Raw genomic sequence first — 55597 nt, 5'->3', positions numbered from 1 at the left:
TCTCGCAGGCGCTGCTGTCGGGGTGGCTGCTGTCGTTCACGCTGTCGATCGACGACCTGGTGCTGTCGGCGTTCCTGTCGGGGCCGGGGTCGACGACGCTGCCGCTGGTGGTGTTCTCGCGCGTGCGGCTGGGGCTGAACCCGGAGATGAACGCGCTGGCGACGCTGTTCATCACGGCCGTGACGATCGGCGTGATCGTCGTGAACCGGATGATGATCGCGCGCGAGCGGCGCCGCGTGGCCGACATGAAGGCGGCGTTCGCGGTGGCGTGAGCGCGGGCATGATGGTGTGGCGGCATGACGAAAGCGACGGCGGGCGCATGACGGGCCCGCCTTTTACGGTGGTCGCTTGCTCGGGGAGAGGGAAACGGGGCGATCGTGTGCGGTGCGCTCGCTCATGACCGAGCGGGTCGGCTACGGTAACGGCGACGATGCCGCGTGCAAGGCGCCGCCGGCGCCGCGATTCGCGACGGTGCTTTCGGCGCCGGGTTTCGGGTTCCCGATGTGGCCGAACGACGCGTGGGAATGCCACATCGCACGCGATATCGCACGCAAGTAGCACGGTCGCCACGCGGCGGGCGACGCGCTATAGTCGTGCGACGCCCGCTGACGGTGCGATACACCCGGCGGCCCTTTCACTGACGCGCTCTCCCGATGACAGCCCTTCCCGACGTTACCCTGCGACTGACCGACATCGAGCAGCCGGCCGCACACGATTTCATCAGCCGCAAGCTCGGCGAATTCAATCACGCGATGACGGGGCGCGCCGACGCGGCCACGCTCGACGTGTACGTGACCGATCCCGCGACGGGCGAGATCGTCGGCGGCCTGACGGGGCGCACGTCGCTCGGTCTCTTCTTCATCGATCTGTTCTACCTGCCCGAATCGCTGCGCGGCGGCGGGTTCGGCAGCCGGCTGCTGCGCGAGGCCGAAGCGGAAGCGAAACGACGCGGATGCGCGCGGGCGGTGCTCTACACGATCTCGTTCCAGGCGCCGGATTTCTACCGGAAGCAGGGTTACGAAGCATTCGGCGAAGTGCCGTGCGAACCGGAAGGCACGTCGCGCGTGTTCATGGTGAAGGTGCTTTGAACCGGTTCGGCCGTCGTGCGTCGCGCGCTCAGATTCTCGTGGCGATCGCCTTGGGCGTATAGCTGGCGTGAGTGGCCGGATCGACGAACCGGCCTCTGAAATATCCGTCGCCGTTCGCGTCGGATACGAGCGTCTGATGGGCCGGATCCAGCATGCGGCGCCAGAATGCGTTCCGGCGTTCGATGTTGTCGATCGTTTGCGTCTTCCCGAGAATGTTGCCGGTCATCGTTGCGTCCTTGTCGCTGAGACTGCCGGCGAGCAGGAGCGAGAAGCCCGGCGGAAGGGGAAGCGTTCGATGGATCTCCGACCAGCACAGCGTGCCGATGCCCCGGCAGCACAATTCCGGCGGAAGCATGAAGTCGCCGATGTGCATCTTGAACGACGAATCGTCGAGCGGAAGCCACCGTTCGCTGAACGGGAATTTCCTGACCCGGGTGGGCGATCCGAATGGCGACTCCCGGTATTCGAATTCGACGGACACGCGGCCCGTGCAGCAGCGATCGGGCAACGCGTCCAGCTTGTCGATTTCCTGCACGATCGTCATGGTCGCGATCGGCACGCCTTGCAGATCGGCGATCCGGTACGAATGCCGCGTGGTGTTCATCGTGTTGATCCTCGAGCGAGCACGACGACGGAGCTCGAACGTCGGCGTCCGGGCGTCGGTAGCGTGCCCCGTACCAGCGGCGCGGGGCACACGCTACCCGCCGTCCGCGTCAGCAATGCTCCAGCGCGTACGACAGGTCGGCGATCAGGTCGTCCGGATGTTCGAGCCCGACCGACACGCGAATCAGCCCTTCCGACACACCGGCCGCTGCGCGCGCTTCGGCCGGCACGCCCGAATGCGTCGTCGATGCCGGATGGCAGATCAGCGACTCCGTGCCGCCGAGACTGACCGCGGACTTGAAGAGCGTCAGGTGGTTGATGAACCTGAATGCCTGCTCGCGGCCGCCGTCGAGGATGAACGCGAACGTCGAGCCGGGCCCGCTGCACTGGCGCCGGTAGACGGCCTGGTAGGCCGGATCGTCGATGAGCTCGGGATGCAGCACGCGCACCGGGCGATGCGGATTGCCGGCGAGCCAGCGGGCGACGGCGCTGCCGCTGCGCGCGGCCTGCTGCATGCGCAGTACGAGCGTTTCCATCGAGCGGGTGATCATCCACGACGAATGCGGGTCGAGCTGCGAACCGAGCGTGCTGCGGACCGAGCGGATCTTCGTGATCAGGTCGCGGGTGCCGGTCACGCCGCCGGCGACGAGGTCGCTATGCCCGCCGATGTATTTCGTCAGCGAGTACACGCTCAGGTCGATGCCTTGCCGCGACGGCTTCTGATACAGCGGCCCGAGCAGCGTGTTGTCGCAGACCGACAGCGGGCGGTAGCCGTGCCGCGCTTCGAACGCATCGATTTCGCTGCGCAGCCCGTCGAGGTCGAACAGCGCGTTGGTCGGGTTGGCGGGCGTCTCGATGTAGCACATCCGCACGTTGCCCTTTTGCGCGGCCGCTTCGAGCGCGGCGCGGATCGCGCTGGTGGACAGCCCGTCGGCGATCACTTCGGAGCGGATGCCCCACTCGGGCAGGAACTTCGAGATCAGCGTTTCGGTGCCGCCGTACAGCGGCACGGACTGGACGACGCAGTCGCCCGGCCGCAGGAACGTCAGCAGAATCGCGGCGATTGCCGACATGCCGCTCGACGTCACGACGGCGGCTTCGGAATCGTCGAGCAACGCGAGGCGATCCTCGACGATCTCCAGGTTCGGGTGATTGAAACGGCTGTAGACGAGGCCCGCGCCTTCGCCTTCGGGCGAAGGCTTGCGCCCGGCCACGACGTCGAAGAATTCGGCGCCGTCCTCGGCCGTGCGGAACGCGAACGTCGACGTGAGGAACACGGGCGGCTTCACCGATCCTTCCGACAGGAACGGATCGTAGCCGTACGACATCATCTGGGTTTCGGGATGGAGTTCCCGGTCTGCAATCTTGCGCTTGTGGTAGTTGCGATAGGCCATGCGGTGCTCCGTGCAGGGGTGGTGAGGAACGGCCGTTGCAGCGGCGGCATGACGCGTGCGGCGCCGGGTAGGCACCGTTCGTCGCGACCGCGTGACGCGATACTACCCGAAGGCTTGGCCTTCGTGACGCGCGACTGTCACTATCGAGAGGGTGTCGCCTGTTCGACGATCATGTCGTACAGCGCACGGGCGGCCGGCGACAGTTGCGCGCTCCGGCGCGTGACGAGCACGAGCGTGCGCGACACCGCCGGCTCGACGAGTTCGATCGTGCGGATCATCGGGTACGCGTTCTTCTGGATCGCGAGCTTCGGCACCACCGCCGCGCCGAGCCCTTCCGCGACGAGCCCGAGCGCCGTCGAGCTGCGTTGTACTTCGTAGAACGAATGCAGCGACACGCCGCTCGTCTTCAGCGCGCCGTCGAGCAGCCCGCGATTGCCGCTCACTTCGCCGGCGAAGATCAGCGGATGCGGTTGCAGGGCGGCCCAGCGAATGCGCCGCCGCTTCGCGAGCGGATGATCGTCGCGGCACACGAGTACATACGGGTCGCTCGTCAGCGGGACGTTGACCAGTTCGGGATGCTGGTCGCCGGCGATGCCGATGCCGAACTCGGCCTCGCGATGCAGCACGGCCTGCAGGACCGACGCCGACGCGTGATCGAGGATCTTCACGCGATCGTGCGGGCGGTGCGCGGAGAATGCGCGCAGGATGCGGGGCAGGTATTGCACGCCGACCGTCGGCACGCACGCGATCGTGACGTCGCCGCGCTGGCTCAGGCCGGTTTCGCGAATCTCGGTGAGCGCGTCGGACAGCTCGTTCAGCAGCCGGCGCGCTTGCGGCAGGAAGCGCCGGCCGATTTCGGTGAGGGTGGTGCGGCGCGTGGTGCGCTCGACGAGCGCGACGCCGAGAAAGGTTTCGAGCTTGCGCAGCCGCTGCGTGATGGCCGTCTGCGTGACGTGCAGCGTATCGGCCGCCTGCCGGAAGCTGCCGCCGTCGGCGATCGCGACGAAAGCCTGAACACCGAGCGTATCGATCTTCATCAGAATTTTGAATCAATCACGATATTAAATTCATTTTACTGAACTTCACGACGACCGCAGAATGCTTCGCATCGACGGCCCCCCGCACCGCGCACGCCGGCAGCGGCACGGCCGTCCACGCCGACCACGAGGAGAACGACATGACGACCCCACTCGATCGATACGCGGCCCAGTACGTGCAATTCGAGGACGAACGCACGCGGCCGATCCGCGATCTGCTCGCCGCTGTGCCGAACACGCCGATCCGTACCGCGATCGACATCGGCTGCGGGCCCGGCAATTCGACGGAGGCGCTGATCGCGCGTGCGCCGGACGCAACGGTCCACGGAATCGATGCGTCGACGGACATGATCGACGCCGCGCGCAAGCGCCTGCCGGACCTGCGTTTCGACGTCGTGGATATTTCCACGTGGGACGATCCCGGCGGCTACGACCTGATTCTCGCGAATGCGGTGCTGCAATGGGTGCCCGCGCACGACACGCTGTTTCCCGCACTCGTCGGTCGGCTCGCGCCGGGCGGCCATCTGGCGGTGCAGATGCCCGACAACCTCGACGAACCCGCGCATCGGCTGATGCGCGAGGTCGCCGCGGCCGGGCCGTGGGCGGACAAGCTAAAAGGCGCGGCGCGCACCGAGCGGTTCGATGCGCGTCATTACCACGCGCTGCTGTCGCCGCTGTGCTCGCGCGTGGACGTGTGGCGCACGACCTACTACCACCCGCTGCGCGGCGGTGCCGATGCGGTCGTCGAATGGTTCAAGGGCAGCGCGCTGCGGCCGTTCCTCGCGGCGCTCGACGACGGCGAGCGCGCGGCGTTTCTCGCGCGGTATCGCGACGCGATCGCGGGCCCGGGCGGCTATCCGGCGCTTGCCGACGGCACCGTGCTGCTGCCGTTCCCGCGTCTGTTCATCGTGGCGACGCGGGCATGATCCGGATGTGATGCGCGTGAGATCCGGCGATGACGCGCGTTCGGCGGTGCGTCAGCGCGCCGGCCGCATCGATTCCGGGTCGACCGTGCGGATCCGTGCGGTCTGCCCGTCGCGCAGGTCCTTGTACCAGAACAGCGCGACTTCACCGTCGTTCTCGTCGTCCGCGTACAGCAGGCGATCGTGCCCGCCCAGCACGAAGCCCGAGCGCGCATAGGTGCTGCACGCGGCGATGTTGTTCGACTGCGTTTCCAGCCGCATGAAGCCGAACCCGTGGCTGCGCGCCCAGGATTCGGCGGCCGCGAGCAGCAACTGTCCGATGCCTTGCCGTCGGCTGAGGCGGTCGACGGCCAGCTCCGCGATCTCGGCCATCCCGTTCCAGCTCTGGCTGATCGCCACGAACCCGGCGAGCCGGCCGCCGGCCGTCGCGCGAAAGAGCGCCGTTTTGCCGGTCGCCCCGTCCGCCCAGCCGGTCGGATCGAAGCCGTAGTGCTTGCGGCGCGCCGGCAGCGCGCGCAGATCGAGCAAGTCCTGATACGGCGCGTTCAATTCCCACGCGATGTCGAACGAGAAGTCGCATCGATCCAGTTCGTCGGCGGGAATCGCGCTCGTCTGTTCGATGCTGATGTGTTCGGCTCGGTCCATGTGTCGGTGTCCTGTCTTCTGCGGGATGGCGTGGTGTCGTCGGTGATGCGATCGCCGGCATCGTGAGGTGCGCCGCATCGAGTGTGTGCGTGCCGCGGATTTTTGCGCCCGCACAGTTCGCCGTGCGCGAGACCGGCACAGACTGGCTCCTCCCTTGACGGCGAAACGCGGGCAAACCGTGAACCGGATGGCGACGCAAACGTATGCGGGGTGCATGCGCCGGCGAGGGCGCTCTTTCAACCGCCTGATTATGCTGGATTTCGGCATGAGGCCGTCGCCGGCATCGACGCGATGCGGGCCGTCGTGCGTCGCGACTTCGATCCGGGTGACCGTCGGCCGCCTGTGGAGGAAAGACGACAGGAACCCGAATAATTGTTTACCGTTTCGTGACAACTCGATATATTCCGAAAAATATATCGAAGGTCGTGGCGTCGTCAGGCGCCACGTCGTCCACCCGCTCCACGAAAGCCGGAAGAGATTCTGACCTGCATCGCCGGAGCAACGCGTCGTCGCGGCATGCGCACTCGGTGCGCACGCGCGCAGGCGCTGCAACACAGGCGGCCGCCCCGCGGCATGCCACATCAGCAAGCCCATACCGGTACCGAAACGAAGCATCGTGCATGTGCATGAGGTGTATGTGCGCGCGGCGATCCGGTGGCTCGCGTTCGTCAATCAGTCGGTGATTCGTCAACACGCCGCGCGTCGCGCTGCGACGCAGACGCGCGTCGACAACAACAGGAAGTGAACATGAAAAAGACCATCGCGGCCGCAGCCGCACTCGGGATGTTCGGCACCGCCGCGCACGCGCAAAGCAGCGTCACGCTCTACGGGCTGATCGATGCGGGTATCACGTATTCGAACAAGGTCGCGACGTCGGGCGGCCACGGCAAGCTCGTCAAGTACGGTGACGGCGTCGCGTCGGGCAGCCGCTGGGGCATTCGCGGGACCGAGGATCTCGGCGGCGGGCTGAAGGCGTTGTTCGTGCTGGAGAACGGCTTCAGCAGCGGTGACGGCTCGATCGGCCAGGGCGGTGCGCTGTTCGGCCGGCAGGCGTTCGTCGGGCTGTCGAAGAACGGGATCGGCTCGTTGACGTTCGGCCGCCAGTATTCGTTCTCGACCGACTACATCGGCGCGAACTACGCGATGGGCAGCCAGACGCCGGCCGGCAACTACGCGTATCACATCAACGATCTCGACCAGCTGACGTCGAGCCGCATCAACAACGCCGTGAAGTTCCAGAGCGCGAACTTTGCGGGCCTCACGTTCGGCGCGATGTACGGCTTCTCGAATTCGACGCAGTTCGCGGGCACGCCGACCACGACCGGCGCGAACGGTTCGCAGGGTTCGTCGAGCGCGTACAGCTTCGGCGCGAACTATGCGCAGGGGCCGTTCGGCATCGGCGCCGCGTACACGAACATCCGCTTCCCGAACGGCGCGACGCCCGCGTTCGGCGTCAGCATCGCGAACGTCAACACGCAGGGGCTGCGCGATCTCGAGACGGTCGGCGTCGGCGCGCGTTATGCGATCGCGGCGGCCCTCGTGTGGGCGAACTGGACGCATACGAAGTTCGTGCCGCTGTCGGGCGAATCGTCGAAGCTGAACAACTACGAAATCGGCGGCCGCTATGCGTTCACGCCGGCCCTGAGCGGCGGCCTCGGCTATACGTTCTCGAAGCTCGACGGCCGCTTCGACGGCAAGTGGCATCAGGTCAACGCCGCGGTCGACTATGCGCTGTCGAAGCGCACGGACGTCTACGTGAGCGCGGCCTATCAGAAGGCGTCGGGCAGCAATACGATCAATGGCCGCGCGGTGCCGGTGCAGGCGGAGATCGGCTCGTCGGGTTCGTTCATCGGCAACGCGGGCGCGAACACGCAGTTCGTCACGCGGATCGGCCTGCGTCACAAGTTCTGATCGGCCTCACCCGCGAGCGGGCGCTCCATCGGAGCGCCCGTTTTTGCTGTCGGGCGCGACGAAGCGCGACCCTGCACCGGTTGATCTACACGGCCGGCAACCTCGGCGATTTCGATGCCGCGCAGGCGGCCGGGCTGTGGATCCTCGAAATCCGGATCGCACACCCGACGCGGCCGTTCGGCGCGTTCCACGAGGATCCGCTCGTGTAGCGCCTGTCGCGCGGGCAGGGCGAAGGGAAACGCATTCGGGCGCAACGCGGCACGTCGCGCCCGAATGCGTGCCGGCCCCATGCAGGCGGCCGGCGCGGCACGGTCAGGCCACCGTCAGATGTTGATCGTGACGGGCCCCGCGAGCGGCGTGTAGCCGTCGTCGAACAGATACCACGCGTCGTACTGCCCCGACGCCAGCGTGCTGTTGGCCGTGGACGAGAACAGCAGCGAGCCGGTGCTCTTCGGCAGGTACGCCCACGACTTGTAGCTGCCCTTGGTCGGCTGCGCGCCATGCGCGAAGATGCCCACCCAGTTCTTCGGGCTGTGGCTCCACGGCGGCGCAACGTAGTCGAACCGCAGCGTGCCGAACGTCGAGCCCTGCGACGCGAGCGACGCGACGAACTTCTTGCCGGTATTGCCGATCGCCGAATCCGTGAGCAGGGTGCCGGATTGCGTCTGCACGCAGCCGGCTACCCGGCGCAGGAAATTCGGATCGTTCGCGTCGCGGATGCTGGCGTCGTACCAGCCGCCGTCGCCGTACCACGTGACGGCTTGCGTCGCGCCGGCGGCGACGGTGACCGACTGCCGCGTGTTCATGCCGTACGCGTTGTCGGTGAGCTGGAACGTCGTCGCGGCCGAGCCGGCGGAGTTGTCGAGCGTGATCTGCACGTTGCCGTTGGCCACGTCGTAGCACAGGCTGACTTCGGCGGTCGATCCCGTGTTGCCGGACGAACCGATGCTGCCGCGGAACGTCTGCAGGAAGCCGTTCGGGCCGTAGACGGAATAGTCGTAGCTGCCGCCGGCATTCAGCGCGAGCGAATCCGACAGGTTCGCGCACCGGCCCGCGCCGGCCGCGATCGTGTAGTGCCGGGGGATCGTGCTCGTGCCGTCGACCCACGCCTGCAGGTGGACGCCGGCGGTGCCGGTGTTGGTCATCGTCAGCGACAGCGCATTGCCGGCGCGGTTGACCTTGCCTTGCACGAAAAACTCGTAGGGCAGGCGGCAGGCGGTGCTGCGGCCGGCCGTCTGCGCCGGCACCGCGGTGGTGGTCGGGTAGGGGATCGGGACGGCCGGGCCGTTCGGGTTCATGTTGCTTGCCGGCGGCTGGATCGCGGGAACCGTCCGGTCGGCGTTCGAGAAATCGAAGGCCGACGTCAGGTCGCCGCAGACCGTGCGTCGCCACGGCGTGATGTTGGTTTCCTGTAGCCCGAAGCGCGCTTCCAGAAAGCGGATCACCGATGTGTGATCGAAGACCTGCGAATTGACCTTGCCGCCCTTCGACCACGGCGAGATCACGAACATCGGCACGCGCGGGCCGAGCCCGATCGGCACGTCGCCGCTCGCCGAGCCGTCCGATGCGGCGCCGCTGCCGGAGACGAATTCGGCGGCCGTCGAGACCGTGGAGCGGCCGGTGCCGGCAGCGGAACTGGCCGGGACGGCCGGCGGCATGTGATCGAACAGCCCGTCGTTCTCGTCGTACATGACGAGCAGCACCGTGCTGGCCCACACCGCCGGATTCGACGTCAGCGCATCGAGGACGCTGCTGACGTACCATTCGCCGCCGCTCGCGGCCCACGACGGGTGCTCGCAGTATGCATAGGGCGCGGCGATCCACGATACCTGCGGCAGCGTGCCGTTGGCGACGTCGGCCCGCAGCTGACTGAAGAGGTTCGTATCGTATTCCTTGCCGCCGCCTGACGGGTCGATCTGCGTGCCGTTGAGCGCCGGCGCGAGCGGATCGCCTGCACCGAGGTTCTGGTATTGCTTGAAGTTCAGGATGACGTTGTCGCCGTAATTGCCGTTCCACCAGAGATCGCTTTTGGAGCCGTTGTATTCGCCGTAGCCATGTGCGGCATCCAGGCCGTTGCCCTTGTCCTGATAGAACTTCCACGTCACGCCGGCCGTGTTCAGGCGCTCCGGCATCGTGGTCCAGCCGGTGCCCGTCATCGTGTTCGTCGTGTACGGCGAGTAACCGGCGACGTTGCCGCAGCACCCGGTCCACAGATACAGGCGGTTCGGGTCGGTCGGGCCGAGCATCGAGCAGTGGTACGCGTCGCACACCGTGAACGCGCTCGCCAGCGCGTAGTAGAACGGGATGTCCTTCTGCGTGAAGTAGTACATCGTGCCGCTGGTCTTCGCGTCGGCCCAGTTGTCGTAGCGGCCGTTGTTCCAGGCACTGTGCGTGCCGCTCCAGCTGTGGTCCAGGTCGCCGTAGTAGGTGTCGCCGTTCGCCGTGCCGGAGGGCGGGGACGGGTTGAACGGAAACACGTAGGACGTCAGCCAGGGCTGGCGCCACACCGGATACCCGCTCGAAATCACGACCGGCCGAGGGTCGCCGAAGCCGCGCGCGCCGCCCAGCGTGCCGAGGTAGTGGTCGAACGAACGGTTTTCCTGCATCAGGATCACGACGTGCTTCACGTCCTGGATCGTGCCGGTGACGGTGGCTGCCGGAATGGCCTGGGCGCGCGCGATGCTTTCGGGCAGCATGCCCGTGATCGCGGTCGCGCCGGCGAGCTTCAACGCATCGGCGAGGAACTGACGTCGTGTCGTGGGTTTGTTTTGCATGATCGCTCTCTGTCGTGGATGGCTGGCTCCGGGGCCAGCGTCGGTCAGTGGCACGCGCTCGCGCAGTGCAGGACGGGCGTGGATGCCGAACCCGGTGCGGCCGCGCGCGCGGCCGCCACGTTGGCCGCGGTGCCCGAGTCGCCATCGCCGCAAGCGGCCAGCGTGCACAGCAGCGCGATCATGAAAACGCCGCGCCAGTGCGGAAAGCGGCTTTCCGAACGGCGCGACCTGACGACATGCTTTCGACTCGACTCGAATCGGATTCCTGAATGATCGAGGCCGTTGCTGCGTGTTCCGTATTTCATTACCCCTCCCGACATGAAAATGGACAGCAGAGAATATCGCCCGAATCAGAACAACTTCATGACAGGCCACCCGCGCGTGCCTGCCACCTGCAAAAGCCTCGAATCGGGATTGGTGGCGACAGGATGCGTGACGTAATCCAGCAGCGGCACGTCGTTGATCGAGTCGCTGTAGAAGTAGGTGCGCTCGAAATCCGACGGCGCGTAGCCGAGCGATTCCAGCCACGCGGTCGTGCGCACGATCTTTCCTTCGCGGAAGCTCGGCACGCCGGTGCTGCGCCCGGTAAACGCGCCGTCCGGCGTGCCGTCGTCGGTATCGAGTTCGATGCCGAGCAGGTGCTCGATGCCGAATTCGGCTGCGATCGGCCGCGTGACGAAGACGTTGGTCGCCGTCACGATGCAGCAGAGATCGCCGTTTTCGCGATGCCGCCCGACCAGCTCGCGCGCCTGCGGCGTGATCGCCGGACGGATCACTTCGTCCATGAACCGCGCATGCCAGCGCTCGAGCACCTTGCGCGGATAGCGGGTGAGCGGCGCGAGCGTCACGGCGAGATACGCGTTCATGTCGAGCGTGCCGGCTGCGTAATGACCGTAGTGCTCGTCGATCAGCGCGGCGTGCGCGTCGTCCTCGCGCCAGCCGACCCGCGAGATGAAGCGGGCCCAGGCCTGGTCGCTGTCGAGCGGCAGCAGCGTGTGGTCGAGATCGAACAGCGCGAGATTCTTGTACATGCCGGGTTCCTTGTCTTGCAGGCTCATGCGCCGATCAGCTTCTCGATCGCATCCTTCGCATTCTTTCCGTCGATGGTCGTCACGCCGTCGAGCCACTTCGACAGCACGCCCGGATGCTTCTTCGCCCATTCCCTGGCCACCGCGACCGGGTCCGCGTGATTCATGATCGGCACCATCAGCTGGTTTTCTTCGTCGGTCGTGAACTTCAGGTTGGTCAGCAGCCGGCCGACGTTCGGGCAGCGTTCGAGATAGCCGGGCGTGACGAGCGTGTAGACCTTCGCCGAGCCGTAGTTCGGGCCGAACACGGTGTCGCCGCCGTCGAGATAGGTGATCCGGTAGTCGATGTTCATCGGATGCGGCTCCCACGCGAGGAACACGATCATCCGGTGCTCCTGCACGGCGCGCGTTACCTGCACGAGCATGCCGGCCTCGCTCGATTCGACCAGCTTGAAGCCGCCGAGCCCGAACTCGTTCTTGTCGATCATTCGCTGGATCAGCGCGTTGCCGTTGTTGCCGGCGCCGATCCCGTAGATCTTGCCGTCCAGCTGGTCGCGGAACCTGGCGATATCGGCGAAGCGCTTGAGCCCCTTGTCGGATGCGTATTGCGGCACGGCCAGCGTATAGCGCGCGCCGACCAGGTTGGGCTCCGGCAACTGGTGGACGGCGCCGGCGTCCACGAACGGCTTCACCGTCGGCGTCATGCTCGGATCCCAGTAGCCGAGGAACGCGTCGATCTGCGCCTTCTTCACGCCGGCCAGCACGATCGGCGGCGACGCGATCGTCTTGGTCGCCTCGTAGCCGAGTCCGTCGAGCAGCATCATCGCGACGCCTGTGGTGGCCGCGATGTCGCTCCAGCCGACGTCGCCGAGCGTCACCTTTTTGCAGACGTCGCCTTCCGATGCGTGAGCGGGGGCCGTCGCCAGCGCCGCCAGCAGGGTTGCGGCCAGCATCCATGCCTTCTTCATCATGTTGGTCTCCTAAGCAAGTGTTCCGGATCGTGTTGCCTGAATGGTCTGACGATTGATCGTGCCGATCGGATGAAACAAACGAACTTGGGTCTGGCTTTGCAGTTTTTCGTACCGTATATTAGAACGCACAAAATCGCAAGATCGCACAAAAATACAACTCGCCGGGTGCCGGGTGCGGCAACGGGCGGGGCAGGCAGGAAGAACCGGACGGCGGCCCCATGCGGGCCGCGCCTCATCGGATGGACCAGGCAAAGCAAGGAGACTTCGAATGATCAGTCAGCTGGAAATCGTGTCCCGCCTGTTGCTGGCGGCATTGCTCGGCAGCCTCGTCGGCATCGAGCGCGAGCGCCTGTCGTGGGCGGCCGGATTGCGCACCCACATGCTGATGGCGGTGGGCGCCGCGCTCGTGATGGTCGTGTCGGCGTTCGGCTTCGCGGATGTCCAGAACGCGAAGAACGTGTCGCTGGACCCGTCGCGCGTCGCCGCGCAGGTGGTATCGGGCATCGGCTTCCTCGGCGCCGGTTCGATCATGCTGCGCGGTGAGATCATCCGCGGCCTGACGACCGCGGCGAGCCTGTGGGTCGTGGCGGCGGTCGGGCTGGCCGTGGGCGGCGGCATGTATGTGGCCGCGATTGCCGCGACGGCGATCGTGCTCGCGATCCTGGCCGGCCTGAAGCCGATCGAGAAGCGCTTGTTCGCAACGCGGCAGCGCTGGGGCGTGCGTATCCTCGCGAGCCGCGGCGCCGTGAAGCTGACGTCGCTGCAGGCGATGCCCGGCATCGACCAGGCGCGCATCGTCCGGTTCATCATCGAACAGGACGACGCCGCGCCGGACGACGACCGCATCCACGTGGTGTTTTCGAAGATGACGAGCAGCGAGTGCCAGGCGGTGCGTCAATCCCTGCAGACCCTCGTCGGCATCAAAAAACTGGAGGAGAGCGCTGCGTAGTTCGCCGTTCGAATAACATTGACGTTCACTCCGAGGACATTCCATGTGGCAAGAAGAGCGATACCAGAGGATCCGGCTTCTGTTATCGAAGATGCAGCGGGTTTCCACCGACCGGATCATGGCCGACCTGAACGTGTCGCGGGAAACCGTGCGTCGCGATCTCGTCGATCTCGAGGCGCTCGGTGAACTGAAGCGCGTGCACGGCGGCGCGGTGCAGGTGGGCGACGAAGCGCCGATCGCCGAACGCGCGCAGACCCACGTGAAGGCGAAGCTGGCGATCGCGCGCGCGGCGGCCAGGCTGGTCACGGGCTCGCAGACGCTGTTCATCGATGCGGGCACGACCACGACGCTGCTGGCCGAGGAACTGGCGAAGCTGTCGGGCCTCACGATCGTCACGAACTCGATCGACGTCGCGCTGAAGATGCGGTCGAGCGACCCGGGGCAGGCGAGGAACGAGACGATCCTGCTCGGCGGGATGATCGGCACCCGTGCGGCCGCGACCGTCGGCGACGGCACGGTCGCCGAGATCTTCCGCTATCGCGCCGACCTCGCGCTGCTGTCGCCGGTCGGCGTCGATGCCGTCCGCGGCGCGACCAATTACGACCGGATGGAAACCGAAGTGGCGCGCGCGATGGTGAGCAACGCGGCGGACGTCGCGATCCTGGCCGATTTCAGCAAGCTCGGCACGAACAGCCGGATCAGCTTCTGCGAGCCGGCGCGGATCGGCGCACTGGTGACGGACGCGAAGGCGGAATCGGTCGACAGCTTCAAGAGCCTGAAGAAGGTCATCAAGAACATCGTGCTGTCGTAGCGCCGGGCACGATCGGCCGGCGTTATGCCGCCCATGCGGCGCGCATTCCGCCGGCCGGTTTTTTCCCGGCGTAATATATCCGCCGATACGACGCAGGCCTGCCCACCGGCAGGCCGTCATGGAGGCGGGCGATGGAGAGGGCAGGGACGGCGGCGCTTTCGGCGCAGCAGGTGCAACAGGCGCAACACGTGCAACACGTGCAACACGTGCAACCGGCGGCGGCAGGCTCGGTCGCGCTGACGGGCGCATTCGTGCGGCCGATGACGGTGACGCTCGACGATCTGCGCCGGCACGCGAGCGCGGCGGCGGAGCCGTTCGACCTGCGCTGCTTCACGACGAATCGCTTCATCCGCTCGGTCGCGCCGTATCGCGGCGCACGGCTGAAGGACCTGCTCGACGCGGCCGGGCTGCGCAACGACACGCCGGGCGACTTCAAGCGCATGGTGTTCATCGCGCATGCGCACGACGGTTACGCGGTCACGTTTTCCTGGCATGAACTGTTCAATACGCCGGTCGGCGAACACGTGATCGTCGCGTTCGAATGCGGCGACGCGCCGCTGTCGATCGACGACGGCGCGCCGCTGCTGTTCTCGGGCGCCGACCTCCTGCCCGCGCCGCGCCATGTTAAGCGGCTGGCCGGCATCGTCGCCCGCGTGCTCGAGGTCTGAACCGGCGCGCGGGCGGCCGGCATGCGTCGCATCGGCCATCGTGTATGCTTGCCCGCATCGTTCAAAGGGCAGTACAACATGAAGACACCGGCACACCCCAAGCCTGAAGTGCGATTCAGGATGCGTATCCAGCAGGCCGACACGATCGCGCTCGGCCCGGGCAAGGTCGCGCTGCTCGAAGCCGTGCACGAACACGGTTCGATTTCGGCGGCGGCGCGCAGCCTGAAGATGTCGTACCGGCGTGCGTGGCTGCTGATGGACGAGCTGAACCGCTCGCTGAAATCGCCGGCGACGGTGTCCGAGCATGGCGGGCAGAGCGGTGGCGGCAGCGTGCTCACGCCGGTCGGCGAGGAGATCATCCGCCTCTATCGCGGGATCGAGGCGCGCGCCTACGCGGCGTGTGCCGACGAAATCGCCGCGCTCACGAAAATGGTGCGGCGCTGAAGCGCGGGGCCTGTTGACGCCGACGACGCGCTTGCATCGACCCGCTGAAGGGCAGAAGGAGCGCGTCGAAGCGAATCAGGTCTAGCCGTGCCGCAGGCAGAAGCGCGGCGTGCCGCCGGCGGCGGCATCCGGCGCCATGACGTCGCGCGCCTGTGCATCGAGCCGCCCGATCAGTTCGACGAAGCTGGCGGCGCTGGCCGTCCGCAGCGGGTAGTACGCGACGTGGTGGCGTTCGCAGATGCGCTTGAGCAGGTTCATCGAATCGTGGTCGATGCAGTCGACCGGGAACACGACCATGTGCGCGCCCGGTAGCGCGGCGGCCAGCAGGCTCTTGCGATCCTCGATACCGCCGTCATGCAGCGTCACGTCACCGCCCGCCGTTTCGACGATCCGCCTGATCGCACGGTTCGAGCCCGGGCGTCCGCCGACGTAGACCAGACGCGTGCCCCGCAGGATCGACAGCGGATCGGCCGCGTGTTCGGCGGGATCGTCCGCCGACGCCTGCACCGCCTGTTCGATCGCGCTCGCTTCGGCGCGCAGCGTCTTCACCATCGCCATCAGGTCGTCGAGCCGTGCACGCATCGCGCGTGCGCTCGCCTGTTCCGCGGCGATCCGCTGCTCGGCCGCCTCGCGGCGGCTCGTGTGCAGTGCGAGTCGCTCATCGCGCGCGGCCAGTGCCTCGCGCAGTTCGTGGACTTCGTCGCGCAATGCGCTTTCAGCCGCCGGCGGCTGTGCGTTCCGGCGCGCAACGAGGGCATCCCGCTCCTGCAGTGCTGCGTCGCGCTGCGCGCTCATTTCTTGCAGGCGCGCCTGCTGCCGGTCGATCTTCGCGTGCAGCGCCGCATTCTCCTCCTCCAGCGCGACCAGCCGCCGGATATCGGCGCGATTGGCCGCGCCGACCAGGTGCGACAGCATGTGCAGGTCGCCGAACGCGGCCTGGCGCACGGCCATCGTCGTGCGCGGATGCGTCATCAGCGCCCAGTAGGCGGGCGGGATGTCGCCGCTCTTCAGCGCATCCTTCCAGCGCGCAAGGAGGTCATCCGCATCCGGTGCGCTGTCGAATGCGCGGATTGCGCCGGCGTAACGCTCGTCGAGCGCCTTGTGCAATGCCTTGGCGCCGGCCGTGCCGTCGATCGCGAGCTCGACGGCGGCGTGATGGATGTCGAGGTCGGTCGCGTGCTGGCGGTCGAGGTCGGTGTATTTCGGCACGAGCCTGCGCAGCTCGTGCGTGGTCAGGCAGGTGCCGATGATCGAACAGTGCAGGTTTGCATCGAGCTCGGACAGGCGCGTGCGGCGCTTCAGCTCGGTCAGTTGCGCGCGCGACGGCGCGCAGCATGCGTCGACCCGCGTGCCGGTTGCCGCGGGCAGATTACCGCCGGGCGACGAGAGATCGGCCGTGCGGGCAAGGCGAAAGGGCGGAACGTGCATGTTGACCTCTGTCCGGCATGGTCGGGCCGGGGACGGATGCGCGAAAGATTCGCGAAATATACCACGGGATATAACGAACGAAATTCGGGGGGAAATCACCGGGTAATGCGGTGTGGTGCGGTGTGGTGCGGCGCGGCGTGGTGCGGTCAGCAGAGCGCGGTTGGGCGGTCGGTGAGCAGCAGGGCGGCGGAGGGCGATGCCGGGGCGGACGGTGAAACGAGGCGCGATGCCGGCGCGTGCCGCTCCATCACGTACTCGACGCACAGCCCGACGAACAGCACGTCGACGCGCTCCAGCGCGGCGACCGCGTCGCGCATCGCTGCCGGGTCGTTGCTGAACGAATCGGAGAACACGTCGTCGCGTGTGCGTTCGAGGCGGCGCGCCTGGCCGATCGCCCGTTCGAGTTCGGGCAGGCGCGTGAAGCGGGCAGTGCGTGCGTCGTCTTCGAGCGTGGACAGCAGTTCACGAAAGCCCATCGCGGACAGCGCATCGTCCTGCGCGTTTTCAGCGTGCGCAGCCGAGAACAGCCGGATGAAGCGCACGACGCTGCCGCGCAGGCGCCGGAACGCGTCGACGACATCCGTGACCTGCTGCGCACGTGCGTCGCTCGACAGCGGCCTGAGCGCACTGATCTTGTGCGCGAGCGGCTGTTCCCGTGCGGTGCGCTGCGGGGCGCGATCCGTCGGCGTGCGGGGCATGGCGAATCTCCGGAAGTGCTGGTTGCGATATATTCTGCGGAACATATCGAGTGCGCAAAAAAAACGGCACCGTGCACGAGACATGGTGCCGTCAGCGGCCCTGGTAACGGCCCTCGCAATGGCCTTCGCAACGGCCTTCGTAACGGCCCGAGCAACAGCCGCAACAACCGCCCCAACAACCGCCCCAACAACCGCCCCAACAACCGCCCCAACAACCGCCCCAACAACCGCCCGAGCCTGTCGATGTCGCGCCCGACCGTTCCGAACGCGACCGCGACGCCGAGGACCACGCTGTCGCACAAGGGCTGCGCGCGGCGCCCGGCCCCCATCGGGCACATCCGCCCGCGTTCGTGAATACGCCCGCGCCTAATGCGGCCGCGTGAGCGCCGCCGGCAGCACGGCGGCCCGGGCGCCGGCCGATTCGTCCACGGTCGTCCTGCCGCCGTCCCGAAAGAACGCCTGCTCGGCGACATTGTTCATCACGAGGATGCTGATGCGGCGATTGGTCGGCTCGTCCGCGACGTTCCGGTCGAGCGGCAGGACATCCGCGAGCCCGCGCACCTGGAGCAGCTTTTCTTCCCGCAATCCGCCCGCGACCAGCGCGCGCCGCGCGGCGTTCGCGCGATCGCTGGAGAGCTCCCAGTTCGAATAGCCCGTGGGGCCGTCGCGATACGGCGTCGAATCGGTATGGCCCGCAATCGACACGCGGTTGTCGACATCGTCGAGTGCCGTACCGATCTGGGTGAGGATGGCGGTGGCATACCCTTCGGGTTGCGAACTGCCCGACGCGAACATCGGGCGCTTGAGCGAATCGACGATCTCGATGCGCAAGCCCTCGTGAGTGATCGCGATCCGGATCTGGTCCTGGTACGCGCGCAATGACGGGCTTTGTGCAATCGCCGCGGTCAGCTTCGCCTTCAGGCGCTCGAGCTTTTGCGTATCGACGATGTCGGCAGCGGCCGCGGGCGAGCTGGCCGGCACCGGTTGCGCTTTCGCGTCGATGGCCGGCGCCGGGTCCGACAGGTCGCGGCCGCCACCCTGCACGATGCTCGGGCGCGGCGCCTGTGCGTCTTTCCCGCCGGACAGGAGCGTCGACAGCGGCGTGTTGAAGTAATCCTCGATCCCCTGCTTGTCGTACTTGGACACCGAGCCGAGCAGCCACATCAGCAGGAAGAACGCCATCATCGCCGTGACGAAATCGGCGTAGGCGATTTTCCAGGCGCCGCCGTGGTGGGCGTCGTGGTCCTCGCCTTTCTTGCGGCGCACGACGACGAGCGGTGCCGATGCGGACTGTTTCGACGGGTTGGAGCGATGGTCGGCCATGGCGCCTCCGTTATGCGGGCCTGGGCGACTTCGTCGCGCGGACGGCCTCGTCGAGCTCCTTGAAGCTCGGGCGATCGGCCGTGAACAGCACCTTGCGGCCGAACTCCACCGCCACCGCCGGCGCGTAGCCGCTCATCGACGCGAGCAGCACGGCCTTCACGCACTGGAACGGCTTGGCCGCGGCGCGGCCCTTCGCATTGAGCAGATCCGCGAGCGGGCCGACGAAGCCGTATGCGAGCAGGATGCCGAGGAACGTGCCGACGAGCGCGCCGGCGATCATCTTGCCGAGCACGGCGGGCGGCGCGCCGACCGAGCCCATCGTATGCACGACACCCATCACCGCCGCGACGATGCCGAACGCCGGCAGGCCGTCCGCCATCTTCTGGATCGCGTTGGCCGCGACGGACGCCTCCGCATGGTGCGTATGCAGTTCTTCGTCCATCAGGTCCTGCATCTCCAGCGCGTTCACGTTGCCGCCCGACATCATCCGCAGATAATCGACGATGAAGTCGAGCAGGTGATGGTCTTCGAGCACGTGCGAATACTTCTGGAACAGCGGGCTTTGTTCGGGTGCATCGACGTCGGCCTCGAGCGCCATCATGCCGTCCTTGCGCGCCTTCTGCAGCAGCTCGTACAGCAGCGCGATCAGTTCGACGTACTGCTGTTTCGTATAGCCGCCGCCCTTGAAACAGGTCGGCAGGCTCTTGATCGTCTTCTTCAGCGTCGCGACCGGATTGCTGACGACGAACGCACCCAGAGCGGCGCCGAAAATGCACAGCAGTTCGAACGGTTGCAGCAAGGCCGGCAAATGGCCGCCCACGCCGACAAAACTGCCGATCACCGATCCGATCACGACGATCCACCCGATGGCTACAAACATGATTACCTCTTGCGCGACTCGCGCTGCCGCATCTGTTGTCGAAAAGCGGGCGGGACGTCCGGCCATCCCGCTCCATGCCCGCGACGGCGCCGGATCGTTGCGTGTCGAATGCGATTCCGGCGGCCGTCCCGATGTATCGCAACGCGATGCCGGTCGGTGGGTGTTGATGCAATAACGGCGGTCGCCGGGGCGACTGAACCCGTGATTCCACGTAGCGCGCGCGATTCACGCGCGGCACACGTTTGCGAGCGGCGGTAGGCGCGATTTGCTTGATCGAAGTCAAAAATTGCGCGCCTTCGCGTGAATTTCCGTATGGATGCGGCCGGGAAACACGGCGGCGAATGACGCACCCATCGCCACGGAAGGCTTCGCGCGGAATGCCGGGGAACGCGGCGCATCGCCAGCCGGGTTCGCAGGCCGGCAGGGTTTTCATCAGGACATCCGGGGCGCCGCACGATCCATCATGGAGAAAGCACCGTCGCAGCCAACCGCAGGAGGGCGCACCGTGACGTCCGATCCCACTTCCTCGACCGCCTTCGTGTTCGCCGGCGGCGGCAGTCTCGGCGCGATCGAGGTCGGCATGCTCCGCGAGCTGGTCGCGAGCGGCGAACGGCCCGATTGCGTCGTCGGCGCGTCGGCGGGCGCGATCAACGCCGCCTATTTCGCCGGCCGGCCCGATGCGGACGGCGTCGCGATGCTCGCCGCGCTGTGGTGCCGGATCCGCCGCCAGGACATCATGCCGTTCTCGATGCGCAGCCTCGTCGCGATGCTGCTGCACAACCGGCCGCATCTGGTCGAGGCCGATGCGCTGCGCCTGCTGCTGGAAAGGAACCTGCCGTACCGGCGGATCGAGCAGGCCGCGTTGCCGCTCCACATCGTCGCGACCGACGTGCTGAACGGCCGGGAAGTCGTGCTGTCCGCCGGCCCGGTCGTGGATGCCGTGCAGGCCAGCGCGGCGATTCCCGGCGTGTTTCCGTCGGTCAGCATCGGCGGCGTGGAACTCGTCGACGGCGGCGTCGCGAACAATACGCCGATCTCCGTTGCGATCGCGCTCGGCGTCAAGCGGATCGTCGTGCTGCCGGCCGGGTTCGCCTGCGCGTTGCGCGTACCGCCGCGCAGCGCGATCGCGCATGCGACGCACGCGCTGACGCTCGTGATCGCGCGGCAACTGGTGCGCGATCTGGAGTTGTACGGGGCACGCGCGCAAATCCACGTCGTGCCGCCGCTCTGTCCGCTCGACGTGTCGTCATACGATTACTCGCAGTGTGCGCAGCTGATCGACAAGGCCGCGGAACGCACGCGTGCGTGGATCGACGCGGGGGGGCTCGCGCAGTGCGCGATTCCGGGCCAGCTTCGCGAGCACGACCATGCCGCCGAGCTGTCGCACTGAGGGTTGCTCACGCGCCGTGAAATCCCATGATCGGCGCACGTCGAACACTCCGGCGCTCTCCCCGAAGAACAAAAAAAAGCGGCACCGCGCAGAGACACGGTGCCGCCAACGGCCCGAACGGCCGCACTGGTCAGTCGATCGCGCGCATCGCGTGGCGCAGTTCCTGATAGCTGCGCAGCCCCGCGACGCCGAGTTCGCGGCCGATTCCGCTGAGCCCGAACCCGCCCCAGCACACGTGCGGATAGATCAGCTGCGGTGCGTTGATCCACACGAGCCCCGCCCGCACGCGCTGCTGGAACTGCTTCGCGATACCGGCATCGCGCGTCACGACGGTCGCGACGAGCCCGTAGCGCGTGTCGTTCGCGAGCGCAATCGCTTCGTCGTCGGTGCGGAACGATTTCACGCACGCGACGGGGCCGAACACTTCGTCGGTCCACAGCGGGTTGTCGGTGGCGGGCTCGGCGATCACGACGGGCGCCATGAAGAAGCCCGCACCGCCGGCATCCGTCACCCGGCCGCTGAAGGCGACGCGTGCGCCCGCCTCGATGCCGTGCTGGAGCATCGCTTCGACGCGCGCGCGCTGCGCGGCCGAGATCAGCGGCCCCATCGCGACCTGTTCCGCGGCGGGCGGCGCGACGACGAGCGCACGCACGGCCGTCTCGAACGCGGCCATGAAGCTGCGGTACACGCTGTCGTGCACGAGGATGCGCGCGGTGGCCGAGCACATCTGGCCCGCGTTCGTGAACGCGCCCGCAACCGCGAGCGACACCGCGACGTCGAGATCGGCGTCGTCGCGCACGATCAGCGACGACTTGCCGCCGAGTTCGAGCGTCACGCGCTTCATGTCGACGGCCGCGGCCTGCATGACCTTGCGGCCGGCCGCCGTGCTGCCGGTAAACGAAATCTTGTCGATCAGCGGATGCGCGGTCAGCGCCGCGCCGACCTCGGCGCCGCCGTTCACGACGTTGACGACGCCGGCCGGCAGCCCCGCTTGCTCGACGATCTCGAGCAGCGCGTGCTCGGTCGGCGACGTGAGTTCGGACGGCTTCAGCACGACCGCGCAGCCGGCCGCGAGCGCGGGCGCGAGCTTCCACGCGGTCGTGACCATCGGGAAGTTCCACGGCATGACGAGCGCCGCGACGCCGACCGCGTCGTAAAAGCGTTCGGCCGTGACGGCGTCGCTCGGCAGCGCGACCGGTTCGGCCGCGAACAGTGCCGGGTCTTCGCACAGCTTCGCGTAGTACGCGAACGTGGCGGCGACGTCGCCGACATCGGCCTCGGCCTCGAACGGCGGCTTGCCGCTCACCTGCATCTGCAGCGCCGCCAGGCGGTCGCGCGATGCCTCGACGCGTTCGGCGATCGTCGCGAGCATCCGGCCGCGTTCGGCCGGCGGCGTGTCGCGCCAGCCGGCGAATGCGTCGCGCGCGGCACGCACCGCGGCGTCGACGTGCGCGGCCGTCGCGAATTCCTGCCAGCCGATCGCGTCGCCGGTCGACGCGTTGAAGATCGGTGCGCCCGCCTTGTCGGAATGCGTGTGCACGGACTGCCCGGCGATGCGGGCGGCGGGCAGCACGAACGTCGCGGCGGAAGGGGAAAGCTCGGCGGTAGACATGAGGTTCATCCTGTCGAGGTCGGTCGGGTTAGCGGTAGGCGACGCCCGGCATCACGCAGAGCATCTCGAACGCGAGGTTCGCGCCCGTGAGCGCGGTGGTGCCGGTCGGATCGTACGGCGGCGCGACTTCGACGAGATCCGCGCCGACGATGTTCAGGCCCTTCATCCCGCGGATGATTTCCAGGCCCTGCTGCACGGTGAGGCCGCCGATTTCCGGCGTGCCGGTGCCGGGCGCGAACGACGGGTCGAGGCCGTCGATGTCGAAGCTGAGATACACCGGCGTATCGCCGACGCGTTCGCGCACCTGCGCCATCAACGGCGCGAGCGACTTGTTCCAGCATTCCTCCGCCTGCACGACGGTGAAGTCCTGCTGGCGGCACCAGTCGAAATCGTCCGCGTGGTAGCCGGTGCCGCGCAGGCCGATCTGCGTGACCTTGTCGCATTGCAGCAGCCCGTCTTCCACCGCGCGGCGGAACGGCGTGCCGTGCGCGATCTTCTCGCCGAACATCGTGTCGTTCACGTCCGCGTGCGCGTCGACGTGGACGACGGCGACCTTGCCGTACTTCTTATGCAGCGCGCGCAGGATCGGCCACGCGATCGTGTGGTCGCCGCCGAGCGTGATCGGCCGGCAGCCGTTCGCGACGATCTCGTCGTATGCCTCTTCGATGCGGCGCACCGAGTCCTTCAGGTCGTACGGGTTGGTCGCGACGTCGCCGATGTCGGCCACCTGCAGCGAATCGAACGGTGCGGCGCGGGTGGCCATGTTGTACGGGCGCAGCAGCACGGATTCGGTGCGGATCTGGCGCGGGCCGAAGCGCGAGCCCGAGCGGTTCGACGTGCCGAGGTCGAGCGGCACGCCGACGAAGCACACGTCGAGGCCGTCGGTCGTCTCGGCTTGCGGCAGGCGCATCATCGTGGCGATGCCGCCGAAGCGCGGCATCTCGTTGCCGCCCATCGGTTGATTGAGTTCGCGGGGCATGGGGCCGTCTCCTTTATCTGAGGTAAAGCGATCGGCCGATGGTAGAGGAGAACGCCCGCGCGAAGATTTTGAAGTCGCAACGTTTACATCGACGGGGCTCGATGCAAGTGGCGCCGCCGCATCGACGCGGCGCAACCGAACGCGGCCGCGCGGCCAGGTCAGGCCGGATCAGGTCGGCGCGAGAGGGCCGGCGGCGCGACGCCGTCGTGCGGGCCGGAGGAAGGGAACGCGGTGGTCGCCGAACCCCATGCGGCGAGTTCGCGCTTCGTGCGCACGCCGAGCTTCGCGAACGCGCGCTTCACGTACGACTCGGCCGACGCGACGCGCACACCGAGGATCTCCGCCGTTTCCGGCACGGTCTTGCCGGAAAGCAGGTGCTTGCAGGTTTCGTATTCGCGCTTCGACAGCTTCACGCCGTCGGCCGCGATGCGCGCGTCGAACTGCGCGAGCGGATGGACTTCGGGTGTCGGGTGCGCAATGCGCCGCGCGGCCGTGGTCGACGCATGAAGTTCGAGCAGCGGGAACAGCACGTCGCTGATGCTGCGAAAGCGGTTCATCTCGGCGAGCGTGAACGGCGGCCGGTCGCGGCCGCGCTCCAGCGCGATCGAATGCTGCGAATAACGCGTGCCGCGTGCGAGCACGCATTCGTGGCCGATCTGCACGTCGTCGAACAGCCGCTGGCGGAATTCGCCGGGCGGGATCGCCGCGATGTCGCGCACGACGAGCATCGTGCCCGTCTTGCCGCGCAGCCCCGCGAACAGCGGGTCGCTGTCGAGAAAGCGCTCGTAGTAGAGCGTCATCACGTCGGAGACGTCGGCGCTCGCCGCGCCGATGCCGCTGCTGCCGATCCATTCGCATCGGTAGCCGGTGGGCATCGAGCCGTCGACGCGCGAGCGTTCGACGTGCGCGACGTCGAGCGGCACCACTTCATTGAGCAGTTGCGTGAGGCGCGGCACGAAGTGCGGCGTGCCGACCGTCTCGATCAGCTCGCCCAGCGCCTTGAACGACACGTTGAAGCGGTCGTTGTCGCGGTGGAAGGGGTTCACGTTGAGCAGCATGCGGTTCCCCGGTGAAAAGCCGGCGGATTGTAGCGTCGGCCACGCAAAACGTCATTAGGGGGAAATCCCGGCAGGTGTCCTGGCGACCTGCCCGGCCCCGGAAAACACCGCTTGTCCCCCCCGGAGGGGGGCATACCGGGGCAGTGTAAATGAGTAACTTTGTCTCTGCTTTTTTCAATCAAGAGACGAAAGATTCTGATGACCAAACTGATCAAGGACATCCTGCCGCTCGGCGCAGGCATCGGCGAATTCACGAAGCTCGACTTCGGGATGGACGAAAGCGACTGGCGCGCGGCGGAAGGCAAGAGCGGCAACTACCTCATCGGCTGGTGGGAAGGCAAGGTCGGCTCGGTGGAGTTTCCGGAAACCGCGGCCGACGAAGCGGTGTGGCTCGTCGAGGGCCGGATCGCGCTGACCGACGTCGAAGGCAACCGCAAGGAATTCACGCCGGGCCAGGGCTACCTGCTGCCGGCCGGCTTCGCGGGCCGCTGGGAGACGATCGAGGACGCGAAGAAGTTCTACGTGCTGCTCGAGAAGTCGTGATGGCCGGAGCCGCCGCCGTGGTGTCGTCGTCCGTGTGACGCGCGCCCGGCGGCGGTTTCGTTTCCGCGTGTGATGGCAGGGATCATGGAAATGGAAGTCAAGGCAAGAGAGACTGCACCGGCGCAGGCGCACGCATTGCGTGGCGCGCCGGTCGCATTGGGCGTCGAGGCGGCGCTCGCGAATACGAAGCTGTTCCCGTACTGGCTCGACAACCCGGCCGCGCCGGCCACCGAGCCGGAACTCGTCGGCGACGTGAGCGCCGACCTGCTGATCGTCGGCGGCGGCTTCACCGGGCTGTGGTCGGCCGTGCAGGCGAAGGAACAGATGCCGCACCTGAACGTGGTGCTGATCGAGGCCGGCAAGGTCGCGCACGGTGCATCGGGCCGCGCGGGCGGGATCATCTCGACGTCGGTGATGCACGGCCTGCCGAATGCGGTGCGCGTGTTCCCGAACGACATCGCGCAGCTCGAGGCGTTCGGCCATCACAACCTCGACGGCTTCGAGGAAACGCTGAAGCGCTACGACATCGACGCCGACATCGAGTGGAACGGCGAGATGACGGTCGCGGTCGATCCCGAGCACATCGCGCACCTGAAGGGCGATTACGACCTGCATCGCGAGTACGGCCACAACGTCGTGCTGCTGAACCGCGACGAAACGCTCGAACAACTGAATTCACCGCTGTTCGCGGGCGCGCTGTGGTCGCGTAACCGCAGCGGCATCGTGCATCCGGCGAAGCTCGCGTGGGGGCTGAAGCGCGCGGCGCTGTCGCTCGGCGTGAAGCTGTACGAGCACACGCCGCTCGTGACCGTGACCGACGAAGGCAGCACCGTGTTCGTGAAGACGCCGAAGGGCAGCCTGCGCGCGCCGCGCGTCGTGTTCGGCAGCGGCACCGCGAAGGTCGGGATTCCCGACATCAACCGCCGGGTGATGCAGGTGCGCGACCACGTGCTCGCCACCGAGCCGCTCACCGACGAGCAGCTCGCGCGGATCGGCTGGAAGAATCGCCAGGGCGTGTACGACACGCGCACGCAGCTCAACTATTTCCGCCTGACGAAGAACAACAACATCATCTTCGGCGGCCTGGTGAGTTATCACTTCGACGGCGATCCGGAACCGCATCAGGACGGCCAGCGCGAGACCTATTACCGGCTCGCGGAAGCGTTCTACCGCACCTTCCCGCAATTGAGCGACGTGCGCTTCTCGCATGCGTGGGGCGGCCCGATCGACTACTGTTCGCGCGGCTCGGTGTTCGCGAAGCGCTATCTCGGCGACAAGGCCGTGTTCGTCGCCGGCTATACGGGTTTCGGCGTCGCGGCGAGCCGGTTCGGCGCGTTCATGGGGCTGAACATCCTGTTCGATCGCGACAGCCCCGAGCGCAAGCTCGACATCGCGAACCAGAGCCCGAGCTACATCCCGCCCGAGCCGATGCGCTGGGTCGCCGCGAAGATCACGTTCCATGCATTCGACGGCGCGGATGCGGAAGGCGGCTGGAAACGCGCGTGGATCAGCGGCATCAAGGCGATGGGCTTCCCGATGTAAGCGACACGGCGGCCCGGGCCGGGCCGCCGCCATACCCGACTCCCTCGAGGAGACGGTCCGCGCCGCGGACACGGAGAGAGACACCGAATGAACGTAGTGAACCTGCAGGACGAAGCGCGACAGGAAAGCGCGCGGTTCGTCGTCGTGATGCTGCTGCTCGGCATCCTCGGGCCGACGGTCTTCCTCGGCCTGCCCGCGATCGTCGGGCAGGTCGAACGCCATTGGGGCTTCGGCGAAGCGGCGCTCGGGCTGTCGAGCTTCATCGAGGTGCTCGGCGAATCGACGGGCACGCTGCTCGTCGCGTTCGTGCTCGGCCGCCAGCCGGTGCGGTGGGTGCTCGCGGGCGCGGTGACGCTCGCGGCCGGCGCGAACCTCGGCACGCTCGCGACGCACGGGCTCGTCGCGTATTCCGCGTTGCAGTTCATCGCGGGCGTCGGCTCGGGCGGGCTGAACGGGATCGCGCTGCGCTACCTGTCGTACTCGCGCGCGCCGGAACGCAATCTCGGGATCATGCTGATGGGGCAGGTGACGTGGAGCATGGTGCTGCTGGCCTACATCTTCCCGATGCTGAGCGACGCATGGGGCGCGCACGGCGTGTTCGGTTTCGTCGCATGCGTGCTCGGCGTATTCGTGCTCGCGACGCCGCTGTTTCGCCGGGGCGAGACGCTGGCCGCCCCGGCACCGGCCGGCGTCGCCGGCCGCATCGACCGCCGGGGCGCGATGCTCGTGCTGTGCGCGCAGCTCGCGCTGTACGGCGGTGTCGGCGTCGTGTGGACCTTCCTCGAGAAGATCGGCACCGCGGCGGGCCTGAGCGGCAGGTCGGTGTCGCTCGTGCTCGGCATCGCGAACATCGCGAGCCTCGTGATCTGCGCGGCGATGCCGAAGCTCGGCGCGGGCGCGGGCCTGCGCCGCTGGGCGCTCGTCAACCTCGGCGGCTGCGCGGTCGCGGCCGTGCTGCTCGCGATGCCGGCATCGGCCATGACGTTCACGCTCGGCGCGGTCGTGTTCATCGGCTGCTGGACCGGCGGCGCGCTGCTGATCTACGCGACGATTCCGCAGTACGACCTGGTCGGCAAGTCGGCCGCGCTGTCGCCGGGCTGCGTCGCGCTCGGCTACGGCGTCGGCTCGGTCGCGGGCGGCTCGCTGATCGAGCGCGCAGGCACGCAGTCGGCGCTGATCGCGGCGATCGTGCTGTGCGCGGTGGCGTTCCTGTGCTACCGGCGGCTGCGGCCGGCCGTGTTCGGCATGGAACGCGCGCTCGCGGTGGCACCTGAATGACGGTTTCGACGCGCGCCGTTGCCGATGGCGGCGCGCGTCCGGTCCGGTTCATCGGCGAAGGCGGCGGGCGTGGCGCGCGATGCGCGTCGTGCCGGCCGGGCAACGCGCACACGCGCAGCGGCTTCAAGCATGTTCTCGAATACTTCCGATCTCGATCTCCGGCTCATCCGGGTCTTTCTGGCCGTCGTCGACGCACGCGGCATCACGGCCGCCGAGGCGTCGCTCGGCGTGCGGCAGTCGACCATCAGCACGCAACTGTCGGCGCTCGAAGCGCGCGTCGGCTTCAAGCTCTGCGATCGCGGGCGCGGCGGCTTTCGCCTGACGTCGAAGGGCGAACGCTTCGCGGCCACCGCGCGCACGCTCGTCGCGGCGACCTCCGAATTCGTCGCGCGCGTGCGCGACATCGACCGCAAGCTGGTCGGCACGTTGTCGATCGGCCTGATCGGCCAGGCGCCGCTCGTCGAGAACGCGCGCGTGGCCGATGCGATCGGCGCATTCCGCAAGCGCGACCAGGCCGTCACGTTCGCGATGAAGGTCGCGTCGCCGCAGGAACTCGAGGAAAGCCTCGTCAACAACCAGCTCGATCTCGCGATCGGGTATTTCTGGCATCGCGTGCCCGGGCTGCTCTACACGCCGCTGTTCACCGAGCAGCAGGTGATCTACTGCGGGCGCGGGCATCCGCTGTTCCATGCGTCGCGGCCCGTGACGGCGGACGACCTGCAACTGCACGACTGGGTGTGGCGCACCTATCCGGTGCCGGAGGAGCAGTATCCGCTGCCCGAGCGGCGCGTGACCGCGAGCGCGGACAGCATCGAGGCCGCGACGATCCTGATCCTGTCGGGCGGCCATCTCGGCTACCTGCCTGCGCACTACGCGGAGCCGTTCGAGCAGCGCGGGCTCGTGAAGGCCGTCGGCCGCGCAACGTTCAGCTTCGACGTGCCGCTGCATCTCGCGATGAAGCGCAGCACGAGCGACAAGCCGATCGTCGACGCGTTCTGCGAGGACCTGCTGCGCGCCTTCAACATCAAGGCGGCCGCGCTGGCCGCGTAAATCCAGGCCGCGCGTTCAGCAGTCGACGAGTACCCAGTCGAACAGCTCGCGGCGCGTGCGCACGCCGAGCTTCGCGAACGCGCGCTTCACGTACGACTCGGCCGTCGACAGCTTCACGTCGAGCTGCTGCGCGGCCTCGGGCACCGAGCGCCCGCACAGCATCAGCCGGCAGATCTCGTGCTCGCGGCGCGACAGCTGCACGTCCTGCCGTTCGAGGCGCGCATCGAAGCTCGCCTGCGACGCGGCATTCACCGACACTGCCGCCACGCGCCGCGCCGCACAGGTGCGCGCATGCAGCTCGAACATCGGGAACAGCAGGTCGACCATCTGCCGGAAGTGAAACAGCTCGTCCGTGGTGAACGCGGCGCGCCCGACCGTGCGCGCGAGCCCGAGCGCGTATTGCAGGTGCGCGTTGCCGTGCACGAGCAGGCATTCCTGCCCGATGCCGGGCTCGTCGAAGATCCGGCGGCGGAACTCGCCCTGCGCGATGCCGTCGACATGGCGCTGCACGAGCAGCGTGCCGGGTTTGCCGCGCAGCGGCGCGACCAGCGGATCGGCCTGGCAATAGTCCTGGTAGTAGATATCCATCACGCGCAGCGTATCGGCCGCGAAGCGCAGGCTGCCGCTGCCGAGCCATTCGACGACGAAACCCGACGTGCTGCCCGTATCGGCGCGCCAGCGCTCGAGGTGCACGGCGTCGGCGTCGATGCTGTCGTTGACGAACTCCGTGACCGCGCCGACGAAATCCGGCGTGCCGACCGCGCGCAGCGTCGCGCCGAGTGAGTCGGGACGCACGCCGATCAGGTAGTGGCCGCGGGCGGCAGGGTCGGGCTGGAGAAGTCGCATGGTCGGACGAAGGCGGTCGGGGGACAGCGCGACGTTACGCGAACGCCGTGCACGCGTCAGCCGGGAATTCACCGGATCACCCCCACGGATTTCGTGCGTTGTCCCCAAAACGACGACAAGACCGAACGCGCGGCGGCCGGAATTCGCGGAAGCCCCGGCGGCGGGGGGGCATACCGGCGCGAATCGTCTGCCTATAGTGAAAGCACTTCGAAAACCTGATGACCAGAAAGGACAGGCCATGCAGATGCAACCGACGCACGCCGCCACGACGCCGGCGGATTTCGTTCTGACCAACGCGAAGGTCTATACCGTCGATCCGCACAAGCCCTGGGCGCAGGCCGTCGCCGTGCGCGACGGCCGGATCGTCCATGTCGGCGACACGGCGGCCGTGCAGGCGTACGTCGGCGCGCGGACGAAGGTCGTCGACGCGGCCGGCCGGCTCGTGCTGCCGGGCTTCGTCGAATCGCACTGGCACTTCGAGACGACCGCGTTCGCGTTCCAGGCGTTCGTGAACGACGAGGATCCGCAGAAGGTGCTCGGCGCGCTGCGCGCGTATGTCGAATCGCATCCGGACGAGCCGGCGATCACCGGGATGGGCTGGGTGCAGGCGACGATTCCGCCCGCGCTGCTGCGCAAGGAGACGCTCGACGCGATCTGCGCGGATCGCCCCGTGTGCCTGCTGTCGACCGATTTCCATACGATGTGGGTGAACTCGAAGGCGCTGGAGATCGCCGGCATCGACGCGTCGACGCCGCCCGTGCAGGAGGGCGCGAGCTGGTTCGAGAAGGACGCGGCGACCGGCGAGCCGACCGGCCTGATCGTCGACGGCGCCGCGTATTCGTTGCTGATGCAGCGGATCAGCGCGGCCGGCCTGCTGCCGATCGGCATCGACCTGTACCTGAAATCGATCCCGCCGTGGCAGAAGAAGCTGTGCGCGGCCGGCGTGACGACCGTGTTCGACGCGGGCTTCTTCGACGCGAGCGGCGACCAGTCGCTGCTGTACGAGACGCTGCAGACGATGGAGCGCGCGGGCGACCTGAAGCTGCGGGTGGTCGGCAGCGTCGCGGTGATCGGCGAGATCGACGATCCGGTCGGCACGCTTGTCCGGTATCGTGAGCAGTACGATTCGCCGCTCGTGAAGGCGCGCGCATTGAAGCTGTTCCTCGACGGCACCGAGGCGAACCACACCGCGTACCTGCTCGAACCGTACGCGGACCGCCCGGACACCTGCGGTGCGCCGACGATGCCGGCCGACACGTTCAACCGCTACCTGGTCGAGGCCGATCGCGCGAACGCGAACGTGATGGTCCATTGCGTCGGCGACGCGGCCGTGCGGATGGCGCTCGACGGCTTCGACGCGGTCAACCGCACGAACCCGCCGCGCGACCGCCGCCACGTGATCACGCACGCGTTCCTCACGCATCCGGACGACATCCCGCGCTTTCGCCGCGCGGGCGTGATGGCGAACACGCAGCTGCAATGGGGCGTGGTCGACGCGTACACCGAGCAGTTGCGCGACCACTACGGCCACGAGCGCTGGAGCAGCATGTACAAGTTCCGCACGTTCCTCGACGAAGGCGTGACGGTGTCGATCGGCATGGACGGCCTCGCATGCCAGTGCCGCTGCCAGCACAAGCCGCTCGAACACATCGAGTCGGGCCATACGCGCCAGCTCGCGGGCGAGCCCGATGCGCCGGTGTTCCCGGACATCGCCGAGCGCCTGAGCATTCCGCAACTGATCGCCGCGTACACGATCCACGGCGCGTACCAGCTCGGGATGGAGCACGAGGTCGGCTCGCTGACGCCCGGCAAGCGCGCGGATCTCGTCGTGCTCGAGAACGACCTGTTCGAGGTCGGCCAGTACGACATCGGCCGCATCGACGTCGGGCTGACGATGATGGGCGGCCGCATCACGCACGTGGGCGACGATTTCGGCGCGCGCACGGGTATGCAGGCGTCCTGAAGGGGCATCCCGGCTGACGAAGCGGCGACGGAATCTTTCGGAATGCTTTCGTTTTTCGCGGCTCGGCGCATCCGGCCGGAAGCGGATGCGCCGATTGTGCGGCGTGTCCCCCTATTGGCAGGGCAGACCGGCCAATTTCCTCTGGCTACATTTTTCCGGACCGAAGCACACACCGTTCATTGCGAGCGGATCATGATATCGACGGAGGAAACCATGGCAGGGGATTGGAGCAGGCATCTGGGAACGGCATGCGCGGCGCTCGCGCTGGGCGGCGTGCTGTGGGCCGGCGCGCCGGTTGCGCGCGCGGCGGACGTCGTCAACGTGTACAACTGGGGCAACTCGATCGGCAAGGCGACGATCGCGAACTTCGAGAAGGCGACCGGCATCAAGGTCGTCTACCAGGAGTTCGATTCGAACGAGACGTTGCAGGCGAAGCTGCTGTCGGGCACGTCGGGTTACGACGTCGTCGTGCCGTCCGACATCTTCTGGGCGCGGCAGCTGCAGGCCGGCATCTTCCGCAAGATCGACAAGAGCCAGGTGCCGAACTACGGGCTGCTCGATCCGGAAATCCTGAAGGCGCTCGCGAAGGACGATCCGGGCAACCAGTACGGCATTCCGTGGACCTGGGGCACCGACGGGCTCGGGATGAACGTCGAGAAGGTGAAGGCGGCGCTCGGCAACGACGCGCCGCTCGACAGCTGGGCGCTGCTGTTCGACCCGAAGTACGCGCAGAAGCTGAAGCACTGCGGCGTGTCGGTGCTCGATTCGCCGGTCGATGCGTTCGGGATGGCGTTCGTCTACCTGAAGAAAGACCCGAACACGACGAACCCGGCCGACTACCAGGCCGCGTACGAACTGCTGAAGTCGGTGCGCCCGTACATCACGCAGTTCAATTCGAGCAGCTACATCAACGATCTCGCGGGCGGCGACATCTGCCTCGCGCTCGGCTGGTCGGGCGACGTGAACTCCGCGCGGATCGCGGCCGCTTCCGCGAAGAAGCCGTATCACATCAAGTACGTGATCCCGACCGAGGGCAGCGCGATGTGGTTCGACATGATGGCCGTGCCGAAGGATGCACCGCACCCGGACGCCGCGCTGAAGTTCGTCAACTTCGTGCTGTCGGAGAAGGAGAGTGCGAACCTGACCAACGACACGTCGTACCCGTCGGCCGTGCCGTCGTCGAAGCGCCTCGTGCGTGCCGAGGTAACGAGCGATCCGGCCGTGTTCCCGCCCACCGACGTGATCCGCAAGCTGAGCCTCAGCAAGCCGGTTCCGCCTGAGCTGATGCGTCTGCAGAACCGCCTCTGGACGAAGCTGAAGACCGAGTAAGCCGGCCGCCGCTTCCCCGCTTCCCGCACACCTTTCGCGCGCCCCGCCGCTGATCGCGGCGGGCGGGGGCGCGCTCGTCCCGACGACCACCCAGAACATGAAACTCAAACACATGACGGCGCTGTGTCTGCTCGCGTTCGACGCGACCACGGCATTCGCGCACACGCCGCAGGCGACCGATGCGAGCAGGATGAAGGCGCTGCAGGCGCAGGTCACCGCGCTGCAGCAGCAGGTGAACGCGCTGCGCGCGAGCATGCTGGCCGCGCAGGCGCCCGGCGCGGCGCCGGCCGCCAACGCAGCCAACGCAGCCACCGCAGCCACCGCAACATCGAGCGGCGCAAGGATCGGTTCGATCAACACGGCCGCCGCCGCCGCGCCGGCCGCCGATTCCGCACCGGCGTTCACGAACGACGACCTGCAGCAGATGCGCGAGCAGATCGCGAACGCGTCGCTGAAGGTCGACTCGCTGCAGGAAGCCGCGACGACCGGCCCGCTCGCGGGCCTGAGCATCACCGGCTACGTCGATCCCGTGTACCTGTTCAACCGCGCGCAGCGCACGTCCGGGTTCCAGTTCCTGAACCACGATCCGGGCGCGTACGACTACTTCAACAGCACGATCGGCGACGTCTACCTCGACATCAAGAAGACCTTCGGCGTCGGTCCGATGGCGCCGTCGGCGGAGGTCGTGATCCAGCCGAACCGCGGCTTCGGCAACGTGTTCAGCAATTCGCACGGCGGCATCGGCAACAACATCGTCACGCAGGCCGTGGTGACCGTGCCGCTCAGCACGACGCGCACCTTCGAGATCGGGATGATGCCGAGCCTCGCCGGCTACGAGGTGCAGCCGTCGACCCAGATGCTGACGCTCACGCACGGGCTGCTGTACGACTTCAGCGAACCGGGCAACCTGATCGGCGTCGGCCTGAAGGGCTCCAACGCGGCGATGACGCGCTTCTGGCAGGTCGTGATCGGCAACGAGGTGTTGCGCACCGCCGGCGCGATCGCGAACGCGGCGAACAACACGACCAAGACCAACTGGACGCCGACGATCACCGCGCGCTTCGACAACGCGACGTCGACCGCCTTCGACTTCGGCATTTCCGGGATGCTGGGCCGGCAGTCGCTGTTCTCGCCGTGCGCGACGGCGGGCGGTTACGGCTACCAGTGCAACGGCTCGTCGCCGACCGGCCTCTACAAGTACGTGGAAGCCGACGTGACCTATACGCACGACAAGACGCAGATCAACGCGCAGGTCGACTACGGCGAGCTGCAGAAGGGTGCGTGGAACGGCGGCACCGCACGCTGGTACGGGATGTCGCTGCTCGGCCATACGAAGTGGACGCAGGCATGGGTCGGCCGCATGGGCGCGACGCTGCGCTTCGACTACCTGAACAACACGTCGAACGGCGGCGGCGGCACGAACATCCAGTACGGGCTCGCGGGCGGCAATCCGTCGGTGAACGGGTCGAGCGGCTTCGGCATCGATCCGGCGTGCTTCCAGGGTTCGTCGACGAACGGCACAGAGTGCAAGGGCGCGCAGCGTTACGCGATCACGGCCGACCTGCTGTTCTATCCGACGCAGCAGATCACCGTGAAGCTCGAGTATCGCCACGACGCGGCGAACCATCCGGTGTTCCTGAAGAGCAACGGCACGTACGCGCGCAGCAACGACCTGGCCGGGATGCAGTTCATCTATTCGTTCTGACCGTTCTGACTGGTCTCGCCGTTCCGGCCGGCGCGCGTGCCGGCCGACCGGCTGCGCCATGCATCACGTTCCGGGCCGCGCGGGCCCGGCACGCATTCAACCCAGGAGATTTGACCTTGAAGCTGCACACCTTCGTGACCGACCTCACCGATCCGCACGAGCGCGGCCGCCTGATCGGCGCGCGTTTCGCCGCCGAGATTCGCGAGACGGTCGCGCTTTACCTCGCGTTCTTCCCGAAGCTCGGCATCGAGCCGCAGCGCGCGCGGGAGATCGGCGAAGCGAGCCTGGCCGCGCTCGGTGCGTGGTGCCCGCGCCTGGCCGCCGAAGTCGAGGCGATCGCCGACGGCGTCGACCTGCCGCGCTGGCAGCTCGCGTGCCTGAACGCGCGCACCGAGATTCTCGCGACCGCGCCCGCGTCGGCCGAAGGCGAGTGCTCGACGACCGTCTACGCGCCGGCCGGCCCGCACGCGCCGCGCACGCTGCAGACGTGGGACTGGCACGACAGCCTCGCGCCGCAGGGGCTGCTGATGCGGTTCGCGACGCCGCACGGCCGCACCGTCAAGCTGTTCTCCGAGTTCGGGATGCTCGCGAAGCTCGGCGTGAACAGCGCGGGGCTCGGGCTGCACTTCAACATCCTGCATCACGCGAGCGACAACGACAGTGCCGGTGTGCCCGTGCACGCGATCGCGCGGCGCCTGCTCGAGGATGCGACGACGGTGCAGGAGGCGATCGAGCTCGCACGGTCCGCGCGCGTGAGCGCGTCCACGGTGCTGACCGTGTTCACGCGGCATGACGCGAACCCGCGCGCGGCGAGCATCGAGCTGAGCCCGTCGGGAATCGGCGTGGTGGTGCCGCGCCCGGACGGCTGGCTGATGCATACGAACCACTTCCTCGATCGCGCGCTGAGCGGCGGCGAGTGCATGCCCGACAGCTCGACCACGCGCGAACGCTTCGCGCACCTGAACGAAGTCGTGAACGGGATGACGAGCGCCGATGTGCGCGAGCGCGCGGCGGCAATGTGCGGTGCGGCCGGCGATCAGGCCGTCGTATGTTTCCACGCCGATCCGTCGATGCCCGACACCGAGCGCTGGGAGACGCTGCTGACCGTCGGCATCGATACCGACGCGTGCGCACTCGACTACGCGGCGGGCAATCCGCACGATCTCGCGCGCGACGGGTTTCAGCGATTCTGACGCGGCACGCGGGCGGCGGCGAGGGAGGGCGGCACGCGTGTGCCGCCCTCGCGAGGCTCATGCGTCGATGCGTTCGACCTTGCCGACGAGCAACCCGTATGACAGGCTGCCCGCGAGTGCCATCGCGGCGATGTAGGTGATCGCGCGCGAGAAGTCCGCGCCGTTCACGAGCAGCCCGATCACGATCGGCGTCGCGATCGCGGACAGGTTGCCGATCAGGTTGAACACGCCGCCCGTGAGGCCGATCAGCCGCGCGGGCGCGAGCCCCGACACGAGCGACCACGTGATCGACGCGAAGCCGTTGCCGAAGAACGCGATCGTCATGAACGCGATCACCCAGCCGGTCGACGTGACGTAGTTCGCGCCGATGATGCAGGTCGAGATCAGCAGCCCCGAGATGATCGGCAGCTTGCGCGCGAAGCCCTGTGACGCGCCGCGACGCATCAGCCAGTCCGACAGCACGCCCGAGCACAGCACGCCGACGAACGCGGCGAGGAACGGCAGCGACGCGAGAAAGCCCGACTTGATGAAGTCCATTCCGCGATACCTGACGAGGTAGGTCGGGAACCACGTGAGGAAGAACCACAGCGTCGAGTTCAGCGCGAACTGGCCGAGATAGATGCCCCACAGCTTGCGCCGGCCGAGCACGACGCCGAGGTCGCGCCACGTCGACGGTGCGCGTTCGGTGCGCGCCGCGATGCGGTCTTCGAGATCGACGAGGCCGCCGCCGTCGCGGATCAGCGCGATCTCGGCCGCGTTGACGCCGCGAAACGCGCGCGGCTCGCGATACACCGCATACCAGATCGCGGCCCATGCGATGCCGGCGAGGCCGGTCGCGACGAACACCATGTGCCAGCCCAGATGCACCTGCAGCCACGCGAGCACCGGCGTGAGGAATGCGAGGCCGACGAACTGGCCCGACGTGTAGCCGCCGATCGCGCTCGCGCGCTCGCGGGTCGGGAACCACGTCGTCACCACGCGGTTGTTGATCGGGTAGGCCGGCGCTTCGAGCGCACCCACCGCGAGACGCAGCACGACCAGCCCGACGAACGAACCGGCGAAGCCGAGCAGCAACGTCGCGGCCGACCACAGCGCGAGCGCGCCGGCATACAGTACGCGCGGCGACACCTTGTCGACGAGCCAGCCGCCCGGCACTTGCATCAGCGCGTAGGTCCAGCCGAACGCGGAAAACACGAGGCCCGCGCGCACGGGATCGATGTTCAGTTCCTTGAACAGCGCGGGCGCGGCGATCGACAGGTTGCTGCGGTCGAGATAGTTGATCACGACCGTGATGAACAGCAGCGCGAGGATCAGCAGGCGCTTGCGGCTGGGCGGCGCTGCCTGCGCGGCGGCCGCGCGGGCGGTTGAACCGGATGCGATGCCGGCGTGGGCGGGCAATTGATCCGGCGGGTTCGAGTGGGTGCGTGACGCGGATTGGGCCACGGTTGTCTCCTGTGTTCTGTGCCCGGCCGTCGCCCGCGAGCGGGGCGACCGAATCGAATGGCGTTGGGGCGAACGTTAGAGCCGCGGCGGGAAGCGCGTCAACATTTGGGCAGGTATCCCTATTAATGGGATGTTCTGCGTTCAATATGTGGGAAGGCGTGCCGAATAGGCCGCCGCTTGCATCAGTTGCCCACCGCCTCCTTCGCACTGACCCAGCCCTGCACCGCCCCCGCATGCGGGTTGCGATACCGCACCTTCAGCCACTGGAAATCGGCGCTCGCGTCGATCACCTCCACCGTGTCGCCCGCGACGACATAGCGGCGCGTGGGCGCATCGGTCATCGCATCGTGCAGCGGCAGGCGCGCCGGGCGCACCTTGAACGCGACGGTGCCGCCGCCATAGGCGTCGGGGCGGCGCGCGACGCGCTTGCCTTGCGCGTCGTAGGTCAACAGCATCGACGACGGGCCGTTGTCGGTGTCGAGCAGGTCGCGCAGGTCGTCCGGTATCGCTTCGCTCGACTGGTACAGGTACATCCTGCCGCTGCCGTCGAAGCGATACGCATCGGTGTACCAGATCGGGCCGCCGCGGCACGAGCTGTACAGCGTGCGCTCCTTCGGCTTCGCCTGGACGTTGACCAGCCCGTCGCAATTGCCGTGCGGCATGTCGCTCGCGGGCATCCGCAACGGCTCGAACTGCTGGCGCGCGGCGTCGTACAGGTAGATGCCGTAGCCATCGTTCACCATGCCGAGCGTCGCGTGCATCGCGAGATCGCGGCGGCCGTCGAAGTTGTAGTCGTCCGACGCGAGGTGATAGCGGCCTTCCTCGTCGGCGGCGGTCACGTCGAGCGTCTGCGTCTTGCCGCTCGGCAGGAAGCGCACGGTAATGTGCTCGCTGTCCGCCCGTTCGACGCGGGCCGTGACGGTGTCGTCGACCTTGAACGTGAGCAGCGGTTTGGCCGCCTGCGCGGCGGGCGCGATCGATGCGCAGGCAACGAACAGCATGGAGCCGTGGAGCAGCGAACGGAGTCGTGAAGGGCGCGTCATGGTCGGATCGGGCATGAAGGGCGTGAATGAGGATGGAAGCGGCCGGCCCCGACTTCCGTTTGCCGCCAATGTACCGGCATCCGGCGCTTTCCGCGAGCGGGGCCGGCATGGCCGGACGTTGCCGGGTAGTCGCGATACCGGTACGTTTGCTTGCCTTGTTCGGGGCCGGCGCGATTGCAAGAATGTCCGTTCCATTCCTGCTTGCTGGTGAGGTTGACGATGACGATATTCAAGCCCGGTTTCGCCCTTTGCGTTGCGATGCTCGCTGCCGGTACGGCACGGGCGGGCGATTTCTCGATCGAAAGCGCGGAGCTTGCCGGCGGCGCGTTTGGTCGCGCGCAGGTATCGGACAGCTTCGGCTGCCACGGTCAGAACATTTCGCCCTCCATACGGTGGAGCGGTGTTCCGGAGGGTACGCAAAGCTACCTGCTGACGATGTTCGATGCCGACGCGCCGACGGGCTCCGGCTTCTGGCACTGGGTCGTCGCCGACATACCGGCGTCGGCGCATGGCATCGCGCCCGGTTCGGGCAATGACGTTGCCGGACTGCCGGCGGGTGCCGTCCCGATGAAGAACGACACCGGCCATGTCGGCTATCTGGGCCCGTGCCCGCCGCAGGGCGACACCCATCGCTACGTCATTACGCTGACCGCGCTCAAGGTGGCGAAGCTGCCGGTCGAGCGTGACGCGACGCCCGCGGTCGTCGGTTATACCGCTCACTACCAGGCCCTCGCGAAGGCGACGATGACGGTGCGGTTGAGCCGTTAACTGCGCGTGCTGTCGTCCTGAAACCCGCTCTTCCCCGCGAAGATCTCCTTCAGCGCGGCGCGCAGCGTGACCGGATCGTACTGGCCGGGCGCGAGATGGATCACGTAACGCGCCTGGCCGTCGAGTCGCGCGGCGATGCCGGGTTCGATCTCGATGTCGATCGTGTCGTCCGTCAGCCTCACCGACAGATCCTTGACGCGCCAGGTGATCTGGTCGCGCACCATCACTTCGATCAGCGTGTCGTCCGGAAAACGCGACAGCGCGAAGCAATAGTCCTGCTCGGCGTCGTGACAGTAGATGTTGGCGAAGCTTTCGTCGTCGTCGAGATCGGACGTCGCCGCGCCGACGGTGGCGTGAAGTTCCATGAACGGGTTCCTGCGTAAGGGTGGTAGGGGTTATCGGTTCGAATGAAAGACCGTTCCGATCGCTGCCGCCGCGCCGGGCGTCGCGCCGGTGTCGCACGACGCAGCGGCATCGCGCGCCTTCAGCCACAGCCCGAATTCGCGCATGACCTCGACGACGGGCCGCAGCCGGTCGCCGTCGGCGGTCAGGTCGTACTCGACCCGCACCGGCACTTCCGGATAGACGGTGCGCCGCACGAGCCCGGCGTCTTCGAGTGCGCGCAGGTCGAGCGTCAGCATGCGCTGCGAGATGCCGGGCATGTCGCGGCGCAGGTCGCTGAAGCGTCGCGGCCCGTCGAGCAGATACGACACCAGCAGCAGCCGCCAGCGGCCGCCGAGCAGGCGCATCGCTTCTTCAACGGAACATCCGGTCGCACTCGTTTTCATCGTGCTGAATCCTGGTCGGTAAATTTTTTGTGACTACGGCACAAACGACTGCCGTCTTCCCGGCGATGCGCCGATGCGAGATATTAGCGCCCGCGTCGCGGCGAATCGATACATGGACAACCCACGAAGGAAACGCATGAAGCTCTATCACGCTCCCGGAAGCTGTTCGCAGGCCATCTGCATCGTGCTGCGCGAAGGCGGCATCGACGCGGAGGTCATCAAGGTCGACGCACGCAAGCACGTCATTGAAGACGGGCGCAATTACTACGATGTGACCGAACTCGGCTACGTGCCGCTGCTCGAACTCGACGACGGCACGCTGCTGCGCGAAGGCCCGGTGATCGCGCAGTATCTCGCGGATCTGCGCCCGGACGCCGCGCTCGCGCCTGCGTACGGCACGCTCGCGCGCTACCGGCTGATGGAATGGCTCAATTTTCTCGGCACCGAGATCCACAAGGGGTTCATTCCGCTGCTGTACGCGGTGCAGGCGGGGAAATACGTCGATCCGGCGAGAACGAAGCTCGACAGCCGTTTTGCATGGATCGACCGCCAGCTCGACGGCAAGGCATTCCTGACCGGCGACACGTTCACCGTTGCCGATGCCTACCTGTTTGCGCTGACCGGCTGGGGCAAGGCCGAATGGATGCGGTCGGTGTACAACGCGGATATCGACCTGACCCGGTATGGGCATCTGCGTGCGTGGTACGAGCGGGTGCGTGCGCGGCCGGCGGTGCGCGCCGTGCTGGAGGCCGACGCGTTGGCGCGGTAGCGTGCGATGGGCGCGATGGGCGCGATGGGTGCGATGGGTGCGATGGGTGGGGCTAGGGCGCGTCGTTCCGCCGTATCGATGCGCCGCCACACAGCAAAACCCCGCGCTATAATCGCCCGCATGAAATTCCTCCGGACCGTCATCCTGCTGCTGCTCTGCGCGGTGCTGCCCATCAGCGGGCTGGCAGCCAGCGGCCTGGCCGGGGAATGCCCGATGATGCAGCAGGGCATGTCGATGGACATGGACGCCGGCATGTCCGCCGACATGCCGGGTTGCGATTCGATGCAGTCGTCGTCCACCGGCAAGGCCCACGCGAAAGCGAAGGGCCTGTCCTGCAAGCTGACGGCGCAATGCCAGTTCGGCAGTCTCTATCATCCGGCCGCTCGCGCCGAAGTCAGTCGTCCCGCTGCATTCGCCAGCATCGTTGCCTTCCACTACGCGCAAATCCTCCCGGTCCGCGACCCGAACGGGTTGTGGCGCCCTCCACGCATCAGCTGATCCCGATCCGATAGGTTCGCCGCATTCGCGGTGAGGTTCGTCCTGTGCGCAGGACGTGGAATCCCCATGGGGTTCCGCCGTTGGGGTTAAACCATGTCATTCCATCCCGGCACGCCGCTTGCGCGGCGTGCGCGCCGGCGCGCGCCCGTGCTTTGGGCGGCGCTGCTGGTTGCGGGCGCGGCTCACGCGCAGCAACCGCCTTTTACGCTGGACGCCGCGCTGCAGTCCGCCACCGATCATTCCGCGTCGATGCAGGCCGCCCAGGCTTCGGTGCGCGCCAGCTCGGAGGCGGCCGTGAAGGCCGGCCAGCTGCCCGACCCGATGCTCAAGGCCGGCATCGACAACCTGCCGGTCAATGGCGGCCAGCGCTTCACCGTCGGCCAGGACTTCATGACGATGCGCCGCATCGGCATCGAGCAGGAGTGGGTGTCCGGCGACAAGCGGCGCCTGCGTTCGGCACTGGCCAACGAGCAGGTCGGACGCGAGCGCGCCGGCTATCTCGCGCAGCTCGCGAGCGTACGCCAGCAAACCGCAACGGCGTGGCTGAACGCGGTCTACGCGAAGCAGGCGCTTGCGTTGCAGCAGGCATTGCTCGATCACATGAACCATGAACTCGACGCGACGAAGGCGTCGTATCGCGGCGCGAAGGCGAGTGCGGCCGATGTCGTCCAGGCGCGAGCCATGCTCGCGCAGACGCAGGATCAATGGCTGAAAGCGCGGCAGGTCTACCAGACCGCGCTCATCGCGTTGTCGCGCTGGACCGCCGTGCCGGCGTCGGACGTCACGGGCACGCCGCCCGCGCCGGAATCGTTCGTGTCGTCGTTGCCGCCGGACGAACTGCGCGTATCGCAGCCGGCGTTGATCACGGCCGCCGACGATATCGCCGTCGCCGAAGCCGACACCGCCGTCGCGAACAGCGAACGCCGCCCGAACTGGACGTGGGAAGTCGCGTACCAGCAGCGCGGCGGCGCGTATTCGAACATGGTGTCCGTCGGCGTCACGATTCCGTTGCCGCTCAATCGCAGGAACCGCCAGAACCGTGATGTCGCCGAGAAGGCCGAACTGGCGACGAAAGCGCGCCTGATGTACGAGGACACGCTGCGCCAGGTGCAGGCCGATATCCGCACGCAGTCCGAAACGCTCGCGAGCGGCCGCGAACGCATCGCGAACCTGAGTACGTCGCTGTTGCCCGCCGCCGACCAGCGCGTGCAGCTGGCCGATGCCGCCTACCGGGCGGGCACGGGTTCACTCGCCGACACGTTCGCCGCGCGGCGCGCGCAACTCGACGCGCAGTTGCAGATGCTCGATCTCAGGCGCGACGTGTCGCAGACCTGGGCGCAGCTCGAATATCAGGTCGTGCCGTCGACGATGGCCGCCGCGCAGTGAAGGAGAACCTCATGAAGAAGCCATCCCTGGCGCGCGCGGTGCTGTTGACGTTTGCCGCCGCGGCGCTGCTCGGTGCCGGTTACGTCGCAGGCATGCGCCATGCGGCGGGCGGCGCATCGGCCGCATCGGCCGTAGCGCCCGGCGCCGCACCTGCCGGCAAGACCGATCCGAACACGGGCCGCAAGGTGCTGTACTGGCACGACCCGATGGTGCCGAACCAGCATTTCGACAAACCGGGCAAGTCGCCATTCATGGACATGCAGTTGCAGCCCGTCTATGCGGACGAGGGCGGCGGCGCGTCCGGTATCCGGATCGATCCGGGCCTGCAGCAGAATCTCGGCATCCGTTATGCGACCGTGCGCCGTCAGCAGACGGCGGCCGGATTCGATGCGGTGGGCACCACGCAGTTCGACGAATCGCGCGCGGAGGTCGTCCAGTCGCGCGTCACCGGCTACATCGATCGCCTGTATGCACGCGCACCGATGCAGCGTATCGCGAAGGGCGCGCCGGTGGCGTCGCTGTTCGTGCCCGACTGGCTCGCGCCGCAGGAGGAATACCTCGCACTCAAGCGCGGCGGGATGGACGGCAGCCTGCTCGATGCATCGCGCGCGCGGATGCGGGCGCTGTCGATTCCCGACGGCATGATCGCGAGCCTCGATCGCACCGGCCGCGCGCAGACGCACGTCGTGCTGACCGCGCCGGAAACCGGCGTCGTCAGCGAGCTGAACGTGCGGGACGGCGCGATGGTCGCGCCCGGACAGACGCTGGCGAAGATTGCGGGGCTGTCGACGCTGTGGCTCATCGTCGAGGTGCCGGAAGCGCTCGCGCTGAACGTGCAGCCGGGGATGCCGGTCGATGCGACGTTCGCGGGTGACCCGGCGCGGCGTTTCACCGGACGCATCCGCGAAGTGCTGCCCGGCATCAGCACGAGCAGCCGCACGCTGCAGGCGCGCGTGGAGATCGACAACGCCGCGCTGAAGCTCACGCCCGGCATGCTGATGCGCGTGCGGGTCGCCGGGAAGGCGAGCGTGTCGCGCCTGCTCGTGCCGTCCGAAGCGGTGATCGCGACCGGCAAGCGCTCGATCGTCATCGTGAAGAACGGCGACGGCCGGCTCCAGCCGGTGCAGGTGACGACCGGCAACGACATCGGCGGCGACACGGAAGTGCTCGGCGGGTTGAACGAAGGCGATACGGTCGTTGCATCGGGGCAGTTCCTGATCGATTCGGAGGCGAGCCTGAAGAGCGTGCTGCCGCGGCTGCGGAGCGATACCGGCGCAAGCGGGGCGGCGGTGACTGCCGAGCCGGCGCCGAAAGCAGCGGCACCGATCTACGAAACCACCGGCAAGGTCGAACAGGTCACGGCCGACGACATCACGTTCTCGCATCAGCCCGTGCCGGCGCTCGGCTGGGGCGCGATGACGATGACGTTCGGCAAGCCGTCGGCCGCCGCGTTTCCTGGCGTGAAGCCGGGCCAGACGGTGCGTTTCGCGTTCACGCAGACCGACGACGGCTATCGCCTGACGAAGGTCGAACCGCAGGGAGGCGAACGATGATCGCGCGCATCATTCGCTGGTCGGTCCACAACCGCTTCCTCGTGCTGCTCGCCACCGTGCTGATCGCCGCATGGGGCGTCTACTCCGTCGGGCAGACGCCGCTCGACGCGTTACCCGATCTGTCGGACACGCAGGTGATCGTCAAGGCGTCGTATCCGGGCAAGGCGCCGCAGATCGTCGAGGACCAGGTGACCTATCCGTTGACGACCACGCTGCTCGGCGTGCCCGGTGCGAAAACCGTCCGCGCGTACTCGTCGTTCGGCGACGCGTTCGTCTACGTGCTGTTCGACGACCGCACCGATCCGTACTGGGCGCGCTCGCGCGTGCTCGAATACCTGAGCCAGGTGCAGAGCCGGCTGCCGGCCGGCGCGACCGTGTCGCTCGGGCCGGATGCGACCGGCGTCGGCTGGGTGTACGAGTACGCGCTCGTCGATCGCACCGGCCGTCACGATCCCGGGCAACTGCGCGCGCTCAACGACTGGTTCCTGAAGTTCGAGCTGAAGGCCGTGCCGGACGTCTCGGAAGTCGCGAGCATCGGCGGCATGGTGCAGCAGTACCAGGTCGTGCTCGATCCGGACAGGCTGCGCGCGTACGGCATCACGCAGGCGGAAATCGCGACTGCGCTCGGCAACGCGAACCAGGCGTCCGGCGGCTCGGTCGTCGAGCTGGCCGAGTCGGAGTACATGGTGCGCTCGACCGGCTACCTGCGCACGCTCGACGATTTCCGGCACGTGGTGCTGCGCACGAACGACGCCGGCACGCCCGTGCTGCTCGGCGACGTCGCGCGCATCCAGGTCGGCCCCGCGATGCGGCGCGGGATCGCGGAGCTGAACGGGCAGGGCGAGGTGACGGGGGGCGTCGTCGTGATGCGCTCGGGCAAGAACGCGCTCACGACGATCGACGCGGTGAAGGCGAAGCTGGCCGACCTGAAGCGTTCGCTGCCGCCCGGCGTCGAGATCGTCACGACCTACGACCGCTCGCAACTGATCGAGCGCGCGGTGGGCAACCTGAAGGACAAGCTGATCGAGGAATTCGTCATCGTCGGCATCGTCTGCGCGGTGTTCCTGTTCCATCTGCGCAGCGCGTTCGTCGCGATCCTGTCGCTGCCGCTCGGCGTGCTGGCCGCGTTCATCGTGATGCGCTACCAGGGCGTCAACGCGAACCTGATGTCGCTCGGCGGGATCGCGATCGCGATCGGCGCGATGATCGACGCGGCGATCGTGATGATCGAGAACGCGCACAAGCATCTCGAGGCGTACGACCACGCGCATCCCGGCGAACCGGTCACGGCCGCGCGACGATGGGAACTCGTCGCGACGTCGGCCGCGGAGGTCGGGCCCGCGCTGTTCTTCTCGCTGCTGATCATCACGCTGTCGTTCATCCCGGTGTTTTCGCTGGAAGGGCAGGAAGGCAAGCTGTTCGCGCCGCTGGCGTTCACGAAGACCTACACGATCGCCGCCGCCGCCGGGCTGTCGGTGACGCTGGTGCCGGTGCTGATGGGCTATCTCGTGCGCGGCCGCATTCCGCACGAGCACGCGAACCCGATCAACCGCGTGCTGATCCGCGTGTACCGGCCGCTGCTCGAAGCGACGCTCCGGCGGCCGTGGGTCGCGATCGGCGTCGCGGTCGTCGCGCTCGGACTGACGGCCGTACCGTTGTCGCGGCTCGGCGGCGAATTCATGCCGCCGCTCGACGAAGGCGACCTGCTGTACATGCCGACCGCGCTGCCCGGCATCTCGGCCGACAAGGCGAGCGAGCTGCTGCAGCAGACCGACCGGCTGATCAAGACCGTGCCCGAGGTCGACACGGTGTTCGGCAAGTCGGGCCGCGCCGATACCGCGACCGATCCCGCGCCGCTCGAGATGTTCGAAACGACGATCCGGTTCAAGCCGCGCAGCGCATGGCGGCCCGGCATGACGCCGGAGAAGCTTGTCGACGAACTCGACCGGACGGTGAAGGTGCCGGGCCTGTCGAACGTGTGGGTGCCGCCGATCCGCAACCGGCTCGACATGCTGTCCACCGGCATCAAGACGCCGGTCGGCGTGAAGATTTCCGGGCCGGACCTGGCCGGGATCGACGCGATCGCGAAGCAGGTCGAGGCCGCGGTGAAGCGCGTGCCGGGCGTGACGTCCGCGCTTGCGGAACGGCTGAACGGCGGCCGCTATATCGACGTCGATATCGACCGGCTTGCCGCCGCGCGCTACGGATTGTCGGTGGCCGACATCCAGTCGGTCGTGTCGTCGGCAGTCGGCGGCGACGATGTCGGCGAAGTGATTGCGGGGCGCGAGCGCTTTCCGATCAACCTCCGCTACCCGCGCGAGATCCGCGATTCGGTCGAGAACCTGCGACAACTGCCGGTCGTTACCGCGCGCGGCGCGCAGATCCGCCTCGGCGACGTCGCGCGCATCGCGATCGCCGACGGGCCGCCGATGATCCGCAGCGAGAACGCGCGACTGTCCGGCTACGTGTACGTCGACATTCGCGGCACCGATCTGCGGAGCGCCGTGCGCGCGATGCAGCAGGCCGTCGCGCAACAGGTCGCGTTGCCGCCCGGCTATTCGATCGCGTGGTCGGGGCAGTTCGAGTATCTCGAACGCGCGGCGGCCAGGCTGCGCACCGTCGTGCCGGTCACGCTCGTGGTGATCTTCGTGCTGCTGTTTCTCACGTTCGGCTCGGCGGCCGATGCGCTGCTGCTGATGTCGACGGTGCCGTTCGCGCTGGTCGGCGGCTTCTGGCTCGTGTGGGCGCTCGGCCATGCGGTGTCCGTCGCGACGTCGGTGGGTTTCATCGCGCTCGCGGGCGTGGCCGCCGAATTCGGCGTCGTGATGCTGCTGTACCTGAAGAGCGCGCTGCAGCGCCGGCTCGATGCCGGCGAACCGCTGACCGACGCGCTGCTGCTCGACGCGATCCGCGAAGGCGCGGTGCTGCGCGTGCGGCCGAAGGCGATGACGGTCGCCGTCGTGCTCGCCGGCCTCGTGCCGATCATGGTCGGGCACGGCGCCGGTTCCGAAGTGATGCAGCGCATCGCCGCGCCGATGGTCGGCGGCATGGTCACGGCGCCGCTGCTGTCGATGTTCGTCATTCCCGCCGCCTGGCTCCTGCTTCAGCGCCGTCATGCGCGAAGCACGGGCCGCGTGCGGCATTCCGATGCAGTACCTCACGGCACGAACGTGCCATCCATCCCAACCGGAGAATCACGATGAAGAAGTGGATCACAGTCACCACCACCGCAGCCGTTCTCGCGACCGGCGCTTTCACCGCGCCGGCCTTCGCCGCCGGCGACATGGCCGGCATGGACATGCCGGGCATGAAGATGTCGTCGGGCAGTGCGGCCGAGTCGAACGCCGCGCTGACCGATGCCGAAGTGAAGAAGGTCGATGCCGCGAGCGGCCGGATCACGCTGAAGCACGGCGCGCTCGACAACGTCGGGATGCCCCCGATGACGATGGCGTTCAAGGCGAAGGACGCGGCGATGCTCGAGCACGCGCATGCGGGCGACAAGGTCAAGGTGCGGATCGAGAAGGTCGACGGCACGCTGACGATCGTCAAGCTCGTGAAGGCGTCCTGACCTGACGGCGCGCCGGTGCCTCGCCGATCCGTGAACCGGGGCGGCGGCCGCACCGGCGCCGCGCATGTCGGGCCGGATGCGGCTCGCGCGGCGGCGTTCGACGATGCGCGGCGTTGGGGGCAGCCCGGCTATGCCGTTCGGCAGGGGCTCGGCATCTTTATTTCAACAATTCTTGAAATATGGAAATGAAGGCGTTATCCTTCGCGCCATGGACTCCAATCTCGTCGTGCGCGCCCTGGGCGCGCTTGCTCATGAAGCGCGCCTGGCCATCTTTCGCGCGCTGGTCGTCGCCGGGCCGCAAGGGCTGCCGGCCGGTGCGATCGCCCAGCAGATCGGGCTGTCGCCATCGAGCCTGTCGTTTCATCTGAAGGATTTGTCGCATGCGGAGCTGGTCACCGCGCGTCAGGACGGCCGGTTCATCTATTACGCGGCGAACTTCGAATCGATGAGCGGCCTCATCGGGTTCCTGACCGAAAACTGCTGCGCCGGCGCTGCGTGCGGCGTGCCGGCGGCGCCGGCCTGCTGCGGGGATCGCACATGAGCGGCTCGAACGCGGCACCGTCGCAAGCCGCGGCGGCCAGGCCCGCCATCGGATCTTTCGAGCGCTACCTGACCGTCTGGGTGGCGCTGTGCATCGTGCTCGGCATCGCGCTGGGGCTGGCACTGCCGGGGCTCTTTCAGCGCATCGGCCGCCTGGAATACGCTCAGGTCAACCTGCCCGTCGGGTTGTTGATCTGGGTGATGATCGTGCCGATGCTCGTCAAGGTCGACTTCGGCGCGTTGCATGAGGTTCGCCAGCACGTGCGGGGGATCGGCGTCACGCTCGTCGTGAACTGGCTCGTCAAGCCGTTTTCGATGGCCTTGCTCGGCTGGCTGTTCATCCGGCAGCTGTTCGCGCCGATGCTGCCGGCCGACCAGATCGACAGTTATATCGCCGGCCTGATCCTGCTGGCCGCCGCGCCTTGCACGGCGATGGTGTTCGTGTGGAGCCGGCTGACCGGCGGCGATCCGCTGTTCACGCTGTCGCAGGTCGCGCTGAACGACAGCATCATGGTGATCGCTTTCGCGCCGCTGGTCGGCCTGCTGCTGGGGATGTCCGCCATCACGGTGCCATGGGCGACGCTGCTCACGTCGGTCGTGCTCTATATCGTCATCCCGGTGATCCTCGCGCAAGCGTGGCGCAGGCTGTTGCTCGCCAGGGGGCAGGCGGCGTTCGACCGCGCGATGGCGAAGATCGGCCCCTGGTCCATCGCCGCGCTGCTGGCCACGCTGGTGCTGCTGTTCGCGTTCCAGGGCGAGGCGATCCTGAAGCAGCCGCTGGTGATCGCGCTCCTCGCGGTGCCGATCCTGATCCAGGTGTTCTTCAACGCAGCGCTCGCCTATGGGCTCAATCGCGTCGTCGGCGAGAAACACAGCATCGCGTGCCCGTCGGCGCTGATCGGCGCGTCCAACTTTTTCGAGCTGGCCGTGGCGGCTGCCATCAGCCTCTTCGGCTTCCACTCGGGCGCGGCGCTCGCGACCGTCGTCGGCGTGCTCATCGAGGTGCCGGTCATGCTGCTCGTCGTGCGCGTCGTCAACCGTTCGAAGGGCTGGTACGAGCGCGCGTGAAACCATTCAGGATTCCGGAAATGACCGACATCACGATCTATCACAACCCCGATTGCGGCACGTCGCGCAATACGCTGGCGATGATACGCAACAGCGGCGTCGAACCGCGTGTCGTGCTGTACCTCGACACGCCGCCGGGGCAAGAAGAGTTGCTCGCGCTAATTGCGGCGATGGGTATCCCCGTTCGCGACGTGCTGCGTCGCAAGGGCACACCGTATGACGCGCTCGATCTCGACAATCCGAAATGGAGCGACGACGATCTGATCGGCTTCATGGTCGCGCATCCGCTCCTGATCAATCGCCCGATCGTCGTTACCCCGCTCGGCACGCGGCTGTGCCGCCCGTCCGAACAGGTGCTCGACATCCTGCCCGATCCGCAGAACGGGCCGTTTGCGAAGGAAGACGGCGAAATCGTGATCGATGCGGAGGGCAAGCGTGTCTGACCGCCTGAACGATCTGCCGCAACTCGACGCCGCGCTGTTTCGCGTGCCGGACGCGAGCCTGCTGCAACCCGTGCGCCCGTCGACGCATCCGCCACGCATCGTGCTGCTCTACGGTTCGTTGCGTGCGCGTTCGTTCAGCCGGCTGCTGGTCGAGGAGGCGGCGCGGCTGCTGACGGCCATGGGCGCCGATGTCCGGATCTTCAATCCGTCCGGCTTGCCGTTGCCCGACGATGCACCCGAGCATCACCCGAAGGTGGCGGAGTTGCGCGAGCTCGTGCAATGGTCGGAGGGCATGGTGTGGTGTTCCCCCGAGCGGCACGGCGCGATGACCGGCGTGATGAAAGCGCAGATCGACTGGATTCCGCTGTCGGTCGGCGCGGTACGGCCGACGCAGGGCAAGACGCTGGCGGTCATGCAGGTCAGCGGCGGATCGCAATCGTTCAACGCGGTCAACCAGATGCGGGTGCTCGGGCGCTGGATGCGCATGCTGACCATTCCGAACCAGTCGTCCGTCGCGAAGGCGTTCATGGAGTTCGGCGACGACGACAGGATGAAGCCGTCCGCGTATTTCGACCGGGTCGTCGACGTCATGGAGGAACTGGTCAAGTTCACGCTGCTCACGCGCGACGTCGGCGCGTACCTGACGGACCGGTACAGCGAGCGCAAGGAAAGCGCCGAACAGCTGTCGCAGCGTGTGAACCAGGCGCGCATCTGAACCGCTCGCGGGCACGCGGCGCGGCGGTGCATCGTTCGCACCGGGGCAGCGTGCCCGTACCGGGTGAGCCGGGTTACCGGGCCAGTGTCAGGAACAGATAGGCTGCGTAACCCGCGCCGTTCACCAGCAACGCCCAGATCGCGAGCCCGCGCGTGCGCGCATTGACGCGCAGCCATGCGGCCGCCACGAGCGTGACGATCACGCCGGTCAGCACTTCGAGGCGCGGCTCCCACGGCGTCAGCATGATGCCGATCGCCGGCAGCAGCGTGCCCTGGAACACCATCGCGCCGGTGATGTTGCCGAACGCGAGCGTGTCCTTCCCGCGGCGGATCCACAGCACGCTGTTGACCTTCTCGGGCAGCTCCGTCGCGATCGGCACGACGATCAGCGACAGCAGCAGGGCCGATACGCCGAGCACGCGCGACACGCCTTCCACGCCGTGAATGAAACCCTTCGCCCCGCCGACCAGCAGCGCGACGCCGATGAGCAGCTGCAGCGCGATGGTCGCAAGATTGGTCGACACGCCCAGGCGCGACAGGAACATCTTGTGCGGCGCCTCGGTGCCATGCCCGGCATCGACGAGCTGGTTCGACGCACGGAACGTCATCACGACATACATCACGTAGATCCCGACCAGCATCGCGGCGAGCAGCGCGCGCACGGCGCTGTTGTGATGCGGGACGAACATCGCGGCGGTGGCCAGCGAGAACGCGGCGAGAAAGTAGTTCAGGTCGCGCACGAAACCCGTCCGTTCGGGCGCGATCGTGCCGCGCGGCCCGCGCGAGCGGATCACCGCGAGCGTCATCAGGAACGTGGTGAGCGTGGCGAGCATCAGCGGCGCGCCGAGAATCGCGCCGACACCGATCTCCTCGTTCACGGCCGGGTTCGCCGTGCCGCCGGCGAGCGCGAGCAGCGGCACCATCGTTTCGGGCAGCGCGGTGCCGACGGCGGCGAACAGCGAGCCGGTGACGCCTTCGGAAATCTTCAGGCGTTCGCCGAGATGTTCGAGCGCATTGGTGAAGACCTCGGCGGCGACGAGGATGACGATCAGCATGACCGCCAGTTCGACGAACATGAACGTCATGCGGCACCTCCGCAGGCATGCGTGCGGACGGGGACGGCGGCGAAACGCGGGGAGAGGGCGGCGGGGAACATGGGGACTCCGTGGTCGGACGTTGACGAACCATGGCACATCCGCCGACGTCCGACCAGGAACGACGCGATGTGCCGATGGTCTCGCCAGGCCGATCAGGCTGAACGCGCCACGGCCGCAGGCCGAGTGTGTTGACGCGTTCGCTTTCCGGAGACGGAAAGCAGGCTACTCCCCAAAGACGAAGGGCAGTCTAGCCGAGCGGGTTGCTTTCGACAAGCCTTCATCTCGAAAAAATATACCCCTCTCTCCTATACGGGAACCCTTCCGGATATATACTCCCCCTCCCTATTCAGGAGCCCGTCGTCGATGAGCCATACCGTTCGTGAAAAACAGAAGCTGCTGAACCGCGTGCGCCGGATCAAGGGCCAGGTCGAGGCCATCGAGCGCGCGCTCGGGGAGGAGCGCGGCTGCAACGAGGTCCTGCAATTGATCACGAGTTGTCGCGGCGCGATGAACGGGCTGCTGGCCGTCGTGCTGGAAGACCACATTCGCGAGCATCTGGTCGATGCGCACGAACCTGACGCACACGAAGGCAGCGCGACCGAGCAGCTGATCGACGTGGTGCACAGCTATTTCAAGTAATCGAGGCAGGACATGAACGCTTTCCGGGATGACGCGTTCGGCGCGGGGCACGACCATATCTTCCTCGGTGCGGCGCACGAGCAGAACGAACGCAGGACGTGGATGGTCATCGGCCTGTGCTCGGCAATGATGGTGGCCGAGATCGTCGGCGGCACGCTGTTCGGGTCGCTCGCGCTCGTCGCCGACGGGTTGCACATGTCGACGCACGCGGGCGCGATGCTGATCGCCGCGCTGGCCTATACCTATGCGCGCAAGCATGCCGACGATCCGCGCTTCGTGTTCGGCACTGGCAAGCTGGGCGATCTGGCCGGGTTCACGAGCGCGATCGTGCTCGCGATGATCGCGATCCTGATCGGCTACGAGGCGGTTGCGCGTCTGCTGGCGCCCGTACCCATTCATTTCGGCGAAGCGATTCCGATTGCCGTGCTGGGGCTCGCGGTGAACCTCGCCAGCGTGTGGCTGCTGAGCGGCGGCCATCACCACGGGCATGGGCATGGTCATCATCATGGGCACGACCACGACCATGATCACGACGATGACCATCATGCGCATCACGGTCACGGTTCGCACACGGCAGCCCATCGCGACCACAACATCCGGTCGGCCTACGTTCACGTGATCGCCGACGCGGCCGTGTCGGTGCTGGCCATCGTCGGCCTGCTGCTCGCACGTGCATTCGGCTGGGTCTGGATGGACCCCGTCGCGGGCATTGTCGGCGCGCTCGTGATCGCGAACTGGTCGTACGGGCTGATGCGCGATACCGGCGGCATCCTGCTCGACGTCAACGTGGATCGCAAACTGGCGGCGCGCATACGTGATGCGATCGAGGCGCTGGGCGACACGGTCAACGATCTTCACGTGTGGCGTGTCGGCCCGGGCCACATGAGTGCGATCGTGTCGGTCGAGACCGTCGAGACGGTGCGCGACGCGCGTTTCTACCACGCGCTGATCGAGGGTTTCGACGGCGTGTCGCACGTGACCGTCGAAGTGATGACGCCTGCGAAGGCGGCCTGACCGTGGCCGTGAAATCACCCTGTATCGAACTGTGCGCGTTCGACGGCCGGACGGGCTTTTGTGTCGGCTGCCTGCGCACGCGCGACGAGGCGCGTGACTGGAAGAAGCTGACCGACCATCGCCGGCACCAGATACTGAACGACCGCAATCGCCGCCAGGCGAAAATCCGGCGCGAACCGGGGGAGTGAAGGGGCGTCGTCGTGCTTCGCCTGGTGTCGCGCCGGCCGTCATGCCGACGCGACACGCGCGGGAAACGCCTTACCCCTCGAAGCCGCGCGGAAAATGCAGCGCAAACGTCGTGCGCCCGTCACGGCTTGCGACCTCGACCTTGCCGCGATGCAGCTCCATGATCGATTTCACGATCGCGAGCCCGAGGCCCGCGTTGCGCGCCGCGCCGTGCCGTGACGAATCGATGCGGTAGAAGCGCTCGAAGATCCGTTCGACCTGTTCGGGCGGAATCGCGGCGCCGCGATTGGTGACTTCGACGACCGCATACGCGCCTTGCGCGGACACCGCCAACTCGATCGTCGACCCGGCTTGCGCGTGTTCGAGCGCGTTCGACGCGAGATTGCTGACGGCGCGCCGGAACAGCGTCGCATCGGCGGCGACGGTCGCTTCGCCTCGAACGTCGATGCTTACGCCGGCTTCATCGGCAAGCGCCTGGAAATACGACGCGAGCCGGCGCAACTCGCCGCCCGCGTCAAGTTCGGCGGTCTTCAGATGCTGACGCGCATTGTCGGTGCGCGCGAGAAACAGCATGTTCTCGATCATCCGCTGCAGCCGTTCGCATTCCTCGATGTTCGAATCGATCAGCGCTTCGTATTCCTCGGTCGTGCGCGCGCGCGACAGCGTGACCTGCGACGAACTGATCACGTTGGCGAGCGGCGTGCGCATGTCGTGCGCGAGATCGGACGAGAACTGGGAGAGCCGCACGAACGCGCGTTCGAGGCGATCGAGCATCCGGTTGACCGACGTCGCGAGCTCACGCAGCTCGACCGGGCCGCCCCGCGCGTCGAGCCGCGCGTTCAGGTTGTGCGCCTCGATGCGTGACGTCTGCCGGCCGAGGCTCTCGACCGGGCGCAGGCCGCGCGACGCGACCGCGTAACCGAGCGCGCCGACCAGCAGCGCGCCCGCGGCCGCCGCGAGCCAGATGTCGACGCGATAGCTTTCGAGCAACGACTGGCGATCGGTCGCCGTGCGTGCAAGCGCGACCTGGATCGCATCGCCGGACGGCAGCGTGGCGCGCGCATACACGCAGCGCGACGTGCCGATGCCGGGCGGCGCGCACGTGAACGGCGTGCCCGCTGCGCCGGCCGGATGGGGCGCGGCGATCACCGACGCCAGCGTGTGGCCGGCTTCGTCGGAATGCTCGACGAGCGCGCGGTTCCGCGCGTCGTAGATGCCGAGATAGACGCCCGGATGCGACAGCAGGACTTCATGAAACACGGCCGGATCGGCGCGCAGCGCGGCAGCCGAGCCGCTCGCGTGCGCAAGCTGCAGGAACTGGTTGAGCTTGCCGGAGATCTCGATGTCGTCGCGCCGCGTCAGCTCGGCGGACAGCGAGCGATACAGGTACGCGCCGGTCAGCGCGAACACGAGCGCGGCGACGACGGCGAACGCCAGCGTCAGGCGCCGCAGCAGCGAATACGAGGCCGGGCTGCTGCGCGTCACGAACGATCCTCGAGCACGTAGCCCATCCCGCGAATCGTGTGGATCAGCTTCTTCTCATGGGCGTTGTCGATCTTCGCGCGCAGGCGCTTGATCGCGGCATCGACGACGTTCGTGTCGCTGTCGAAATTCATGTCCCAGATCTGCGACGTGATGAAGGTGCGCGTCAGCACTTCGCCTTCGCGTTCGGCGAGCAACTGCAGCAGCGCGAATTCCTGCGCGGTCAGGTCGATGCGGGTGTCGGCGCGCCGCACGCGGCGGCGGATCAGGTCGACTTCGAGATCGGCGACATGCAGGATGTCGCGCACGTTGCGCGGCGCGCGTCGCAGCAGCGAGCGGATGCGCGCGAGAAACTCGGCATACGCGAACGGCTTGAGCAGGTAGTCGTCGGCACCCAGCTCGAGCCCGGCGACCTTGTCCTCGATCGCCTCGCGCGCCGTGAGCAGCAGCACCGGCGTCTGCTTCTGCGCGCGCAGGCGCCGGAGCACCTCGAAGCCATCCATTTCCGGCAGCATCACGTCGAGCACGACGAGAT

56 protein-coding genes and 1 riboswitch (2 of these 57 cut by a window edge) are annotated in these 55597 nt (G+C 67.4%); of the genes, 33 read left to right on the top strand and 23 right to left on the bottom strand.

Features of this window, described 5'->3' with window-relative positions:
• The 3 genes from DPV74_RS00555 to DPV74_RS00545 all read left to right on the top strand — a co-directional run.
• Positions 1–272 carry the end of an ABC transporter permease subunit gene (locus DPV74_RS00555; protein ID WP_027788939.1) on the top strand. 568 nt of this gene lie to the left of the window's left edge, so only the last 272 of its 840 coding nucleotides appear in the window; the start codon falls outside the window, past its left edge; it ends in the stop codon at positions 270–272.
• Positions 273–396: 124 nt separating this feature from the next.
• Positions 397–558 (top strand): hypothetical protein, encoded by a 162-nt coding sequence (locus DPV74_RS00550; protein WP_162922906.1) that lies wholly within the window; start codon positions 397–399, stop codon positions 556–558.
• Between the two features lie 95 nt (positions 559–653).
• Entirely contained in the window at positions 654–1088 is a 435-nt protein-coding gene (locus DPV74_RS00545) for a GNAT family N-acetyltransferase (protein WP_027789881.1), read from the top strand.
• Between the two features lie 28 nt (positions 1089–1116).
• Here the strand turns inward: DPV74_RS00545 and DPV74_RS00540 are convergent, their stop codons facing one another.
• The 3 genes from DPV74_RS00540 to DPV74_RS00530 all read right to left on the bottom strand — a co-directional run bounded on the left by DPV74_RS00540 (position 1117) and on the right by DPV74_RS00530 (position 4122).
• A complete protein-coding gene (locus DPV74_RS00540; protein WP_119336308.1) occupies positions 1117–1692 on the bottom strand; it encodes a hypothetical protein in 576 nt (191 codons plus the stop codon).
• A 109-nt stretch (positions 1693–1801) separates the two neighbouring features.
• Complete coding sequence (locus DPV74_RS00535; RefSeq protein WP_027789879.1) at positions 1802–3085, bottom strand: cystathionine gamma-synthase family protein; 1284 nt, start codon at positions 3083–3085, stop codon at positions 1802–1804.
• A 140-nt stretch (positions 3086–3225) separates the two neighbouring features.
• Positions 3226–4122 (bottom strand): LysR family transcriptional regulator, encoded by an 897-nt coding sequence (locus DPV74_RS00530; protein WP_021159947.1) that lies wholly within the window; start codon positions 4120–4122, stop codon positions 3226–3228.
• A gap of 140 nt (positions 4123–4262) precedes the next feature.
• Here DPV74_RS00530 and tam point away from each other — a divergent pair, with 140 nt between their 5' ends.
• Positions 4263–5048 (top strand): trans-aconitate 2-methyltransferase, encoded by a 786-nt coding sequence (gene tam, locus DPV74_RS00525; RefSeq protein ID WP_119336307.1) that lies wholly within the window; start codon positions 4263–4265, stop codon positions 5046–5048.
• Positions 5049–5099: 51 nt separating this feature from the next.
• Here the strand turns inward: tam and DPV74_RS00520 are convergent, their stop codons facing one another.
• On the bottom strand, positions 5100–5690 hold the full coding sequence (locus DPV74_RS00520) for a GNAT family N-acetyltransferase (RefSeq protein WP_119336306.1): 591 nt from the start codon (positions 5688–5690) through the stop codon (positions 5100–5102).
• Positions 5691–6437: 747 nt separating this feature from the next.
• Between DPV74_RS00520 and DPV74_RS00515 the strand changes: the two genes are divergently transcribed.
• Both DPV74_RS00515 and DPV74_RS00510 read left to right on the top strand, forming a co-directional pair.
• Positions 6438–7601, top strand: coding sequence for a porin (locus DPV74_RS00515; RefSeq protein ID WP_119336305.1), 1164 nt, complete (start codon positions 6438–6440; stop codon positions 7599–7601).
• An 80-nt stretch (positions 7602–7681) separates the two neighbouring features.
• Entirely contained in the window at positions 7682–7810 is a 129-nt protein-coding gene (locus DPV74_RS00510) for a hypothetical protein (RefSeq protein ID WP_257942884.1), read from the top strand.
• A gap of 114 nt (positions 7811–7924) precedes the next feature.
• Here DPV74_RS00510 and DPV74_RS00505 read toward each other — a convergent pair whose 3' ends face one another.
• The 4 genes from DPV74_RS00505 to DPV74_RS00490 form a co-directional block, all read right to left on the bottom strand.
• Complete coding sequence (locus DPV74_RS00505; RefSeq protein ID WP_119336304.1) at positions 7925–10375, bottom strand: phosphocholine-specific phospholipase C; 2451 nt, start codon at positions 10373–10375, stop codon at positions 7925–7927.
• 44 nt (positions 10376–10419) lie between these two features.
• The gene (locus tag DPV74_RS00500) at positions 10420–10557 is read right to left on the bottom strand and encodes a hypothetical protein (RefSeq protein WP_226127085.1); all 138 of its coding nucleotides are present in this window, start codon (positions 10555–10557) and stop codon (positions 10420–10422) included.
• A gap of 168 nt (positions 10558–10725) precedes the next feature.
• Complete coding sequence (locus DPV74_RS00495; RefSeq protein WP_021159955.1) at positions 10726–11406, bottom strand: HAD family phosphatase; 681 nt, start codon at positions 11404–11406, stop codon at positions 10726–10728.
• A gap of 23 nt (positions 11407–11429) precedes the next feature.
• Positions 11430–12374, bottom strand: a complete 945-nt coding sequence (locus DPV74_RS00490) for a choline ABC transporter substrate-binding protein (RefSeq protein ID WP_060064546.1) — start codon at positions 12372–12374, stop codon at positions 11430–11432.
• 268 nt (positions 12375–12642) lie between these two features.
• Between DPV74_RS00490 and DPV74_RS00485 the strand changes: the two genes are divergently transcribed.
• From DPV74_RS00485 to DPV74_RS00470, 4 genes are all read left to right on the top strand, one after another.
• Positions 12643–13323 (top strand): MgtC/SapB family protein, encoded by a 681-nt coding sequence (locus DPV74_RS00485; RefSeq protein WP_119336303.1) that lies wholly within the window; start codon positions 12643–12645, stop codon positions 13321–13323.
• 43 nt (positions 13324–13366) lie between these two features.
• On the top strand, positions 13367–14134 hold the full coding sequence (locus DPV74_RS00480) for a DeoR/GlpR family DNA-binding transcription regulator (RefSeq protein WP_027789869.1): 768 nt from the start codon (positions 13367–13369) through the stop codon (positions 14132–14134).
• Positions 14135–14265: 131 nt separating this feature from the next.
• On the top strand, positions 14266–14802 hold the full coding sequence (locus DPV74_RS00475; protein ID WP_081080743.1) for a molybdopterin-dependent oxidoreductase: 537 nt from the start codon (positions 14266–14268) through the stop codon (positions 14800–14802).
• A 120-nt stretch (positions 14803–14922) separates the two neighbouring features.
• Positions 14923–15246, top strand: a complete 324-nt coding sequence (locus DPV74_RS00470) for a winged helix-turn-helix domain-containing protein (protein ID WP_021159959.1) — start codon at positions 14923–14925, stop codon at positions 15244–15246.
• Positions 15247–15327: 81 nt separating this feature from the next.
• On the opposite strand, the gene DPV74_RS00465 is transcribed toward DPV74_RS00470, so the two are convergent.
• The 4 genes from DPV74_RS00465 to motA form a co-directional block, all read right to left on the bottom strand.
• Entirely contained in the window at positions 15328–16674 is a 1347-nt protein-coding gene (locus DPV74_RS00465; protein ID WP_119336302.1) for a DUF2325 domain-containing protein, read from the bottom strand.
• 146 nt (positions 16675–16820) lie between these two features.
• Positions 16821–17372 carry a hypothetical protein gene (locus DPV74_RS00460; protein ID WP_119336301.1) on the bottom strand — a complete coding sequence of 184 codons (552 nt, stop codon included), beginning with the start codon at positions 17370–17372 and terminating at the stop codon, positions 16821–16823.
• A 366-nt stretch (positions 17373–17738) separates the two neighbouring features.
• Entirely contained in the window at positions 17739–18695 is a 957-nt protein-coding gene (gene motB, locus DPV74_RS00455) for a flagellar motor protein MotB (RefSeq protein WP_119336299.1), read from the bottom strand.
• Between the two features lie 10 nt (positions 18696–18705).
• The gene (motA, locus tag DPV74_RS00450) at positions 18706–19575 is read right to left on the bottom strand and encodes a flagellar motor stator protein MotA (RefSeq protein WP_048024585.1); all 870 of its coding nucleotides are present in this window, start codon (positions 19573–19575) and stop codon (positions 18706–18708) included.
• A 505-nt stretch (positions 19576–20080) separates the two neighbouring features.
• On the opposite strand from motA, the gene DPV74_RS00445 reads away from it, so the two are divergent.
• On the top strand, positions 20081–20965 hold the full coding sequence (locus DPV74_RS00445; RefSeq protein ID WP_119336317.1) for a patatin-like phospholipase family protein: 885 nt from the start codon (positions 20081–20083) through the stop codon (positions 20963–20965).
• Positions 20966–21095: 130 nt separating this feature from the next.
• On the opposite strand, the gene DPV74_RS00440 is transcribed toward DPV74_RS00445, so the two are convergent.
• The 3 genes from DPV74_RS00440 to DPV74_RS00430 form a co-directional block, all read right to left on the bottom strand.
• Positions 21096–22577 (bottom strand): aldehyde dehydrogenase family protein, encoded by a 1482-nt coding sequence (locus DPV74_RS00440; protein WP_119336316.1) that lies wholly within the window; start codon positions 22575–22577, stop codon positions 21096–21098.
• Positions 22578–22605: 28 nt separating this feature from the next.
• Positions 22606–23556, bottom strand: coding sequence for an agmatinase (speB, locus tag DPV74_RS00435; protein ID WP_119336298.1), 951 nt, complete (start codon positions 23554–23556; stop codon positions 22606–22608).
• 158 nt (positions 23557–23714) lie between these two features.
• The gene (locus DPV74_RS00430; RefSeq protein ID WP_119336297.1) at positions 23715–24614 is read right to left on the bottom strand and encodes a helix-turn-helix transcriptional regulator; all 900 of its coding nucleotides are present in this window, start codon (positions 24612–24614) and stop codon (positions 23715–23717) included.
• A 198-nt stretch (positions 24615–24812) separates the two neighbouring features.
• Between DPV74_RS00430 and DPV74_RS00425 the strand changes: the two genes are divergently transcribed.
• The 4 genes from DPV74_RS00425 (at position 24813) to DPV74_RS00410 (ending at position 29027) form a co-directional block, all read left to right on the top strand.
• A complete protein-coding gene (locus tag DPV74_RS00425) occupies positions 24813–25157 on the top strand; it encodes a cupin domain-containing protein (protein WP_027789860.1) in 345 nt (114 codons plus the stop codon).
• An 84-nt stretch (positions 25158–25241) separates the two neighbouring features.
• Complete coding sequence (locus DPV74_RS00420) at positions 25242–26699, top strand: FAD-binding oxidoreductase (protein WP_119336296.1); 1458 nt, start codon at positions 25242–25244, stop codon at positions 26697–26699.
• A gap of 87 nt (positions 26700–26786) precedes the next feature.
• Positions 26787–27977 (top strand): MFS transporter, encoded by a 1191-nt coding sequence (locus DPV74_RS00415; RefSeq protein WP_119336295.1) that lies wholly within the window; start codon positions 26787–26789, stop codon positions 27975–27977.
• Positions 27978–28106: 129 nt separating this feature from the next.
• Entirely contained in the window at positions 28107–29027 is a 921-nt protein-coding gene (locus tag DPV74_RS00410; protein WP_042975417.1) for a LysR family transcriptional regulator, read from the top strand.
• A 15-nt stretch (positions 29028–29042) separates the two neighbouring features.
• Here DPV74_RS00410 and DPV74_RS00405 read toward each other — a convergent pair whose 3' ends face one another.
• The gene (locus tag DPV74_RS00405) at positions 29043–29873 is read right to left on the bottom strand and encodes a helix-turn-helix transcriptional regulator (RefSeq protein ID WP_060085742.1); all 831 of its coding nucleotides are present in this window, start codon (positions 29871–29873) and stop codon (positions 29043–29045) included.
• A 238-nt stretch (positions 29874–30111) separates the two neighbouring features.
• On the opposite strand from DPV74_RS00405, the gene DPV74_RS00400 reads away from it, so the two are divergent.
• The 4 genes from DPV74_RS00400 (at position 30112) to DPV74_RS00385 (ending at position 36063) form a co-directional block, all read left to right on the top strand.
• Positions 30112–31836 (top strand): amidohydrolase, encoded by a 1725-nt coding sequence (locus DPV74_RS00400; protein ID WP_119336294.1) that lies wholly within the window; start codon positions 30112–30114, stop codon positions 31834–31836.
• 213 nt (positions 31837–32049) lie between these two features.
• Entirely contained in the window at positions 32050–33165 is a 1116-nt protein-coding gene (locus tag DPV74_RS00395) for a polyamine ABC transporter substrate-binding protein (RefSeq protein ID WP_119336293.1), read from the top strand.
• A gap of 97 nt (positions 33166–33262) precedes the next feature.
• The gene (locus DPV74_RS00390) at positions 33263–34870 is read left to right on the top strand and encodes a DUF3138 family protein (protein ID WP_119336292.1); all 1608 of its coding nucleotides are present in this window, start codon (positions 33263–33265) and stop codon (positions 34868–34870) included.
• A gap of 116 nt (positions 34871–34986) precedes the next feature.
• A complete protein-coding gene (locus DPV74_RS00385; protein ID WP_119336291.1) occupies positions 34987–36063 on the top strand; it encodes a C45 family peptidase in 1077 nt (358 codons plus the stop codon).
• A gap of 57 nt (positions 36064–36120) precedes the next feature.
• On the opposite strand, the gene DPV74_RS00380 is transcribed toward DPV74_RS00385, so the two are convergent.
• Positions 36121–37506 carry an MFS transporter gene (locus tag DPV74_RS00380; protein ID WP_119336290.1) on the bottom strand — a complete coding sequence of 462 codons (1386 nt, stop codon included), beginning with the start codon at positions 37504–37506 and terminating at the stop codon, positions 36121–36123.
• Positions 37507–37688: 182 nt separating this feature from the next.
• Positions 37689–38549, bottom strand: coding sequence for an SH3 domain-containing protein (locus tag DPV74_RS00375; RefSeq protein ID WP_119336315.1), 861 nt, complete (start codon positions 38547–38549; stop codon positions 37689–37691).
• Positions 38550–38768: 219 nt separating this feature from the next.
• Between DPV74_RS00375 and DPV74_RS00370 the strand changes: the two genes are divergently transcribed.
• A complete protein-coding gene (locus DPV74_RS00370) occupies positions 38769–39317 on the top strand; it encodes a YbhB/YbcL family Raf kinase inhibitor-like protein (RefSeq protein WP_226182310.1) in 549 nt (182 codons plus the stop codon).
• Here DPV74_RS00370 and DPV74_RS00365 read toward each other — a convergent pair.
• Together DPV74_RS00365 and DPV74_RS00360 are read right to left on the bottom strand one after the other, a co-directional pair.
• Positions 39314–39682: a hypothetical protein gene (locus DPV74_RS00365; RefSeq protein ID WP_119336289.1), complete on the bottom strand. Its 369-nt coding sequence runs from the start codon at positions 39680–39682 to the stop codon at positions 39314–39316. The two genes, DPV74_RS00370 and DPV74_RS00365, sit on opposite strands and share 4 nt — an antisense overlap.
• Positions 39683–39712: 30 nt before the next feature.
• A complete protein-coding gene (locus DPV74_RS00360) occupies positions 39713–40105 on the bottom strand; it encodes a helix-turn-helix domain-containing protein (protein ID WP_060358723.1) in 393 nt (130 codons plus the stop codon).
• Positions 40106–40241: 136 nt separating this feature from the next.
• On the opposite strand from DPV74_RS00360, the gene gstA reads away from it, so the two are divergent.
• From gstA to arsH, 10 genes are all read left to right on the top strand, one after another.
• The gene (gstA, locus tag DPV74_RS00355; protein ID WP_059692722.1) at positions 40242–40874 is read left to right on the top strand and encodes a glutathione transferase GstA; all 633 of its coding nucleotides are present in this window, start codon (positions 40242–40244) and stop codon (positions 40872–40874) included.
• Between the two features lie 120 nt (positions 40875–40994).
• A complete protein-coding gene (locus DPV74_RS00350; protein WP_059692723.1) occupies positions 40995–41372 on the top strand; it encodes a hypothetical protein in 378 nt (125 codons plus the stop codon).
• A gap of 93 nt (positions 41373–41465) precedes the next feature.
• Positions 41466–42758 (top strand): TolC family protein, encoded by a 1293-nt coding sequence (locus DPV74_RS00345; protein ID WP_059692725.1) that lies wholly within the window; start codon positions 41466–41468, stop codon positions 42756–42758.
• 11 nt (positions 42759–42769) lie between these two features.
• Entirely contained in the window at positions 42770–44311 is a 1542-nt protein-coding gene (locus tag DPV74_RS00340; RefSeq protein WP_119336314.1) for an efflux RND transporter periplasmic adaptor subunit, read from the top strand.
• Complete coding sequence (locus DPV74_RS00335) at positions 44308–47514, top strand: efflux RND transporter permease subunit (RefSeq protein WP_119336288.1); 3207 nt, start codon at positions 44308–44310, stop codon at positions 47512–47514. The genes DPV74_RS00340 and DPV74_RS00335 overlap by 4 nt, the downstream gene beginning before the upstream one ends.
• Positions 47511–47879 (top strand): copper-binding protein, encoded by a 369-nt coding sequence (locus DPV74_RS00330; protein ID WP_027789841.1) that lies wholly within the window; start codon positions 47511–47513, stop codon positions 47877–47879. The genes DPV74_RS00335 and DPV74_RS00330 overlap by 4 nt, the downstream gene beginning before the upstream one ends.
• Positions 47880–48087: 208 nt before the next feature.
• Positions 48088–48420 carry a helix-turn-helix transcriptional regulator gene (locus tag DPV74_RS00325; protein WP_042975389.1) on the top strand — a complete coding sequence of 111 codons (333 nt, stop codon included), beginning with the start codon at positions 48088–48090 and terminating at the stop codon, positions 48418–48420.
• Positions 48417–49487: an ACR3 family arsenite efflux transporter gene (gene arsB, locus DPV74_RS00320; RefSeq protein WP_059692948.1), complete on the top strand. Its 1071-nt coding sequence runs from the start codon at positions 48417–48419 to the stop codon at positions 49485–49487. The genes DPV74_RS00325 and arsB overlap by 4 nt, the downstream gene beginning before the upstream one ends.
• A gap of 20 nt (positions 49488–49507) precedes the next feature.
• Positions 49508–49930 carry an arsenate reductase (glutaredoxin) gene (gene arsC / locus DPV74_RS00315; RefSeq protein ID WP_119336287.1) on the top strand — a complete coding sequence of 141 codons (423 nt, stop codon included), beginning with the start codon at positions 49508–49510 and terminating at the stop codon, positions 49928–49930.
• Positions 49908–50645 carry an arsenical resistance protein ArsH gene (gene arsH, locus DPV74_RS00310; RefSeq protein ID WP_119336286.1) on the top strand — a complete coding sequence of 246 codons (738 nt, stop codon included), beginning with the start codon at positions 49908–49910 and terminating at the stop codon, positions 50643–50645. Before arsC ends, arsH begins: the two co-directional genes overlap by 23 nt.
• 73 nt (positions 50646–50718) lie before the next feature.
• Here the strand turns inward: arsH and DPV74_RS00305 are convergent, their stop codons facing one another.
• The gene (locus DPV74_RS00305; RefSeq protein ID WP_119336285.1) at positions 50719–51729 is read right to left on the bottom strand and encodes a sodium:calcium antiporter; all 1011 of its coding nucleotides are present in this window, start codon (positions 51727–51729) and stop codon (positions 50719–50721) included.
• Positions 51730–51849: 120 nt separating this feature from the next.
• Positions 51850–51984, bottom strand: a riboswitch (yybP-ykoY riboswitch).
• Positions 51985–52104: 120 nt separating this feature from the next.
• Between DPV74_RS00305 and DPV74_RS00300 the strand changes: the two genes are divergently transcribed.
• The 3 genes from DPV74_RS00300 to DPV74_RS00290 are packed head-to-tail and all read left to right on the top strand — an operon-like array spanning position 52105 to position 53582.
• Positions 52105–52380: a metal/formaldehyde-sensitive transcriptional repressor gene (locus tag DPV74_RS00300; RefSeq protein ID WP_021159994.1), complete on the top strand. Its 276-nt coding sequence runs from the start codon at positions 52105–52107 to the stop codon at positions 52378–52380.
• A 12-nt stretch (positions 52381–52392) separates the two neighbouring features.
• Positions 52393–53394: a CDF family Co(II)/Ni(II) efflux transporter DmeF gene (gene dmeF, locus DPV74_RS00295; RefSeq protein ID WP_119336284.1), complete on the top strand. Its 1002-nt coding sequence runs from the start codon at positions 52393–52395 to the stop codon at positions 53392–53394.
• A gap of 2 nt (positions 53395–53396) precedes the next feature.
• Positions 53397–53582 carry a DUF1289 domain-containing protein gene (locus tag DPV74_RS00290; protein ID WP_021159996.1) on the top strand — a complete coding sequence of 62 codons (186 nt, stop codon included), beginning with the start codon at positions 53397–53399 and terminating at the stop codon, positions 53580–53582.
• 70 nt (positions 53583–53652) lie between these two features.
• On the opposite strand, the gene DPV74_RS00285 is transcribed toward DPV74_RS00290, so the two are convergent.
• Both DPV74_RS00285 and DPV74_RS00280 read right to left on the bottom strand, forming a co-directional pair.
• Positions 53653–55065, bottom strand: a complete 1413-nt coding sequence (locus tag DPV74_RS00285) for a heavy metal sensor histidine kinase (RefSeq protein WP_119336283.1) — start codon at positions 55063–55065, stop codon at positions 53653–53655.
• A protein-coding gene (locus DPV74_RS00280) for a heavy metal response regulator transcription factor (protein ID WP_027789830.1) crosses the window boundary here: on the bottom strand, positions 55062–55597 show its 3' portion. Its footprint extends 136 nt past the window's final position; 536 of the gene's 672 nt are visible here — the last part of the coding sequence; the start codon falls outside the window, past its right edge; the stop codon is at positions 55062–55064. Before DPV74_RS00280 ends, DPV74_RS00285 begins: the two co-directional genes overlap by 4 nt.

Source organism: Burkholderia sp. HAN2018 (assembly GCF_024704855.1).
GTDB lineage: Bacteria > Pseudomonadota > Gammaproteobacteria > Burkholderiales > Burkholderiaceae > Burkholderia > Burkholderia cepacia.
This window is presented reverse-complemented; position numbering and strand designations above follow the sequence as displayed.

What these genes read in the sequence shown, in the direction of transcription:
- gstA (WP_059692722.1), top strand. Translation starts at nt 40,242, where the DNA reads ATGAAGCTCTATCACGCTCCCGGAAGCTGTTCGCAGGCCATCTGCATC.
- DPV74_RS00420 (WP_119336296.1), top strand. Translation starts at nt 25,242, where the DNA reads ATGGAAATGGAAGTCAAGGCAAGAGAGACTGCACCGGCGCAGGCGCAC.
- tam (WP_119336307.1), top strand. Translation starts at nt 4,263, where the DNA reads ATGACGACCCCACTCGATCGATACGCGGCCCAGTACGTGCAATTCGAG.
- DPV74_RS00480 (WP_027789869.1), top strand. Translation starts at nt 13,367, where the DNA reads ATGTGGCAAGAAGAGCGATACCAGAGGATCCGGCTTCTGTTATCGAAG.
- speB (WP_119336298.1), bottom strand. Translation starts at nt 23,556, where the DNA reads ATGCCCCGCGAACTCAATCAACCGATGGGCGGCAACGAGATGCCGCGC.
- arsH (WP_119336286.1), top strand. Translation starts at nt 49,908, where the DNA reads ATGCGGAGGGCAAGCGTGTCTGACCGCCTGAACGATCTGCCGCAACTC.
- DPV74_RS00340 (WP_119336314.1), top strand. Translation starts at nt 42,770, where the DNA reads ATGAAGAAGCCATCCCTGGCGCGCGCGGTGCTGTTGACGTTTGCCGCC.
- DPV74_RS00360 (WP_060358723.1), bottom strand. Translation starts at nt 40,105, where the DNA reads ATGAAAACGAGTGCGACCGGATGTTCCGTTGAAGAAGCGATGCGCCTG.
- DPV74_RS00535 (WP_027789879.1), bottom strand. Translation starts at nt 3,085, where the DNA reads ATGGCCTATCGCAACTACCACAAGCGCAAGATTGCAGACCGGGAACTC.
- arsB (WP_059692948.1), top strand. Translation starts at nt 48,417, where the DNA reads ATGAGCGGCTCGAACGCGGCACCGTCGCAAGCCGCGGCGGCCAGGCCC.
- DPV74_RS00505 (WP_119336304.1), bottom strand. Translation starts at nt 10,375, where the DNA reads ATGCAAAACAAACCCACGACACGACGTCAGTTCCTCGCCGATGCGTTG.
- DPV74_RS00520 (WP_119336306.1), bottom strand. Translation starts at nt 5,690, where the DNA reads ATGGACCGAGCCGAACACATCAGCATCGAACAGACGAGCGCGATTCCC.
- DPV74_RS00425 (WP_027789860.1), top strand. Translation starts at nt 24,813, where the DNA reads ATGACCAAACTGATCAAGGACATCCTGCCGCTCGGCGCAGGCATCGGC.
- DPV74_RS00370 (WP_226182310.1), top strand. Translation starts at nt 38,769, where the DNA reads ATGACGATATTCAAGCCCGGTTTCGCCCTTTGCGTTGCGATGCTCGCT.
- DPV74_RS00550 (WP_162922906.1), top strand. Translation starts at nt 397, where the DNA reads ATGACCGAGCGGGTCGGCTACGGTAACGGCGACGATGCCGCGTGCAAG.
- dmeF (WP_119336284.1), top strand. Translation starts at nt 52,393, where the DNA reads ATGAACGCTTTCCGGGATGACGCGTTCGGCGCGGGGCACGACCATATC.
- DPV74_RS00460 (WP_119336301.1), bottom strand. Translation starts at nt 17,372, where the DNA reads ATGCCCCGCACGCCGACGGATCGCGCCCCGCAGCGCACCGCACGGGAA.
- DPV74_RS00365 (WP_119336289.1), bottom strand. Translation starts at nt 39,682, where the DNA reads ATGGAACTTCACGCCACCGTCGGCGCGGCGACGTCCGATCTCGACGAC.
- DPV74_RS00540 (WP_119336308.1), bottom strand. Translation starts at nt 1,692, where the DNA reads ATGAACACCACGCGGCATTCGTACCGGATCGCCGATCTGCAAGGCGTG.
- DPV74_RS00515 (WP_119336305.1), top strand. Translation starts at nt 6,438, where the DNA reads ATGAAAAAGACCATCGCGGCCGCAGCCGCACTCGGGATGTTCGGCACC.
- DPV74_RS00500 (WP_226127085.1), bottom strand. Translation starts at nt 10,557, where the DNA reads ATGATCGCGCTGCTGTGCACGCTGGCCGCTTGCGGCGATGGCGACTCG.
- DPV74_RS00305 (WP_119336285.1), bottom strand. Translation starts at nt 51,729, where the DNA reads ATGACGTTCATGTTCGTCGAACTGGCGGTCATGCTGATCGTCATCCTC.
- DPV74_RS00545 (WP_027789881.1), top strand. Translation starts at nt 654, where the DNA reads ATGACAGCCCTTCCCGACGTTACCCTGCGACTGACCGACATCGAGCAG.
- DPV74_RS00495 (WP_021159955.1), bottom strand. Translation starts at nt 11,406, where the DNA reads ATGTACAAGAATCTCGCGCTGTTCGATCTCGACCACACGCTGCTGCCG.
- DPV74_RS00470 (WP_021159959.1), top strand. Translation starts at nt 14,923, where the DNA reads ATGCGTATCCAGCAGGCCGACACGATCGCGCTCGGCCCGGGCAAGGTC.
- DPV74_RS00405 (WP_060085742.1), bottom strand. Translation starts at nt 29,873, where the DNA reads ATGCGACTTCTCCAGCCCGACCCTGCCGCCCGCGGCCACTACCTGATC.
- DPV74_RS00475 (WP_081080743.1), top strand. Translation starts at nt 14,266, where the DNA reads ATGGAGAGGGCAGGGACGGCGGCGCTTTCGGCGCAGCAGGTGCAACAG.
- DPV74_RS00345 (WP_059692725.1), top strand. Translation starts at nt 41,466, where the DNA reads ATGTCATTCCATCCCGGCACGCCGCTTGCGCGGCGTGCGCGCCGGCGC.
- DPV74_RS00395 (WP_119336293.1), top strand. Translation starts at nt 32,050, where the DNA reads ATGGCAGGGGATTGGAGCAGGCATCTGGGAACGGCATGCGCGGCGCTC.
- DPV74_RS00300 (WP_021159994.1), top strand. Translation starts at nt 52,105, where the DNA reads ATGAGCCATACCGTTCGTGAAAAACAGAAGCTGCTGAACCGCGTGCGC.
- DPV74_RS00415 (WP_119336295.1), top strand. Translation starts at nt 26,787, where the DNA reads ATGAACGTAGTGAACCTGCAGGACGAAGCGCGACAGGAAAGCGCGCGG.
- DPV74_RS00330 (WP_027789841.1), top strand. Translation starts at nt 47,511, where the DNA reads ATGAAGAAGTGGATCACAGTCACCACCACCGCAGCCGTTCTCGCGACC.
- DPV74_RS00375 (WP_119336315.1), bottom strand. Translation starts at nt 38,549, where the DNA reads ATGACGCGCCCTTCACGACTCCGTTCGCTGCTCCACGGCTCCATGCTG.
- motA (WP_048024585.1), bottom strand. Translation starts at nt 19,575, where the DNA reads ATGTTTGTAGCCATCGGGTGGATCGTCGTGATCGGATCGGTGATCGGC.
- DPV74_RS00410 (WP_042975417.1), top strand. Translation starts at nt 28,107, where the DNA reads ATGTTCTCGAATACTTCCGATCTCGATCTCCGGCTCATCCGGGTCTTT.
- DPV74_RS00465 (WP_119336302.1), bottom strand. Translation starts at nt 16,674, where the DNA reads ATGCACGTTCCGCCCTTTCGCCTTGCCCGCACGGCCGATCTCTCGTCG.
- DPV74_RS00490 (WP_060064546.1), bottom strand. Translation starts at nt 12,374, where the DNA reads ATGATGAAGAAGGCATGGATGCTGGCCGCAACCCTGCTGGCGGCGCTG.
- DPV74_RS00390 (WP_119336292.1), top strand. Translation starts at nt 33,263, where the DNA reads ATGAAACTCAAACACATGACGGCGCTGTGTCTGCTCGCGTTCGACGCG.
- DPV74_RS00440 (WP_119336316.1), bottom strand. Translation starts at nt 22,577, where the DNA reads ATGTCTACCGCCGAGCTTTCCCCTTCCGCCGCGACGTTCGTGCTGCCC.
- DPV74_RS00350 (WP_059692723.1), top strand. Translation starts at nt 40,995, where the DNA reads ATGAAATTCCTCCGGACCGTCATCCTGCTGCTGCTCTGCGCGGTGCTG.
- motB (WP_119336299.1), bottom strand. Translation starts at nt 18,695, where the DNA reads ATGGCCGACCATCGCTCCAACCCGTCGAAACAGTCCGCATCGGCACCG.
- DPV74_RS00325 (WP_042975389.1), top strand. Translation starts at nt 48,088, where the DNA reads ATGGACTCCAATCTCGTCGTGCGCGCCCTGGGCGCGCTTGCTCATGAA.
- DPV74_RS00430 (WP_119336297.1), bottom strand. Translation starts at nt 24,614, where the DNA reads ATGCTGCTCAACGTGAACCCCTTCCACCGCGACAACGACCGCTTCAAC.
- DPV74_RS00400 (WP_119336294.1), top strand. Translation starts at nt 30,112, where the DNA reads ATGCAGATGCAACCGACGCACGCCGCCACGACGCCGGCGGATTTCGTT.
- DPV74_RS00530 (WP_021159947.1), bottom strand. Translation starts at nt 4,122, where the DNA reads ATGAAGATCGATACGCTCGGTGTTCAGGCTTTCGTCGCGATCGCCGAC.
- DPV74_RS00485 (WP_119336303.1), top strand. Translation starts at nt 12,643, where the DNA reads ATGATCAGTCAGCTGGAAATCGTGTCCCGCCTGTTGCTGGCGGCATTG.
- DPV74_RS00335 (WP_119336288.1), top strand. Translation starts at nt 44,308, where the DNA reads ATGATCGCGCGCATCATTCGCTGGTCGGTCCACAACCGCTTCCTCGTG.
- arsC (WP_119336287.1), top strand. Translation starts at nt 49,508, where the DNA reads ATGACCGACATCACGATCTATCACAACCCCGATTGCGGCACGTCGCGC.